The 49,836-nt window shown below is 56.2% G+C and carries 50 protein-coding genes and 1 pseudogene (1 of these 51 running past the window's edge); 27 read left to right on the forward strand and 24 right to left on the reverse strand.

The features are described 5' to 3' along the window. Positions 1-170, forward strand: the 3' portion of a protein-coding gene (locus tag LLY24_RS17690) for a RidA family protein (protein ID WP_259037638.1). Its footprint begins 187 nt before the window's first position; the window shows 170 of its 357 coding nt (coding positions 188-357); the start codon falls outside the window, past its left edge; it ends in the stop codon at positions 168-170. 89 nt (positions 171-259) lie between these two features. On the opposite strand, the gene LLY24_RS17695 is transcribed toward LLY24_RS17690, so the two are convergent. Continuing rightward, positions 260-1,369 (reverse strand): pyridoxal phosphate-dependent aminotransferase, encoded by a 1,110-nt coding sequence (locus tag LLY24_RS17695; protein ID WP_259037639.1) that lies wholly within the window; start codon positions 1,367-1,369, stop codon positions 260-262. 74 nt (positions 1,370-1,443) lie between these two features. Here LLY24_RS17695 and LLY24_RS17700 point away from each other — a divergent pair, with 74 nt between their 5' ends. The 11 genes from LLY24_RS17700 to LLY24_RS17750 all read left to right on the forward strand — a co-directional run bounded on the left by LLY24_RS17700 (position 1,444) and on the right by LLY24_RS17750 (position 13,336). Beyond that, positions 1,444-5,139: an ATP-binding protein gene (locus LLY24_RS17700; RefSeq protein WP_259037640.1), complete on the forward strand. Its 3,696-nt coding sequence runs from the start codon at positions 1,444-1,446 to the stop codon at positions 5,137-5,139. 29 nt (positions 5,140-5,168) lie between these two features. After that, on the forward strand, positions 5,169-5,792 hold the full coding sequence (locus LLY24_RS17705; RefSeq protein ID WP_345799666.1) for a hypothetical protein: 624 nt from the start codon (positions 5,169-5,171) through the stop codon (positions 5,790-5,792). After that, entirely contained in the window at positions 5,789-7,033 is a 1,245-nt protein-coding gene (locus LLY24_RS17710) for an SET domain-containing protein (protein ID WP_259037642.1), read from the forward strand. Before LLY24_RS17705 ends, LLY24_RS17710 begins: the two co-directional genes overlap by 4 nt. Beyond that, positions 7,030-7,896, forward strand: a complete 867-nt coding sequence (locus LLY24_RS17715) for a DUF7281 domain-containing protein (RefSeq protein ID WP_259037643.1) — start codon at positions 7,030-7,032, stop codon at positions 7,894-7,896. The genes LLY24_RS17710 and LLY24_RS17715 overlap by 4 nt, the downstream gene beginning before the upstream one ends. Before the next feature lie 264 nt (positions 7,897-8,160). Further along, positions 8,161-9,183 (forward strand): DUF2971 domain-containing protein, encoded by a 1,023-nt coding sequence (locus LLY24_RS17720; RefSeq protein ID WP_259037644.1) that lies wholly within the window; start codon positions 8,161-8,163, stop codon positions 9,181-9,183. Positions 9,184-9,265: 82 nt separating this feature from the next. After that, positions 9,266-10,213, forward strand: a complete 948-nt coding sequence (locus LLY24_RS17725) for an RDD family protein (protein ID WP_259037645.1) — start codon at positions 9,266-9,268, stop codon at positions 10,211-10,213. Positions 10,214-10,334: 121 nt separating this feature from the next. Continuing rightward, positions 10,335-10,964, forward strand: a complete 630-nt coding sequence (locus LLY24_RS17730; RefSeq protein ID WP_259037646.1) for a hypothetical protein — start codon at positions 10,335-10,337, stop codon at positions 10,962-10,964. Between the two features lie 114 nt (positions 10,965-11,078). Next, positions 11,079-11,450, forward strand: a complete 372-nt coding sequence (locus LLY24_RS17735; RefSeq protein ID WP_259037647.1) for a hypothetical protein — start codon at positions 11,079-11,081, stop codon at positions 11,448-11,450. A gap of 116 nt (positions 11,451-11,566) precedes the next feature. Further along, entirely contained in the window at positions 11,567-11,998 is a 432-nt protein-coding gene (locus LLY24_RS17740; RefSeq protein ID WP_259037648.1) for a hypothetical protein, read from the forward strand. 120 nt (positions 11,999-12,118) lie between these two features. Next, positions 12,119-12,589 (forward strand): lysozyme inhibitor LprI family protein, encoded by a 471-nt coding sequence (locus tag LLY24_RS17745; protein WP_259037649.1) that lies wholly within the window; start codon positions 12,119-12,121, stop codon positions 12,587-12,589. A gap of 93 nt (positions 12,590-12,682) precedes the next feature. After that, positions 12,683-13,336, forward strand: coding sequence for a DsbA family oxidoreductase (locus LLY24_RS17750; protein WP_259037650.1), 654 nt, complete (start codon positions 12,683-12,685; stop codon positions 13,334-13,336). Positions 13,337-13,385: 49 nt separating this feature from the next. Here LLY24_RS17750 and LLY24_RS17755 read toward each other — a convergent pair whose 3' ends face one another. The 15 genes from LLY24_RS17755 to LLY24_RS17825 form a co-directional block, all read right to left on the reverse strand. Further along, positions 13,386-14,963 carry an aldehyde dehydrogenase (NADP(+)) gene (locus LLY24_RS17755; RefSeq protein WP_259037651.1) on the reverse strand — a complete coding sequence of 526 codons (1,578 nt, stop codon included), beginning with the start codon at positions 14,961-14,963 and terminating at the stop codon, positions 13,386-13,388. A gap of 41 nt (positions 14,964-15,004) precedes the next feature. Next, the gene (locus LLY24_RS17760) at positions 15,005-15,934 is read right to left on the reverse strand and encodes an amidohydrolase family protein (RefSeq protein ID WP_259037652.1); all 930 of its coding nucleotides are present in this window, start codon (positions 15,932-15,934) and stop codon (positions 15,005-15,007) included. 34 nt (positions 15,935-15,968) lie between these two features. Beyond that, positions 15,969-16,901 carry a YncE family protein gene (locus LLY24_RS17765; protein ID WP_259037653.1) on the reverse strand — a complete coding sequence of 311 codons (933 nt, stop codon included), beginning with the start codon at positions 16,899-16,901 and terminating at the stop codon, positions 15,969-15,971. Positions 16,902-16,981: 80 nt separating this feature from the next. After that, positions 16,982-17,959, reverse strand: a complete 978-nt coding sequence (locus LLY24_RS17770; protein WP_259037654.1) for a DctP family TRAP transporter solute-binding subunit — start codon at positions 17,957-17,959, stop codon at positions 16,982-16,984. A 105-nt stretch (positions 17,960-18,064) separates the two neighbouring features. Further along, positions 18,065-19,345 (reverse strand): TRAP transporter large permease subunit, encoded by a 1,281-nt coding sequence (locus LLY24_RS17775; protein WP_259037655.1) that lies wholly within the window; start codon positions 19,343-19,345, stop codon positions 18,065-18,067. Further along, on the reverse strand, positions 19,345-19,914 hold the full coding sequence (locus LLY24_RS17780) for a TRAP transporter small permease (RefSeq protein WP_259037656.1): 570 nt from the start codon (positions 19,912-19,914) through the stop codon (positions 19,345-19,347). The genes LLY24_RS17775 and LLY24_RS17780 overlap by 1 nt, the downstream gene beginning before the upstream one ends. A gap of 82 nt (positions 19,915-19,996) precedes the next feature. Continuing rightward, positions 19,997-21,004 (reverse strand): TRAP transporter substrate-binding protein, encoded by a 1,008-nt coding sequence (locus tag LLY24_RS17785; RefSeq protein WP_259037657.1) that lies wholly within the window; start codon positions 21,002-21,004, stop codon positions 19,997-19,999. A gap of 47 nt (positions 21,005-21,051) precedes the next feature. Then, the gene (locus LLY24_RS17790) at positions 21,052-22,032 is read right to left on the reverse strand and encodes an amidohydrolase family protein (protein WP_259037658.1); all 981 of its coding nucleotides are present in this window, start codon (positions 22,030-22,032) and stop codon (positions 21,052-21,054) included. A 37-nt stretch (positions 22,033-22,069) separates the two neighbouring features. After that, a complete protein-coding gene (locus LLY24_RS17795) occupies positions 22,070-23,074 on the reverse strand; it encodes a TRAP transporter substrate-binding protein (protein ID WP_259037659.1) in 1,005 nt (334 codons plus the stop codon). A gap of 30 nt (positions 23,075-23,104) precedes the next feature. Further along, on the reverse strand, positions 23,105-24,103 hold the full coding sequence (araD1, locus tag LLY24_RS17800) for an AraD1 family protein (RefSeq protein ID WP_259037660.1): 999 nt from the start codon (positions 24,101-24,103) through the stop codon (positions 23,105-23,107). Positions 24,104-24,125: 22 nt separating this feature from the next. Next, entirely contained in the window at positions 24,126-25,298 is a 1,173-nt protein-coding gene (locus tag LLY24_RS17805; RefSeq protein WP_259037661.1) for an L-rhamnonate dehydratase, read from the reverse strand. A gap of 27 nt (positions 25,299-25,325) precedes the next feature. After that, the gene (locus LLY24_RS17810; protein WP_259037662.1) at positions 25,326-26,351 is read right to left on the reverse strand and encodes a 4-hydroxythreonine-4-phosphate dehydrogenase PdxA; all 1,026 of its coding nucleotides are present in this window, start codon (positions 26,349-26,351) and stop codon (positions 25,326-25,328) included. Positions 26,352-26,384: 33 nt separating this feature from the next. Continuing rightward, on the reverse strand, positions 26,385-27,665 hold the full coding sequence (locus tag LLY24_RS17815; protein WP_259037663.1) for a TRAP transporter large permease: 1,281 nt from the start codon (positions 27,663-27,665) through the stop codon (positions 26,385-26,387). Next, positions 27,662-28,216 carry a TRAP transporter small permease gene (locus LLY24_RS17820; protein ID WP_259037664.1) on the reverse strand — a complete coding sequence of 185 codons (555 nt, stop codon included), beginning with the start codon at positions 28,214-28,216 and terminating at the stop codon, positions 27,662-27,664. The genes LLY24_RS17815 and LLY24_RS17820 overlap by 4 nt, the downstream gene beginning before the upstream one ends. Before the next feature lie 70 nt (positions 28,217-28,286). Next, positions 28,287-29,267 (reverse strand): TRAP transporter substrate-binding protein, encoded by a 981-nt coding sequence (locus LLY24_RS17825; RefSeq protein WP_259037665.1) that lies wholly within the window; start codon positions 29,265-29,267, stop codon positions 28,287-28,289. A 205-nt stretch (positions 29,268-29,472) separates the two neighbouring features. Here LLY24_RS17825 and LLY24_RS17830 point away from each other — a divergent pair, with 205 nt between their 5' ends. Genes LLY24_RS17830 through LLY24_RS17840 form a run of 3 tightly spaced genes read left to right on the forward strand, consistent with a single transcriptional unit; the run spans position 29,473 to position 30,767 of the window. Continuing rightward, on the forward strand, positions 29,473-30,207 hold the full coding sequence (locus LLY24_RS17830) for a FadR/GntR family transcriptional regulator (RefSeq protein WP_259037666.1): 735 nt from the start codon (positions 29,473-29,475) through the stop codon (positions 30,205-30,207). Beyond that, positions 30,208-30,474, forward strand: coding sequence for a type II toxin-antitoxin system RelE/ParE family toxin (locus tag LLY24_RS17835; protein ID WP_259037667.1), 267 nt, complete (start codon positions 30,208-30,210; stop codon positions 30,472-30,474). Further along, complete coding sequence (locus tag LLY24_RS17840; protein ID WP_259037668.1) at positions 30,474-30,767, forward strand: HigA family addiction module antitoxin; 294 nt, start codon at positions 30,474-30,476, stop codon at positions 30,765-30,767. Before LLY24_RS17835 ends, LLY24_RS17840 begins: the two co-directional genes overlap by 1 nt. Positions 30,768-30,881: 114 nt before the next feature. On the opposite strand, the gene LLY24_RS17845 is transcribed toward LLY24_RS17840, so the two are convergent. Further along, positions 30,882-32,009, reverse strand: coding sequence for a glycerol dehydrogenase (locus LLY24_RS17845; RefSeq protein WP_259037669.1), 1,128 nt, complete (start codon positions 32,007-32,009; stop codon positions 30,882-30,884). 237 nt (positions 32,010-32,246) lie between these two features. Between LLY24_RS17845 and LLY24_RS17850 the strand changes: the two genes are divergently transcribed. From LLY24_RS17850 to LLY24_RS17860, 3 genes and pseudogenes are all read left to right on the forward strand, one after another. Beyond that, positions 32,247-32,489, forward strand: a complete 243-nt coding sequence (locus LLY24_RS17850) for a type II toxin-antitoxin system Phd/YefM family antitoxin (protein WP_259037670.1) — start codon at positions 32,247-32,249, stop codon at positions 32,487-32,489. Continuing rightward, positions 32,486-32,751, forward strand: a pseudogene (locus LLY24_RS17855) (Txe/YoeB family addiction module toxin). Before LLY24_RS17850 ends, LLY24_RS17855 begins: the two are co-directional and overlap by 4 nt. A gap of 67 nt (positions 32,752-32,818) precedes the next feature. Next, positions 32,819-33,781 (forward strand): ribonuclease Z, encoded by a 963-nt coding sequence (locus LLY24_RS17860; protein ID WP_259037671.1) that lies wholly within the window; start codon positions 32,819-32,821, stop codon positions 33,779-33,781. Between the two features lie 29 nt (positions 33,782-33,810). On the opposite strand, the gene LLY24_RS17865 is transcribed toward LLY24_RS17860, so the two are convergent. The 5 genes from LLY24_RS17865 to LLY24_RS17885 are packed head-to-tail and all read right to left on the reverse strand — an operon-like array spanning position 33,811 to position 38,737. Further along, complete coding sequence (locus LLY24_RS17865) at positions 33,811-34,218, reverse strand: hypothetical protein (protein WP_259037672.1); 408 nt, start codon at positions 34,216-34,218, stop codon at positions 33,811-33,813. A 49-nt stretch (positions 34,219-34,267) separates the two neighbouring features. Continuing rightward, positions 34,268-35,137 carry a PCC domain-containing protein gene (locus LLY24_RS17870; RefSeq protein ID WP_259037673.1) on the reverse strand — a complete coding sequence of 290 codons (870 nt, stop codon included), beginning with the start codon at positions 35,135-35,137 and terminating at the stop codon, positions 34,268-34,270. After that, positions 35,134-36,732: an acyl-CoA synthetase gene (locus LLY24_RS17875; protein ID WP_259037674.1), complete on the reverse strand. Its 1,599-nt coding sequence runs from the start codon at positions 36,730-36,732 to the stop codon at positions 35,134-35,136. Before LLY24_RS17875 ends, LLY24_RS17870 begins: the two co-directional genes overlap by 4 nt. Further along, a complete protein-coding gene (locus LLY24_RS17880) occupies positions 36,729-37,898 on the reverse strand; it encodes an acetyl-CoA acetyltransferase (RefSeq protein ID WP_259037675.1) in 1,170 nt (389 codons plus the stop codon). The genes LLY24_RS17875 and LLY24_RS17880 overlap by 4 nt, the downstream gene beginning before the upstream one ends. Beyond that, on the reverse strand, positions 37,895-38,737 hold the full coding sequence (locus LLY24_RS17885; protein ID WP_259037676.1) for an IclR family transcriptional regulator: 843 nt from the start codon (positions 38,735-38,737) through the stop codon (positions 37,895-37,897). Before LLY24_RS17885 ends, LLY24_RS17880 begins: the two co-directional genes overlap by 4 nt. Before the next feature lie 199 nt (positions 38,738-38,936). On the opposite strand from LLY24_RS17885, the gene LLY24_RS17890 reads away from it, so the two are divergent. The 4 genes from LLY24_RS17890 (at position 38,937) to LLY24_RS17905 (ending at position 42,634) form a co-directional block, all read left to right on the forward strand. Then, a complete protein-coding gene (locus tag LLY24_RS17890; protein ID WP_259037677.1) occupies positions 38,937-39,947 on the forward strand; it encodes a DctP family TRAP transporter solute-binding subunit in 1,011 nt (336 codons plus the stop codon). 77 nt (positions 39,948-40,024) lie between these two features. Further along, positions 40,025-40,516: a TRAP transporter small permease gene (locus LLY24_RS17895; RefSeq protein ID WP_259037678.1), complete on the forward strand. Its 492-nt coding sequence runs from the start codon at positions 40,025-40,027 to the stop codon at positions 40,514-40,516. Then, entirely contained in the window at positions 40,509-41,846 is a 1,338-nt protein-coding gene (locus LLY24_RS17900) for a TRAP transporter large permease (RefSeq protein WP_259037679.1), read from the forward strand. The genes LLY24_RS17895 and LLY24_RS17900 overlap by 8 nt, the downstream gene beginning before the upstream one ends. A 20-nt stretch (positions 41,847-41,866) precedes the next feature. Next, positions 41,867-42,634: an SDR family NAD(P)-dependent oxidoreductase gene (locus tag LLY24_RS17905; RefSeq protein ID WP_259037680.1), complete on the forward strand. Its 768-nt coding sequence runs from the start codon at positions 41,867-41,869 to the stop codon at positions 42,632-42,634. Between the two features lie 74 nt (positions 42,635-42,708). Here LLY24_RS17905 and LLY24_RS17910 read toward each other — a convergent pair whose 3' ends face one another. After that, complete coding sequence (locus LLY24_RS17910; protein ID WP_259037681.1) at positions 42,709-43,881, reverse strand: UbiH/UbiF/VisC/COQ6 family ubiquinone biosynthesis hydroxylase; 1,173 nt, start codon at positions 43,879-43,881, stop codon at positions 42,709-42,711. Positions 43,882-43,976: 95 nt separating this feature from the next. On the opposite strand from LLY24_RS17910, the gene LLY24_RS17915 reads away from it, so the two are divergent. Continuing rightward, the gene (locus LLY24_RS17915; protein ID WP_259037682.1) at positions 43,977-44,834 is read left to right on the forward strand and encodes an NAD-dependent protein deacetylase; all 858 of its coding nucleotides are present in this window, start codon (positions 43,977-43,979) and stop codon (positions 44,832-44,834) included. Here LLY24_RS17915 and LLY24_RS17920 read toward each other — a convergent pair. Beyond that, the gene (locus LLY24_RS17920; protein WP_259037683.1) at positions 44,831-45,466 is read right to left on the reverse strand and encodes a DNA-3-methyladenine glycosylase; all 636 of its coding nucleotides are present in this window, start codon (positions 45,464-45,466) and stop codon (positions 44,831-44,833) included. The genes LLY24_RS17915 and LLY24_RS17920 overlap by 4 nt on opposite strands. 71 nt (positions 45,467-45,537) lie before the next feature. Between LLY24_RS17920 and LLY24_RS17925 the strand changes: the two genes are divergently transcribed. The 4 genes from LLY24_RS17925 to LLY24_RS17940 all read left to right on the forward strand — a co-directional run bounded on the left by LLY24_RS17925 (position 45,538) and on the right by LLY24_RS17940 (position 49,463). Next, the gene (locus LLY24_RS17925; protein WP_259037684.1) at positions 45,538-47,010 is read left to right on the forward strand and encodes a protein adenylyltransferase SelO; all 1,473 of its coding nucleotides are present in this window, start codon (positions 45,538-45,540) and stop codon (positions 47,008-47,010) included. A 96-nt stretch (positions 47,011-47,106) separates the two neighbouring features. Then, on the forward strand, positions 47,107-48,153 hold the full coding sequence (gene dinB / locus LLY24_RS17930) for a DNA polymerase IV (RefSeq protein ID WP_259037685.1): 1,047 nt from the start codon (positions 47,107-47,109) through the stop codon (positions 48,151-48,153). A gap of 178 nt (positions 48,154-48,331) precedes the next feature. Beyond that, the gene (locus tag LLY24_RS17935; RefSeq protein WP_259037686.1) at positions 48,332-49,159 is read left to right on the forward strand and encodes an alpha/beta fold hydrolase; all 828 of its coding nucleotides are present in this window, start codon (positions 48,332-48,334) and stop codon (positions 49,157-49,159) included. 46 nt (positions 49,160-49,205) lie between these two features. Continuing rightward, entirely contained in the window at positions 49,206-49,463 is a 258-nt protein-coding gene (locus LLY24_RS17940) for a thiamine-binding protein (protein WP_259037687.1), read from the forward strand. Positions 49,464-49,836: the final 373 nt, after the last annotated feature.

Genomic DNA, 49,836 nt, shown 5'->3' on the forward strand with positions numbered 1-49,836 from the left:
CGGCTCAGGTCTGGGTGACCGATATGGGCCAATTCGATCAGATGAATGCCGTATGGGATGCTTGGGTCGTGCCCGGTCGTCCGCCGGTACGCGCAGCGGTAGAAGCCAAGCTCGCTCGTCCCGAGTTCAAGGTCGAAATCATGGTAACGGCCGCGCTACCGCAGGTCTGACCTTCATTGCGCTCGAGAACGTAACGATACACCGAATCCCAGCGTAGGCTGGGGTTCGGTGTTTTAGGGCCCGGTATTAAGCGTATTCGTCAGCGGGCGTTCTGAATAGCCTGTTCTAGTGCGTCCAAACGCCCAGGCGTCAGCGCCTCCTCTACAGCGGTGATGCGGATCACGTTGGCAAGCGCTGGATGCGCAAGCCGCGCGACCAGTACGCCTTCAGCCAAGAGCGCTTGATGTATCTCGGCGGCAAGCTCCGCGCTTGCCAAGCGAATGCCGACGAAATTGGTGGCACTTGGGAGCACGTCAGCGCCCAGGGCACGAAAGTGCGCGGTGAGACGCTCCCTGCGCGCTTTTACGTCGTGGATGTGCTGATTCACTTCCTCCATGTGGTCGAGCACCACTTCGGCGGCGGCCTGAGTAAAGGAAGATACCGCGTAGTGAATACGCACTTTCATCATCATGGCGAGCACGGCGGCCTCGGCAATGGCGTAGCCTATGCGCAGCCCTGCCATGCCATGGGCTTTGGAGAGCGTGCGCAGGCGAATCACTCCCGGTAGCGCCCGAGCGGAAAACTCGCTTCCCGCATCGTCGCGAAAATCGCCGTAGGCCTCGTCGAGAAGCAACCAGCAGGTGTCAGGCAGCGTCTCACGCAGCGTCAGAATGGCGTCGTCATCGTGCAGGTGGCCGCTGGGGTTGTCCGGGTTGGCGAGATAGACGAGGCGGGCGCCCTCTCGATGCGCAGCCGCTGCCAGCGCTTCCAGATCCGGCGCGAGCACCCCCGGCGCTTCGCGGTAGGCAGGTTCGACAAGGCGGCAGCCCTGGCCTTGAGCGAAGTAACCGAAGGTTGGATAAGTGCCCGCGGTACACACAACGCTATCGCCGACACCGCAGGTCGTACGCAGAGCCAGAGCAATCAGGCTATCGGCACCGGCATCCACCAGCATTTCGTCGAGGGCGATGCCCTGCTGCTGGCTTAACCGCTGGCGCACACCCAGCGCCTCGACATCCCCATAGCAGTAGGCATGCTCGGCCGCTGCATCGCCAAAGTGCGCGCGCAGGGCGCGATGCGGCATATCGAGCCCTTCGTTGGAGCCCAACCGATGCGGAATCTCGCGCCCCAGGCGCCGCTCCAGCGCCTTGATGCCGGGAAAAGGGTTGGCGGGGCCTTCATTGAGTAAATGAGCGGGATAGCGGGGCATGACGTCTCCTCGAACAATGCCTTAGACTGGCAGCATCATACTGTCAGTAAACATGCTTGACCAAGGGACACCCCATGGCACACCTGCTACGCATCGTGATGATTCACGGCCACCTGGAGGGGGTGGTCGAGCTGAGTGTGGATGGCCACACCAACATCTGCGGTACCAACGCCTCGGGCAAGACCACGCTGCAGCGGCTGGTGCCGGTGTTTTACGGCGAACTGCCCAACAAGGTGGTGCCGAAGACGCGGATGAAGTTCGATGCGTTCTATCTACCGCATCGCAACAGCTACCTTATCTACGAATACCGCCGCGAATCCGGCGCGCTGTGCCAGGCGGTGTTGACCCGCAAGGCAGAAGGCGGGGTGGAGTATCGCTTCGTCGCCGCGCCTTACGCCCCGGAGGACTACCTCATCGAAGGCGACAAAGGCGCGGTAGCGCTGGAGTACGCTCAGTGGGCCAACGGTTTGCGGCGGCGCAACGTTTCTATCTCCTCGAAGCTTTCGGCCACCTCCGAGTACCGCGCGGTCATCCAGAACGACTTCACCCCGACGCCAGGGTTGGCCATGCACGGCAACCGCAAGGAGGCGTTAAAGCTTCGCCAGCTCGCCGCCCAATATAGCCTGGTGGCGCCGGAGCACCGCATTCGGCATATCGAAAAGCTGGTCTCGGCGGTGCACGCCAAAGAGGGCAAGATGGACACCCTCAAGACCATGCTGGCGGCGATCTTCGAAGAGGATGGCGTGGAGCTGCCGGTGACCCGCATCCGCAGCGCCAAGGCGCGCGAGTGGATCAACCAGATGCGTCAGTCGATGCGCCTGGAGCCGCTGCAGCGCGCGCTATCCCGGCTCAACGAGATCGACGGCGAGCTTGCCCACCTCGATACCACGCTCTGGCAGCTAAGGCCTCAGCTCGACGCCGATGCCAGCCGCACCGAGCGCGCCCTGGCCGATATCGACGCCGAGCGCGCCGAGCGCCAGCGCACCTTCGACGACGAAAAAAACACCTACGAGCAGGCCCGCGACGCCCGTAACGAAGAGCTCAGCGCTCTGGAGAGCGAGCTCAAGCAGGCCCAGCGCGACTTGAGCGACTTGCAGCAGCAGTTCGAAGCCTATGAGGCTGCCGACATGCCCGCGCTCTCGCGCGATCTCGATGCCTTGCCGCAAAAGCGCGAGCAGTTAGAGCAGTTGCAAGGCCATCTACGCACGCTGCAGGAGGCCGTGCAGGCAAGCCAGGCGCGCAAGGAGGAGCACCTGCGTGAGCTGGGCGACACCCTGGCTCGCCAGCGCGAAGAGGCCCAAGCGCTGATGGAGGCGTTGATGGAGGAGAAGGCCGCGCGCAAAGAGGCTCAGTGGGAGGCCCAGCGTGCCCTCGATGCTCGCCACCAGGCCGAGCGCGACGCCACCGAGGCAGGCTTTCAAGCCCAGTTGGCCGAAGGCGGCGAAGCGCTTGCCGAGCTCAAGGCAGCGCTAAGCCACGGTGGGCCAACGGCGGAGGAGAGCGAAGAAGCGGCGCTGGCCCAGGCGCGCCTCGATCAGGCCCAGAACGAGAGCCGCGCCGCCGCATTTCAGCTGGAGAGCCTGCGCCGCGAGCGCGACGCCTTGAAACACGAGCGCGACACCGCCGATACCGCCCACCGCGAGGCCAGACACGCCCTGCACGAGGCCCAGCGCCATAGCCAAGCGCTGCACCAGCAGCGCGACCCGGCCCAGGGCACGCTGCGCCACTTTCTGCGCTACCACGTACCGGGCTGGGAGCAGCGCCTGGGTAAGGTGATTGCCCCGGACTTGCTGGCGCGGCGCGACCTGGCTCCTGTCTTTGAGGAGCGAAAAGAAGAAGAGGGCGGCGCCAGCATCTACGGCGTCGCGCTCGATCTTAACGCCATCGCCCCGCCGGACTACGCCCAGGAAGAAGCCAGCCTGCTGGCCGCGATAGAAGCCGCCGCCGACGCAGTAGTCCGCGCCGAAGCGCTCGAGGCCAGCGCCGAGAAGCAGCTCAAGCGCCAGAGCGAGCGCCTGGCCGGGGCCGAGGAGGCCCTGAGCCAGGCGCAGCGTGGGCTCAAGCGAGCCGAAGAGGAGATTGACTACGCTCAGCAGGCCCGCCACCAGTGCCAGGAGCGCCATCGTGCCGCTCTTGATGCCCGCAAGCGCGAGCGCCAGGCGGCACTGGATGAACGCCAGGCGCTGCAGCAAGCGCTGCAAGACGAGCGCCAAGCCGCCCTGGATGCGCTCAGCGCCGCCTACCGCGCCGAAGCGCTCGAAGCCAAGGCCGATGCCGAAGGCCAGCTCGAAAGCCTGGATCGCCAGATCGATCAGTACCGCCAGCAGCAGGTAGCGCTCAAGGCGGAGTATCAGCGTCAGTGCGAAGAGCTCGAGCAGGCATTCGATCGCGAGCTCGCCGATCAGGGCGTCGACCCCGTCACCCTGCGCGACACCCGCGCGCGGCTGAGTGAGCTCGAGCGCCACATTCGCCAAACGGCAGCGCGTCAGGAGGAGCTCGATGACTACCGCCGCTTCATGCGCGTGAGCTGGGGGCAGCGCAAGCCCGAGCTGATCGAGCAGGAGAGCCGGGTGACCCGCCAGCGCGACGACGCCAAGCGCCAGCGCGATCAAGCGCAGCAGCGCTTCCAGGCCACCAAGGCGGAGCATCAGCGCCAGACGAACGCCCTCGACGCCCAGCGCCGGGAGCACGCCGAGCTCTTGAACGAGCTGACCCCGCTGTTGAAACAGCTGGAGGAGCTTGCGCTATCTGCCGATGCCACGCCGCAAAGCGCACCCACCGGCGACCCCGCCGAGCGCCTGGCCCGCACGCGCCAGGCCTTGGCCCAGCGCGCCCAGGAGCGCGACGCCCTGCGCAAGGGCTGCCAAGAGGTGGAAAGCCAACTGATCAAGGGCGCCAGCGCCAGCTTCGTCGAGGCGCTGGAGAGCGAGCGCGCACGCCTCGATGATCCAGACGAGCCCCGCGCGCTGCTGCCGATTCTCGCGGGTATGCTTACTCTCCTCGAAGACCAGCAGCAACAGCTGGTGCAGCAGGGCCGTAACCTGAGCGACGACCTGGACAAGTTCTTCACCGTATTCAGCGACCTCAACCGGCGCATCAGCGCCCAGAGCAAGCGCCTATCCGATGAAGTGGCCGACGATCTCACCCTCGATGGCATCACCAAGGCCGAGGTGCGCATCCAATCCACCATCGACGAGCTGGGTTTCTGGGAGCCGCTCAAGCTCTTCGCTCAGCGCTACCGTCAGTGGCGCGATTCCGGCCAGGCGCTGCCCAGCGACGACTACCTCAACGCCCTCAATGACGTGGTCGATCTACTGCGTCAGGATCAGTCCTACAGCTTCGAAAGCCTGCTGCGCCTGGAGCTTCACCTGAACGAAGGTGGCACCGATCTGGTCATCCGCAACGACCGCCAACTGCTCGAATCCTCCAGCCACGGCATGGCCTACCTGATTCTGTGCAAGTTCCTGCTCGCCTTCACACGGCTCTTGCGCGGGCGCGCCGCCATTGCCATCCACTGGCCCATCGACGAGATCGGCACGCTCGCCTATCACAACGTCGAGAAGCTGTTCGAGGCCTGCGACAGCAACCGCATCCACATCGTCGGCGCCTTCCCCAACCCCGAGTCGGACGTGCTCATGCTGTTCCACAACCGCTATCTGATCGACCGCGACATCGAAGCACCCGGCACGCGACGACTGAAACGCATCGAACCACGCCTGAGCCGTCTGGCCGCGCGGCTCAAGGCGCAACGCGAGGAGGTGAACGCATGAACGATACCGAAAGCCCCCTTGACCAGAACATGCTGCTGCACGGCCCGCTGCTCGAACGCCTGCTGGCCGGCGAGTTCGTCTGCGCCGTGAGCGACGAAAGCGCTTTCCAGCGCTTGCAGGACGAGGCCCTGCGCGATGCCCTGGATACCTACCTGCGCCCGCTCAACCGGCGGCTGGCGAGCAACGCCGAGCAGAGCGTCTATTTTCTCGCCTGGCGCCAGTTGGACGACAGCGCCCGCGAGCAGCTCTCCCGCCAGCTCGGCGATGCCCTGAATAGCCTCTTACCGCTTTTGGAGTGGCTGCAACTGGTGCAGGAAGCCCTGGGGCGCGACAGCGTGCTGACCCCAGGCGATGTGCTCAAACCCGGCGAACTTCAGGCCAAGAGCGAGGACAACCCGAGCCTTCGCGAGCGCATCGAGCGCCTGGCCACGGATAGCTTCTTCGGCTCCCAGAGCGATCAGCTCGACGCTCAGATCAAGCAGGTGTTCAAACGCCTCAAAGAACACGGCTATCTGCTTCAGCCCCACGGTGAGCGCCAGGTGTATCTGGCCACCGGTAAGGTCGACTATCTGCTCGATCTCGTCCGCTTCATCCGTGACGAAGAGCGCCTGCCGGTCACCGAAGAGAGCGACGCCCAGGAGACGCTGCTGTGAGCCAGGCCACCCCGCTCGAAAGCCGCCTGGTCACGACCGGCGTTGAACGGCTAGCGCTGCTGGGCCGCCACGCCGAGGCGTTGATGCAGGGCTACACCCAAGAAGAAGTGCCGCTTGCCGGGCTCAGCGCCACTGCGCTACGGCGGCTTTTGGCGGCGCGCATCGTCTGGCGGCCCGACGAGCAGGGCGGGGTCAAGCTCACGCCCAAGGTGCGCGAGCTGATCGCCGAGATGACCGCCGACGAAGCCCGCCGCCACGTCAACGCCGACGTGGCCGAAGCCTTGGAGCGCCTGCGCAGCTTGGTCGCCAGCTACCGCGAATCCAGCGCGCGCGGCGACTACTGGCAGCAGGAACAACAGCTTCTGCGCCTGCGCCAATCGGTAGACGACATGAACGGGCGCTTTTTCGATGCCATCGATAGCCTTTGGCAGCGCCTGAATAGCGATTTCGGCTTCGTCAGCAAGCTAAGCGACAAGGTGCGCGAGAACGGCCGCGCTCAGAAGCAGGTGGTGCGCCTGCTCGACGGCCTGGAACTGATCGATTTCGACGAGCTGATTCAGCTCGTCGGCCGCGATGGCACCCTGCGCAAGCTGCTGGTCAGCCAGCTTCAACAGCAGGTCAGCCAGCACTACACCAGCCTGCGCGAAGTGCAGCAGCGCTTGATCGAACTCATGGCGCGCTTTCGCAAGATGCAGGCGCGAAGCCGCCTGGTGGCGGGCATGGAGGCCTTTCTGCGCGAGCACCCGGGGTTTACTCCTGGCAACTACGCCCAGCGCAGCGATGTGCCCATTCTGTGCAATCGTGCCGCTCCTCTCGTGGCGGCCGGTTCCGTAGCGTTAGACCGCAGTCAGGACCTGCCGACGCTGAGCGCGCTGGTGAGCCAACTGCCCACGCCCAGCCGCCCGGCGCAGGTAGCCAGCGCCGCCGCGCCCGCCCAGCAGAGCGAAGACGCCGCCGTGGCCGCCCGCCAACAGGCGCTCAAGGAGGATGTCGAAGGCTTCTACCTCGCAGTGGTCGACCGCGATGAACCCGCGCCCCACAGCGCGCTGGATTACCTGGCCGAGCGTGCCCTCGGCTGGCCCGATGAGATCTGGCTGTTCCAGGTCATCGCCGAATACCAGGGCCTGCCGCGCAGCGAACAGCAGGCGTTTCGCTTGCTGCCCGAGGAAGAGAAGGCCGCCGACTACAACGACGTGCGCCTGATTCGCGATGTGGCGCTACAACTGGCGGTCGCGCCATGAACCTGCCCGGCCGCGCCCGCGCCGGGCTCAACGAGGTACAGCGCCTTTTGCGTCAGCAAGCCAGCGTCGAACGCCCCCGGCGCGAGTGGGTGGGCGATCTCATTGCATGGTGCCGCCAGTACGACATCGAACTTGGCACCCGCCTTAGCGCCAAAGCACTGCGCTTCGACGCCGAACTGCTTCAGCAAATCGATACCGTACTCGCCAGCGCCCGGCTGGCACCGCTTGGCCGCGCACTCGGCGGCCTGCCCAGCAGCGCCCAGGCAAAAGCGGGCATGGAGGAAAATAAAGCCACCCGCGAAGGCCCCCGCGCCTGGCGCGTGCTGCTCAACCTGCCGCCCCAACCTGCCCAAGGCCTTGGCTCTGACGCGCGCAGCATTCGCGACGTAGATGTCAGAAGCCTCACGCTGGGCGCCTTTGGCGCTCTCGTTCAGGTCGAAAACCTAGACAGTTTCTACACCTTCGACCCCACCATCTCCGCCCTGCGCGGCTACGCCCATCCGCTGGTCATCTACCGCGGCGACAGCCACTACGGCCAAGGCTTCCACCACCTAACCGACACCTGGCGCAAAACCCGCCGCCCCCACCTCTATCTAGGCGACTTCGACGCCAAAGGCGTCACCCTCGCACTCGACAGCGGCGCCACGCATCTAATACTCCCCAACATCGATTGGCTCACCGAGCACGCCACACCGCTACACCAACCCGCCGAACAGCTCCCTTTCCAACGCCGCCTACGGCAGTTGCATGTAACGCTGGAACCTCAGCACCCGCTTGCATCTTATTTGGCGTTGCTAGAAAAACAGCGTGGGTTGCGGCAGCAGTGGTTTGAAGGGGAGATGGTGTGTGTCGGGCTGGGCTAAAACGCTACGTCTATAGAAAAGCTGGCGCAGTTGGTGGAAAGCACTGATGGCATAGTTAGCTGGCAGTCGGCTAATCAAAGCGCCAGGTAAAGCAAGCGGGCACGCGAATTTTGGATATGTAGCCGAAATTTTCTTTGCTCGCAGGTAAATCAATGGGGTAGATTCGGTGCAGGTGGCAGCATAACCTCAATGAATGTGCTGGCGCGTTTATTGGGGTTATGTAGACTTCCATATAATCACTGTTATTTTTCTAAGGATGGATAATTGATACTTTACAAATACTACGGATTTTCTGCTGGGCTATCAGCATTGAAGAGTTCTCAACTTGGTTTTCGAGAACCAGTATCTTTTAATGATCCTTTTGAGCTTTCATTCTTAGACAATGCGCAGGGTCCGGGCGTTAAGCTCACCGATTTGGAAAATAAATTAAACGAATTAAAAAAATCGGTAGCAATTCTATCGTTAACAAGAAGCCCATGTAATCCTTTAATGTGGGCTCATTATGGAGAAAATCATACTGGGTTTGTAATTGGCTATGATGTAGATACTCCTTTCCTAACAAGTGATGATTACAATCTGATACCTGTGGAACGTGGAGATGTCGTATATACAAACACCAAGACTATTCACAATCTCACCCCTCGATCAAGGGATCTACTTCATAAAGTTTATCTTGCATCCCAGGGGCTAGGTCAGGATGATTTAAATAAGTCTGAATTTGAAAATTTAGCTAGGAAAATATTTCTAACCAAACATGCGAGTTGGGTCTATGAAGAAGAAGTGAGGGTGGTTAAATCCTTCCTTTTTATGTTTGAAACAACAGATGATTATTATTCAGATCCTATGAGGTGCTGGAGTACCATCAGTAAGAGAGTTGCCCCATCGATGGGATTAGAGCAAGTACCTGGTTTGAAAATCTACAACCATAAAGTTGATATTAAAGAGGTGTATTTAGGAGTTAGAAATCCTCTGGTACAACGTCAAAGTGAAGTATCCACCGATATTGGCGCTACAATTTCGAATAAGGCGAAAACAGAAAAATGGAAGATATGTTCTTTAAAAATGGCAAGTGGATCTTGGAACTTAGAAAGTGATAATCAAATAGCCTGTATTTTTGACCTGAAGAAAAAGACGACTGGACTACTGAATAATTTCTCTATGTCAGGCAAAGAAGCTTTGTTCTTGAAAGATAAATTGGCAAGGGTTGAAGTTAATTTTCAGGATAATATTGAAATAACAAACTGGGACAACGAACTTTTTTTTCAAAAGAATAGCGAGTTTGAATAAACATAACAAAAAAAGGCAGCCGGATGCTTCGCACCGCTGCTTTTGGCGTTAGATTACTTTAAGCATCCAGCAAGGAATAATAATGACTGAAGAAGTAGAACTAAAATGGATTTCCGGATTCTGGAGAAGAATTGGTGCGCTATTCATAGACACTTTAATACTTGGCGTGGCCGGCTTAGCACTAGGGTTATTTCTTGAAAGCCTCTTTGTTCAAATGGGGGGCTGGGGGCGTCTGGTTGGATTCTCAATAGCTCTCATTTACTTTGGCGTCATGAATAGCTCCATCTCTGGAGGTCAAACGATAGGCAAGAAGACCTTAAAGATTAGAGTGGTTGATTCCAATAACTCTCCAATAAACCTTGGTAAATCTATACTCCGTTACTTCATTCTGGCGATTCCTTTCTCTCTAAATGGGGCTCAGTTTTCCAATGAGGCTATGCTTTCTTTGCTTATGTATCCGCTTTCATTAATTATATTTGGCGGTCTTTTCTCAATTTTATACTTATACATATTCAATAGAATTACTCGTCAGTCACTGCACGATCTAGCGGTTGGTAGCTATGTCGTTAATACCAATGTAGAAAAGCAAGCGACCGGGAAGGTCTGGAATGTCCATCTCATAATCGTTGCATTGCTATTTCTGGCAGCTGCCGTAGTTCCGGCTTTCACTAGCCAGCTTGCTCAGAGTGAGCAATTCAAGGGTATGCTGTCCGTCCAATCTGCACTATCAAATGATCAAAGTGTTGCTTACGCAACGATATCCACTGGCTCGTCAACTTTCAGTTCAACCAATGAAGGCGCCAAAACAACGACATATGTAAGCAGTCAGGTATTTCTAAAAACCAACAATGTTAGTGATGCGGAGCTGGCCCGTCGGCTAGCAATTATAGTTGTCGCTAATTACCCTGAAGCTCTGCAAAAAGATACAGTTCATATTAACCTAACATATGGTTATGACATAGGTATCGCTTCCAGTTGGTCTAACCATGCGCATAATTTCAATCCTTTGGAGCTTCAAAGTGCGGAATAGGCGTAATCTAACAAGTTGCGCAAGCGGGACAAAGTGCTGCGCACTTCGCCCCTTCGCAAGGCGTTAAGTGCTAGAGCCGATGTTGAACTCATGAGCAGCAAAGCAATGATGGAGATTTGTTTTGAAAATTGGTGAAGTTAAAATCGAAGAACTGTTCGCCACTACGGACTGGTGTTTAAGAAATAGCTTTCCTGATGATTATGATGCTAGATGCTTATATAGCGCATGTGCTATTCAAACAATACTCAAAAGTAAGAGAGTAAAGGCCATTATTGTAGGTGGTAATGTAGGTGCGTTTACTCTATCAACCGATGGGCGAGAAGCCTTATTAGAGGGTTTCGGAGGTGGTGATATCACTCAGCCGAGTCATTATTGGGTCGAAGCTAATGGAGTTATTCTAGATCCCGGGGTGTCTTATTTGCCAAAAAGGTCTCGCATGTCCGCGGTATCAATGCCGATGATAGCCTGGACAAAAAATAATGCGTTACCAAAGTATATTCAATATATTGAAAAAGTTCGGTATGCCGAAGAGGCGGAATATATTTTCCCTAGCGATATTGCTAATCGTGTTGCAGAATTTATTGCGCGTTGCGAGAAACGGTATACGTCGAGAACGGCTAAGAAAAAGCTATCAACTTGGTTACTAACAAACCAGAAAGATTTAGATAAAGCGGCGAGGTCTGGTGATCGGTGGGCAACAGGTGCAATTCGATTTCAATCCATGGGTTCAGTACCTACCATTCCGGTTTAAAGAACAGGTTTTCATGCACCGAAAGTATTTAACAAATCAAAGCAGCAAGGGCCTTCGGCCGGGACGCGCTAACGCGCGCCTCTGTTTGAGGCGTTATACCTCAGGAGTATCTAAATGATTCGTAGTCTTAGAAAAGGTCAATCTTCAGCTGAAATTTGGTATGAATTTGGAACTGATGAAATTGGGATTAAGGAAATGGAAGTTGAATTAATGGATGATCATGCTGTATTTAGGTTAAACATTACTCCTGCTGATAGCAACCAATCCGATGATGCTAAAAATATATTTGAAAATCATCCTAAATCTATTAGTAGAATAATTATTAGAGATGGCCAGATTAGAAGTAAGACATCAAGGTTTTTAAAAGCATACCAAGACAAAATTTTATTTATAAAGCTGGTGATAATTCATAAAACTGATTTTACTTTTTCTGTTAGTTTAAAACCACTTGATAGTGATAGTTTAGAATTCGAAGTAAAGGTATAACAAGGCAATCAAAACGGACGCATTACGGCCGTCGCGGTTTTTGCTAAAAACAAAAAAACTCGCATAAACAGCGCTAACCTTCGCGCCATTTATTGCGGCGTTATAGAAAATAAAACATGAAGCTACTCATGCTAACGATAGCCCTATTGCTATCAGACTGTGTTGTTTATCCAATAAACAAGACTCTTCAGCCGGAGGCCGAAATCCTCGTCACCGATGTGGAAGAAAAGCCCATTCAGGATGCTTGGGTGACTTTAATATCAAGCTCCTACCCTTATGACCTTAAACAAATGAGAAGGGGAGGTAAAACCAGTGATAGGGGTGAGGCAAGCTTTCCAAACATTAAGGAGTGGCGCACTGAATCGCTGATGATCCACGGTTCAAACGTGTTTTTTTGGAATTGGTGCGTAGTAAAAGCAGGTTTTGAAACACATTCGACAATGTGGAGTAGTGGTGATGATTTTCAGCCCCAATACGACGTCATTCTTACTCCAGGGGAAAGCACGCCATGCCCAGAAGAGCCAACTAAAATTGGCCGCAGGCTATAACAAGTACATATTGTCGGGCTGATTTTAGCTGAGCTCTGGGCTGGCCACCTATGCGGGCCATAAATGCGCGAGCAGGGCATTCAACAGTGAAATGATTGCCCCAACGTCGAGTGTGAGAACATGGCGGTTGTGCCAGCTTGGCCAGCCAGCACCTTAAGTGCTTTCAAGGAAACAATGAAAAAGTATTTACTAATAGCGCTCGCTTCGCTGTCGTTGTCAGCCGTGGCTGACGACGCGGCGCTTGATTGCAATAACATCAGGAACACGCTCGAGACCAATCGGTGCGCGGCTATCGAGTTAGAGGCCGCCGAGGACGTACTCACCCACTATCTGGAAACGAGCGTTGAGCATAACGCGGCTGACCCTGTGTTAGTTGATGCTATCCAGGTGGCTCAAAAGCAGTGGCAGGCGTATGCCGCTGCCCATTGCGGCGCTGTCTATACGCAGTGGCGTGACGGGACCATTCGCGGCGTCATGGGCATTACGTGCCGTACCCGGCTAACGAAACAGCGAACGCATGACATCTGGCACGATTTCCTGACGTATATGGACAGTACGCCGCCGGTGTTACCGGAACCCAACGTCGAGTAACGTCTTGATCCTTTACATGATGGTACTGCCGTTACGTCCTATAGACACGTAACATGCTTGTCTTGAGTTTGATCGAATGAGGGAGGTTACCCAATGCAGACGTTGAGAATTGACCTGGTGTCCGATGTGGCCTGCCCGTGGTGCGCGATCGGTTACCGGCGCCTGGAACAAGCGCTGGAAACCTTGAAGGGCGAGATCAATGTCGAGCTTCACTGGCAGCCCTTCGAGCTCAACCGGGATATGCCGCCAGAAGGCGAGCCGATTCTAGAGCACCTGTGCCGCAAGTACGGCAAGGATGCGGCCAGCATGGAGCAGTCCCAGCGCGAGATCATGGCGGTGGCCGAGGAGCTTGGCTTGAACTTTCGCGGCGCCCAGGAGCGCCGGGCGAACAACACCTTCGCGGCTCACCGTGTGCTGGCTTGGGCCGCCACGCAAAACCGTGAAACGGCGCTGCAGCTAGCCCTGTTCGAGGCCTACTTCGGTGAGGCAAAGAACCCGGCAGACCCGCTGGTGCTACGCGAGAAGGCCATCGAAGTAGGGCTGGATGGCGACACTGCCGAGGCCATCGCCCGCTCGGATCAGTACACCGAAGAAGTGCGAGCGGCGCAGCAGCGGTTCATGGACGCAGGCGTGAATGCGGTGCCGGGGTTCATTCTCGACGGGCGCTACCTGATCCCCGGCGCCCAGCCCCCCGAGGTGCTGGTCGATGCGTTGCGCCAAGTAGCTGAGGAAAGCGCCAACCGATAATGCAGTTCTGAAATGAGGAGAGTTGAGCAAAATTACCGCACTGCTCTAGTCAGCCTTCCCGCTCACCATCGACCAAGCGTGATACCCCATAGGGGTTACCGTCACGAAGGGCCTCGGGCAGTAACCCCTCAGGCAGCGCCTGGTAGCACACCGGGCGCAGGAAGCGGAAAATCGCCGCGCTGCCCACCGAGGTCGTGCGGGAATCCGACGTCGCTGGATAAGGGCCGCCGTGCACCATGGCGTGGCACACTTCCACGCCCGTCGGCCAGCCGTTGGCCAGAATCCGCCCCGCCTTGCGCTCCAGGGTGGGCAGCAGTTGCTTGGCTGCCGCTAAGTCACCGTCATCCATTTGCAGGGTAATGGTGAGCTGGCCTTCGAGCTGGGCAGCGACCTTCGCCACTTCCTGGGCGTCAGCACAGGCGATGACCAGCGAGGTGGAACCAAACACTTCTTCCTGAAGGGCGGGCTCGTTGAGGAAGGCCTCGGCCTGGGTAACGAATAGCCCTGCTTGGCACGGGTTGGCTGTTTCACCTGCCTGACCGCGCGCCACTTCGGTGACGTTGGCGTGGTGGGCGAGTCGGTCAACACCCTGCTGGTAAGCGTCGTGAATGCCTGGCGTCAGCATGGTCTGGGCCGCACTGCCCTTAACCGCTTCCCCGGCCGCTTCAACAAAGGCGTCCAGCTCTGGGCCCTGAACCGCAATCACCAGCCCGGGGTTAGTGCAGAACTGCCCGGCACCCATGTTGAGTGAGCCAACAAAGCCTTCGGCGATGGCTTTGCCACGAGATTTGAGCGCTTCCGGCAGCAGGAATACCGGGTTGATGGAACTCATCTCGGCATAAACCGGGATTGGCTGCGACCGCGCCTGGGCGGTGGCCATGAGTGCCGTACCGCCACTGCGCGAACCGGTGAAGCCCACCGCCTGAATACGCGGGTCAGCCACCAGCGCTTGACCGATCTCTTTACCGGAGCCAAACAGCAGCGAGAAAACGCCTTCGTGCAGTTGGCACTTGGCCACGGCGCGCTGAATCGCACGGCCCACCAGCTCAGAAGTGCCGGGGTGGGCAGAGTGGCCCTTGACGACCACCGGGCAGCCTGCGGCCAGTGCCGATGCGGTATCACCCCCGGCCACGCTAAAGGCAAGCGGGAAGTTGCTGGCGCCAAACACCGCCACCGGGCCCAGGGCAATATGCCGCTGGCGCAGGTCTGCGCGGGGTAGGGGGGCTCGATCAGGCAGCGCGGGATCGATACGCACATCGAGCCACTCGCCGGCCCGTACCACGTTGGCGAACAAGCGTAGCTGACCACAGGTGCGGCCACGTTCGCCCTCTAAGCGCGGGCGCGGTAGGCCGGTTTCGGCCGTGGCGCGCTCGATCAACTCATCACCGATCCCTTCGATCTCGGCGGCGATGGTGTCGAGGAATACCGCGCGCTCTTCAAGCGACGTTTCGCGGTAAGCGGCGTACGCCGCTTCGGCCAGTTCACAGGCTTGCTCGACGTCGCCCTTGCTGCCGCCAGGGTAGGCGGGTGCCAGTGTTTCGCCGGTAGCGGGGTTCACCGCATGAATGTCGGTCTGTTGGCCGCTGACGGCCTGCTGGCCGATGAGTAGTTTGCCTTCCAGAGTCATACAATCTCCTGTACTAAATGCTTTCTATTTAGGGGTGCTGATTAGTGGTGCTGAGTAGACAGTCGATACCAGTGCAATGCATTGTCGTGAAGGATGTTCTGTCGATGATCGGCTGCGGAAAAAGAAATCGCGTCCTCGATTAACGCCAGCCATTCGGAATAACCCACCGCGAGTTTTGAAACGGGAAAATTGCTGGCGAAAAGACAGCGCGTTGGTCCAAATATGTCGATGGTTTCGCAAAGTAACTCAAGGTTCGCGGAGGAGTTCCATGAATGCCATGGCGTACCGAGTTCGGAGAGTTTGACGGCGATATTGGGATTGGCGGCTAGTGAACGCATTCCCGTGCGCCAAGTGTTTAGCCCTTGAGAGGTGCGATCCCAAGGTAAACCGGTATGGTTGAGGATTACGCGCAGGTGGGGGAAGGACTGCAGCGTATCGGCCGCTTGTGCCAAATGCCAAGCGGGTACGCGGAGATCCCAGGAAAGGTCACGCTCCTCTAACAGTGCCAGCCCTTTCTGCCAATGGCGGTCTTGCAAACTGCCTTTATCCCCCCGAACGTGATCCGCCGCATCCGGCGTAGCGGCGGTCACGGGTTTTACCCTGACTCCCCGAAAGAGCGGGGAGCGCATGTGAGCGTCCAATGCTCTATCACACTTAGGGCTTTCAAAGTCTATCCAGCCAACGTGAGCGGTAGGAAGCTCGTACTGGTCATGGAGGGATGTCACCCATTGCGTTTCTCGCAAGGCGTGGGAGCGGTGGGCCTCGGCTTCACAGTGAACGCTGCCTGCCAAGCGATAGCCCGCGGGGACGAGACGCTTCAAGTCATTCGTCAGGAACGGCTGCCGGATCGCCTCATAGTCACCCAGAAAGAAATTGCTGACGGGATACTCTTCCAACCATGGGTAGTTAACGCTGCCATCGAGTGCCCAAAGATGGTGATGGGTATCGATGAGTCGCTGGTCAACGTTCATTGCAGCCTCTCCTTTCGCTGATGGGGGCGATGCGTCAATGACGCACGAGCAACTGGGAGACGTCAGGCTCGGCTCGGCAGGCAAAGCTATCGACCACGCGTCCTGATTCGAGGTGTAGCACGGCAATGGTGTCGCCTTTCATCGACACGAATGCATGCTGTCCATCGGGATGAAAGTTCATGGCAATGGGGATGTTGTCCAACTCGATCAGCCCAAGCGAATTGAGCTCCTGATCGAACAGGGATAGCGAACTCTCCCCATAGTTGGTCGTGATGAGGCGATCAAGTGGATCCGCATAAATTCGATTCGGATCGCGGCCGGTGGCAGCGCTTTTTACGACGGTCATCGACTCGATATCGATGGCGACGATGGTGTCATCGTCGCGGTTACTGATAAACAGTATGCGCTCGTCCGCCGATAGTGCGTTGCCTTCGGGACGGCGTCCCGGGATCATCGCTACCGGTGTAAAGGTGGCATCGTGAGGTTTGAACTTGGTGATGGTATTGCTGAGCAGGTTCACACCATAAGCCCAATCTCCTTGGCGAGTAAGAGCAAAGAGGTGGGTTTTGTAGCCTCCTGAAGACACGGCAAGATTGGGCGCGGTGGCCGTGAGCGGATCATTGAACAGCAGCAGCGTGTTGTGCCCTTCGCTCATGGCATAGAGCCGATCCTGGTCATCGATACCCAGGCCATGAATCCGGTAATAGGGCCATGTGCTGAGCGTGTTCACCAGCTCAAAGGTATCTAGGTCGATCACGAAGACGGAGCACCCGCCTGGGTCACCGATACAGTCAGCACCTAAAATCCCGTAGTGACCTACAAAGGCATACTTTTGTTGAGAATCGACAACGAACTCGTGAGGGTAATAGGGCAGCCGAATGTGCTTGAGCTCTTCGCCGTTGCTAACGTCATAGAGACTCAAGGTGTGGGCGCATTTCTGATTGAGAAGCAAGTATTCACTGGCCATTCGTTCGCTACTCCAAGCGTTGAATGGGTACCCGCGCTAAGCGGATACCGTGGGTGATGGGTCACTGGCAATGATGACGCTTACTGCAGTGCTTCTTGGATAGCATCCGTCCATTCGCTGCCATTTTCCTCGATATAGCTGTTCCAGGTAGGGCGAGTGACCGCTTGGAAGGCAGCAGTATCGACTTCCTCCTCGATCTGCATACCATTGGCACGCATGCGATCCAGGATCTCCTGTTCTTTTTCGAGGTTCAGTGCGCGCTGATAATCGCCTGCTTCACGGGCAGAACTGAGTAAGACTTGTTGGTACTCTGGAGAAAGGCTGTCGAATTTTTCCTGATTCATTACCATGATCAACGACGTGTAGGCTTGATTGGTCAATGAAAGATAGTCTTGCACTTCGTGGAAGCCCGCAGACCAAACAATACCGACGGGGTGATCCTGAGCATCGACAGTGCCCGTCTCGAGCGCCGTGTAAAGCTCCCCGATCGGCATGGGAACCGGGTTGGCACCAAGTAAAGAGAACGCCTCGATCAGCGACTCATTGGAATTGGTACGCATGACAAGCCCACGCACATCCTCGGGGGTTCTAATGGTGTGTGTGTTGTTGGTCATGGCACGAAAACCCACTTCCCAAAACGCCAGACCTTTCAGATTCTTGTCTGACAACAAATCAAGCGCCCGCTGGCCCACTTCCCCGTCCAGCACTTGATAGGCCTCTTCACGGTTAGCAAAGATGTAAGGTAGGTCGAAGGCGCCTAGTGTGGGCTCTAGGCCAGTAAAATTTGGGTTGCCGGAGAGCTCGATGTCGATCAAGCCATTGCGTACGGCAGCAATCATTTGCTGGTCGCCGCCTAATAAGCCATTACCAAAAATGTCGATGGTGATGTCGCCGTTGGTACGTTCTTCGACAAGCTCGGCAAAATGCTCAGCCGCGGCTTGCTGGGTATCGCTGTCGGGGGCCGCATGGGCCAGCTTCAGCACCGTATTAGCCTGTGCCTGGGTCAATGTGCCAACGATGATCAAAACAGAGGCTGAGGTTGTGATGATTCGTTTCATGATATTCTCGCTTTTTGTTGGTGTAATCTATTGATTTAGATAGTCATTCACACACGTGAATGAAGTGTGAGCCCGCACCATGCGGGCATGCTGACCAGCGGCCTATCATCCGGCTAGCCAGTAAAGGGGGACGGTAATGATTTGTGGGAAAGCAACGAAGAGTAGGAGGATCGCCATGTAGGCGAGAGCAAACGGCATGACGCCTGACACGGCCTTCTCGAATTTCAGTTTGCCGACGCTGGTAATGACGTTCAGCACGTTGCCTACCGGTGGCGTGATCAACCCAATGGCGCAGTTGAGAACAAACATGATGCCGAAGTACACAGGGTCAATGCCTGCGAGCTTGACGATGGGCATCAATATGGGCGTTAACACCAAGATGGTGGGAGTTAGATCCATCACCATGCCAATCATCAGCACGATGCCCATGATGGCGAGCATTAATAACCGTGGGTTGTCGGCCAATGGAGACAGCAGGTCGGCGACCATCATGGGTAACTGAGCGATGCTAATGAGCCATGAAGCCACCATGGCTGCGGCGACCAGGAACATGACGATAGACGTGCTGCGTGCGGCTTGGGCCAGCACGCTGTAAAGCTGAGTTAAGTTCAGCTCCCGATAGATAACGGTGGCGACGAAAATGGCGTACACGGCCGCCACGACGCCAGCCTCGGTAGGGGTAAAAATACCGGTTTTGATCCCCCCGATGATGATGACGGGGAGCAAAATGGCCCAAAAGCTCTTTTTCAATGCCTCGAGACGTTCGGCGCGGGAGGCCTTTTTCGCCACCACCAAATCTTCCTTCCGGGTCATGAAAAGCCACATCAGCACTAACGTGGCGCCCATGATGAGACCAGGCACAATGCCTGCCAGGAATAATTTGCTAATCGAGATCCCGCCAGCCACCCCGATAATAATGAGCGGAATGGAGGGAGGAATGATCGGGGCGATAATGCCACCGGCGGCCATGAGCCCGGCGGAGCGGCCCAGCGGATAGCCTGCCTGGCGCATCATGGGCAACAGCATACTGGCCAATGCAGCCGTATCTGCCACGGCAGAGCCCGACAAGCTAGCCATGATGATCGCCGCAAAAATCGCCACAAAGCCGAGGCCGCCTTTGCGGTGTCCGACAAGCGTCATCGCCAGGGCAACGATGCGTTGTGACAAACCGCCGCGAGACATGACCTCCCCGGCAACCAAAAAGAAGGGAATGGCGAGCAGCGTATAGCTGTCTGCCCCGTTGACTAAGTTCTGAGCCAATATCTGCGAGTTGAGCAAATCCAGATGCAGCATCAAAGCAACCGCACTGACCAGTAATGCAAAGGCAATAGGAATACTTAAACCGATAGCAGCCAGCAGCGAGCCCAGGAAAAGAACAATCGTCATCACACCTCTCCTACATTCGATTGGGCAGTGCTTTGCAAAGCCGTCGGCATGATCAGTCGATAGACCAGAATCACAGACATGAGCACGCCGGCCACCAGGCCCGCCAAGTAGAAAACACCGACAGGAATGCCGCTAATCGGCGAAATGTTGTTCCAGTTCAGGACTGTCTGCGCGTAGCTACCTTTCAGTAACATCAAACTGCAACCCAGCATGACGAGCGTAACGACTCTCCTTAGCACAGCCTGTATTGGCTTAGGCAGGCGTTCTGCAAGGGTCGTGACGCTTAAGTGCTCATGACGTAGTAACGCGGTGACGGCACCTAAAAAGGTGACCCAGACGAACAGGAAGCGAGATAGCTCAACGCTCATCGAAATGCCGCTGTTAAAGCCATAGCGAAGGATGACGTTGGTAAACACCAAGACGATCATACTGACCAAGGCCAATACCATCATTAAGTTAAGTAAGCGCTCCGCCCCGCTGGCCAAACTGGCTATCTGATGAGCGATACCCTGTGAGCTTCTTTGCATGTTCATATTTGGCGTGGTCGCTTTTTTATCGTGTTGATGCATGAGCTGCTGCTCCTAAGAGACGCAAGAAGCACGTATCTTGCTACGGTGGTCATCGTCGATGATTCACGTATGAGTGCGAGAGTTAGCGATGACGATGTCTGTCGAGGGCATTATCGAAGTCGGCGACAAATGCTGCATCAAGCTCACTGACATGCTGATCGATCATGTCGGATAGCTGCGCTTGCATACGCTGGCGCTCAGGCATAGGTACCTCATTAATCTGCATTTTCTCATTCAGTTCGGCGATTAAGGTTTGGTTTAGCTCGCGGCTTACACTACGCTGGTAAAGGGTCGCTTCACGGGCAGCACTTTGAACCGCTGCACGGTTCTGTTCATCCAGGCTGTCTAGAAAGCTCGAAGAGGCAATGAGTACGAGGGCGTCATAAGCGTGTGCTGTCTGGGACAGATAGTCTTGAACTTCATAAAAGCGCTTCGTATCAATGACGGTATACGGGTTTTCTTGACCATCGACGGTATGGGTTTCTAGAGCAGTGAATAGCTCATTGACCGGCATGGGTACGGCGTTTGCATTCAAGTCGTTGAACAGATCGATGTATAAGGCGTTCTGCATAGTGCGGATTTTCAGGCCGTCTAGATCTTCTAACGTCTCGATGGGGCGTCTTGAATTAGTGATATGTCGAAATCCATTTTCCCAAAAGCCAAGACCTGTGAGCCCTTTATCTTCAAGGCTTGCAAGCAGTGCTTCTCCTACGGAGCTGTCTAGCACGGCATCGGCATGTGCTTCATCATCGAATTGGAACGGCAGGCTGATGATGCTGAAATCGGGGTTTAGGCTTGAGAGGGTAGCCGTCGATGGGATGGTGAAATCCAGGGTTCCCGCCTGAACCATTGAGGTCATGTTGACGTCATTGCCGAGAATGCCATTGCTAAAGACCTGTACTTCAATGGCTCCGTTGGTCTTTTCTTCCACCAGCGTGGCAAAGCGCTGTGCGCCTAACGTTTGTGGATGAGAATCCGGCAGGCTGGTGCCAAGTCGAGCGCTGATATCGGCTGCCAGTGTTTGGCTGGCTGCGGCAGTCATTCCACACACGAACAAGGCTGCGTTGATGAAGTGAGTAGGGCGTGTCATTGGTGTTGTCCTTTCTGTACTTGATGAAAAAAGGTGCTTTTTTGTACTTATAAGTTCGTGCGGGGGCTGGTATTGAATTGGCCGAGCCCATAGCAACGTACGGCGTTATCACAAAAAACGGCCAGTCTTTCGCGAGTCGAGAGATACGAGCTGAGTTGTTTGAAATCGCTCCATAACGAGTCCAAATCGGTCACTAGCCCATCTACAGGAAAATTGCTGGCGAACATGCATCTATCAGGGCCGAAAAGATCGAGGGCCGTGCGAATCAACCAGCGGTTATCGTCAGAACGCCAGGGCTCGCCGTGGATGCCTAGGCCCGATAGCTTAAGCATCACTTGGTCATAGGCGGCTACATGCTCTAATGCGCTCTTCCAGCCTGTCAGCGTTTCATGCTGGCGATCTCCTGGTACGCCTGCATGGTTGATGACGACGGGTATGTCTGGATGGCGCTCAAGTAACGGAATCAACTCATGTAGATGCCACCAGAGGGCTTGGAGCTCGAAGATGAACCCGTGACGAGCAAGCAACGCGAAACCACGCTCGAAGTGGGGGCAGGTTAATGAGCCTGGCAAGCCATGATTGGCTTGGTATTCGGCGCGAGGCATAGCGGCTGGTTTATGACGCACCCCACGGACTAACGACCAGCCCGCCAGCGTTTCTAACTGAGCGTCAATGTCCTTGGCATCTAACCAAGCTTGGGCAATCATGGCATTGGGCCAGCCGGTTCGATCATGCAGCCCGTGAATCCAGCGGGCTTCGTCCACCGCGTCGCCAGGCTGCCATTCAGCCTCCATGTACACGCACCCTAAGACGCTGTGTTGGCCGCACTGTCGCTGATAATCCTGGGGAAAAAAGGGCACACGAATGCGGCTATAGTCTCCATAACGGAAAGGAATCATGGGTTCATCACACAACCAAGGATGATAGTTAGAGCGTGGATCCCAAAAATGCAGATGCGCATCTACGATCGGTAGATCCTCATCTTTCCCGCTTTGAAGAAAGTGCCGCCGCTGTTCGGTGATGTTCATACCTTATCCCCACTGATACGCCGCCATTAGGCGAGGGCTAATTCGCCGTTTTTGCGCGCTCAACTGCCTCGACGAGCTCGCTACCGTGCTGAGCAGTAAATTCGCTGCGAACCGCGTCTGCGACCCTATCGCGCATGGACGCGCGGTCTGGTTGCTCGACGACCTGCATGCCCTGCTGGCGGAGAAACTCCAAGTCGATGGAGATACGCTCTTGGTTAAGCTGTCGCTGGTATCGAGCTGCCTCTTGGGCCTCATCGCGCAGTAGCTGCTGCTGTTCGTCAGTGAGACTATCGAAGCGATTTTTATTCATGACCAAGGGCGCCGCCGTGTAGGCATGGGCGGTTAATGACAGGTGGTCTTGAACATCAGCCAGGCTGGCCGAGCGAATTAAACTGACGGGGTTTTCCTGACCGTCTACGGTGCCCGTTTCAAGGGCCGTAAATAGCTCGGCAAAAGGCATCGGTATTGGGTTGGCGCCCAAGGCCTCAAACGCCGCGATATGGGCAGGATTGGGCGTGGTTCTTAATTTCAGTCCTTTAATATCGTCTGCCGACTCGATGGCACGGCGCGAGTTGGTCAGATTGCGAAAGCCAATTTCCCAGAAGGCGAGCCCTTCTAAATCTTGTTCACGCATGCGTGATAACAAGCCCTGGCCAACGTCCCCATCGAGTACTCGATAGGCTTGTTCGTAATCATCGAATAAAAACGGAAGATCCAGCACATTGAGTTCGCTCACTAGGCCACTGAAGTACGGGTTGCCCGATAACTCGATATCGATGGTGCCACCACGAACACCGGCGATCATGGCCTGATCATTGCCAAGTTGTCCGTTCGGGAATACCCGAATAGTGATTTCGTCGCCGCTAAGCTCTTTGACGCGCTCGGCAAACCGCATCGCCGCCAAGTGCTGAGAGTCCTCTACTGGGTGGGCATGAGCCAGCGTTAAGGTAGTAGCCGCTTGCGCGTCACTGAGCGGAGAAAACATGACCACCGACAATGCTGTGGCCAAGATGCCGGTTACGAATATTTTTTTAGTTGTCATGACGATAGTCTTCGTTTCGAAGTATTGTTTTTATAAAGGACGCACGTGCTGTAGGTTTATAGCTTCGTCTTTCGTGAACTTGACCGGATTGCGCAGCGCACGGCCAAGCGCGGGTAACTCAATTTCAAAGCGGTCACCGTCTTGTACGCGAATGCCGTCCGCAAAGCTGAGTGTGGCAGTGCCGAAATAATGCACATGGACATCGCCTGGTTGACGGAACTGTGGGTATTTAAAGTGGTGATGTTCCAAATTGGATAGGCTGTGCGCCATGTTGGCTTCGCCGGTGAGAAACGGTTTTTCCCAAAGCGTTTGGCCGTCACGCACGATGCGGCTTGTGCCTTCTAAATGGTCGGGCAGCTCTCCTAGCAGTAATTCGGGGCCAAAGCTGCAGGCGCGTAGCTTGGAGTGAGCTAGCCACAGGTAGTTGGCGCGCTCGGTGACATGATCGGAAAACTCGTTGCCCACCGCATAGCCCAGCCGGAAAGGCGTTCCGTCATTCGCATTGATGTAAATGCCAACGAGCTCAGGCTCTTCGCCAGCGTCTTGGGCGAAAGACGGCACGGCAAAGGGGCTCTCTGGTGCGACGACAATGCTGCCATCGCCTTTATAGAACCATTCGGGCTGGGCACCCTCTTTGCCGGGAAGAGGTTTTCCGCCTTCCACCCCCATATTGAACATGCGCATAGAGTCGGTCAGCTCATCATCGCTCAGCTGAGCTTTGGCATGCATGGCTGAGCGTGTGTCGGCACTGCCCAGATGAGTCAAGCCGGTACCGGTGACGTAGCAGTGAGCAGGATCGGGGTGAGTGACCGGAGGCAGTAGTAAACCCATGTCCAGCGTTTGATGGTAATCCAGCAGTTCATGGCTACGATGGCACTCAATGAACTCGACCAGAGACGCTCCCGCTGCGAGAGCCGCCTGCGCCAACTCATAGGTGCCGCCGGGGTAATCAATCAGCCGAAGCTGGATGGGGCTTTCGACCACCGCGGCGCGCACGCCGCGGGAAGTTTTGACTTGTACAATTCGCATGATGAAGACTCTCGTTCGATGCTTATTCGGTAATGTTGAACTGATCGAAATAGCGCTCATTGAGCTTCAAACCGAGGCCGGGCGTATTGTCGTCAAGGTCGATAAAACCATTGACCGGCTCAGGGTCACCCTCAAACAGGTAGTAGAACAGCTCGTTACCAATCTCGACGTCATGCACAGGGAAGAACTCCGACATGGGGGATGCCAGTGTCGACATGGTCAAGTGATAGTTATGCATCTGGCCGGCATGGGGGATGACCGGCACGCTAAACGACTCGGCAATGGCATTGATCTTGTGCGCTGCGGTAATGCCGCCCACCCGATTGGTGTCATACTGAATGACGGAGACGGCACGCTTTTCCAGTAGCTGTCGAAAACCGTAAGAAGTGAACTCGTGCTCACCGCCAGAAATCGGGATGCTGGTGAGGCGGTTAAGCTCGGCGTAGCCATCGATATCATCGGCCAGCACCGGCTCTTCAAGCCAACGCGGCTGAAAACGCTCTAATCGCGGAAGCATGCGTTTGGCGTATTCGAGGTTCCAGCCCATGTAGCACTCGAGCATCAAGTCGATATCGTCACCAATGACCTCTCGTACTGCCGCGACACTATTGAGGTTTTCACGCATACCCGCAGGCCCGTCTTTTGGGCCATAGCCAAAGCGCATTTTCATCGCCTGAAAGCCTTGGTCGAGGTAAGACTGAGCTTCTTCCTGCATGCTGTTGAGATCGGTACGGTAAAGCTTGGAGGCGTAGCAAGGAATCTTCTCTTTGGTGCGGCCGCCGAGTAGTTTAAAGACAGGCTTGTTAACGGCTTTCCCCATGATGTCCCAGAGGGCGATATCGACACCGGAAATCGCCGCCATACCGATGCCTTTGCGGCCCCAGGCATGCGTCGAGCGATACATGCGTTGCCAGAGGTATTCGTAGTCGAAAGGGTCTTGGCCGATCACTAACGGAGCGAGGTACTGGTCGATGATGGCTTTGGCAATGCGCGGTGCTAGCGCCACATTTCCCAGCCCTACGATGCCGTTATCGGTTCCAATCTCGACCACCGTCCAGCCGTGAAAGCGGAACGTGCCCATGGAATCGCTTTTGTCCCAGAGTTCGTCCATGGCATTGGAGCAGAAATGAGGCTGGGCAGGTACGGTGTGCCCTTTCCATTCGAAGACACGGGTGCGGACATTGGTGATTTTCATTATGTTTATCCTGAGTTAGATAATCGATTAGGCGCTAGCGTTAAGGCGCTGTTGGCGAAGGTTTTTGCCCATTTCACAAGCGATGAGAAAGGCATTGCGGGTGGGGTTGACGTTGGCTTTACCCTGCCCCGCAATGTCGAAGGCCGTGCCATGAGCCGGTGTGGTGATGGGAATCGGTAAGCCACCCTGAACCGTCACCCCATCCATGAAGCCCATGAGCTTGATCGCGATTTGGCCCTGGTCGTGGTACATGGTAACGATGGCGTCGTATTCGCCGTCTCTGGCTTTAAGGAAGATGGTATCGGCAGGGAATGGGCCACTGATGGGGTAGCCTTGAGCGCGGCAGGCTTCGACGGCTGGTGTAATGATCTCGATTTCTTCGCGTCCACAGGTACCGCCCTCGCCTGCATGAGGGTTAAATGCGGCTACGGCCACGCGTGGCTCACGGGTGCCGGCGAGTTGAAGTGCGTCGTACATTAAACGACTAGCTGCGATGATCCGCTCTTCGGTGATGTATTCGGCGGCATCTTTCAGCGGCACGTGTGAAGAAATGCGTGCCGTCCATAGGCTGCCCAGCGTATTAAATTCGCAGAAGTAATCTTGAACATTCAGGTGGTTGGCAAAGAAGTGCAGTTCATCTTCATAAGCCAATCCGCCTTTTTTCATCGACAGCTTGTTCAGCGGTGCAAAGCAAATGGCGTCCACTTCGTTGGCCAGTGCCGCATCCATGCAGCGGGTCAAGAGGGCCAATGTCGAGGCACCACCTGCGGCAGATTCTCGTGCATAGCTAACGTCACCTTCAGCAACGGTCTCCATGGGTAAGAATACCGGGCCAGCGTGTTGACGCGCTTGGTTGAACTCTTGAATTTCAGGTAGCTGGTGGCGGATACCCGCCACACGCTGGCCTTCTTGCCATAGCCAGCGATCCCCCAGTAGCACCGTGTGGACACCCTCGAACAGCGCGGCTTCATTGAATAGCTTGGCGATGAGTTCAGAGCCAATGCCCGCAGGGTCACCTAAAATCACGGCAATGACAGGTTGTGCGTCTTTCATGTAATGCTCCTAACGGATCGGTATCAACGAGAATCAATAAAACAAATCAACGAGGAAAAGCGGAATGACCGGCACGTAGGTCACCAGCAGCAGTACGATGAACAGCACGCCGATCATCGGTAAGTTGACGCGTGTGGTATTCCACATATCGGTTTTAGCGATCGAGCACGCGGTGGCGAGCACTGAGGCAACAGGGGGTGTTTGCTGGCCAATAGCAAGGTTGAGGGTCAGAATCAAGCCAAAATGAATGGGGTCGATGCCAACTTGCATCACCAACGGCATGACGATGGGGACGACCAGAATGATGGCCGCCGCACCGTGTAAAAACATACCGAGGAGCAGGAGCAATATATTGAGCAGGGCCAATACCGCGACGGGGTTTTCCGTTAGCGTGGTGATTTGCGCTGCCAACTGTTGCGGGAGTTGCATTTCGGTCAGAAAAAGCCCTAGCACGGCGGAGGTCGCGACCAGCAGCATCACCACCGATGTCTGGATGACACCATCCGTCACTGCGCGGTATAGCACCTTGAGGTTGAGTTCTCGATAAATCAGCCCACCAATCAACAGCGCGGCTAATACCGCTATGCCGGCCCCTTCCGTCGCTGTGACAAAGCCGCCGAAGATGCCACCGAGAATGATGACGGGCAGTAAGAGTGCCCAGGAGGCCTCTTTGAATGCTTTTCCCAAGCGGCTCAACGAGAAGGCCGCTTCCCGAGGGAGGTCGTATTTGACTGCGTAGTAATAGCAGAAGCAGGCCAGGCCAAAGCCGCCCAGAAGTCCAGGAATGATCCCCGCGACAAACAGTTGAACAATGGAAACTTCCGCGATAGCGCCGTACAGAATCATCGACAGCGATGGTGGAATAATGACCGCCAGTGAAGCCGATGAGGACGTGATCGCCGCTGAGAACTCGGGGTTATACTGTTTACGCTTCATCTCGGGAATCAGTATCGACCCTGTGGCCGCGACATCGGCTACGGCAGAGCCTGAGATTTCAGCAAAGAACATCGATACCCCGACATTGACCATGGCTAATCCGCCCCGCACGAAGCCCACCATCGCGGTCACCAGATTAATCAGCCGCGTCGAAATGCCGGATGTGTTCATTAGCGCGCCTGCAAAAATAAACAGCGGGATAGCAATAAGAGGAAAGTTGGTGGCGCCGTTAAACAGGGTCAGTGGTATGTTGAGAAGATGCTGTGGCCCCATATTGATATAGACACCGACGACCCCTACGGCCCCAATGGCAATTGCGATGGGTACATTGATCAGCACTAGCGCAAACAGAGCGGAGATAACGATCAATAGAATCATGTCCGACTCTCCTTAAGATCTTCCTCGGCTAGGCGGATGGCCTCTTCAATGGCTTCTTGCTCGCTATCAATGCCAGTGCGCATTTTCTGCCAGGCGCTGGGCAGTGATAAAAGCTCACATAAAATGAACAGGACCGCGCTGATAGGAATGACCGATTGGGTGATCGTAAGACTTACGCTGGGCAACGACACCAGATGATCCCAAGCCAGAATCTCGAGGACGTGGTACCCGTAATAGGCAATCACGACGAAGAAGCCAATGACGATGATTTCGCTCAGGACGAACAAGGCCGCGCGCAACGGGGCAGGGGCACTGCTGACAAGGCCTGGAAAGCCCATATGGGCCCGCTTGATCGCCGCTAGGTTGGCACCGTAGAAGCTTAGCCAGGCGAGCCCGATAGAAGCCACTTCGTCGTACCATGCCAGCGAACTCCCTAAGGTGCGAAATGCGACGGCAGCCAAAACGATGAAAGTTAGTGCAAGCAGTAAGAAGACGGTGAAAACTTCCAATAGCCGCTCTAGCCAAGCCCGCGTGTGATGAATCAGTACCATGAACTGCCCCATTACTGATGAATGAAAACGCGCATCCCAGTTGAATGCATGAGGGTTAGCCGCGAAGGTTTTATTGGTCTGCCAAGGAGGCCGCACGGTCTACTAACGCCTGACCACCTTCCACTTGTTCAGCAAATGCCTCATACACAGGATTACTGGCCTGTATGAAGGCGTCGCGGTCAACGCTATTGATGGCGATACCAGCATCACGCATCGTCTCGATAAGTTCGTCGTCGAGCTCTGCTCCCTTGGCAAATGCCCACGCTTGCGTCTCGGCTGCCGCTTCGCTGATCGCCTCGCGCACTTCATCGGAATACTGATCCCAGCTTTGCTGTCCGGCGGTTAGCCAAATAGGGGTATAAACGTGATTGGAAAGAGATAGATACTCTTGTACCTCGTGTAGGCGAGCGCCATAGATGTTGCTGAGCGGGTTTTCTTGACCATCGATGACGCCAGTTTGTAGCCCCACGAACACTTCCGAAAACGCCATGGGGGTTGGGTTTGCCCCCCAGGTAGAGAACATGCGCGTACGCCAATCGCTTTGTGGTGTACGAATTCTCAGACCATCAAGATCACTAGGCGTCGTGATGGCGCGACGGCTATTCGTGATCTGCCGGAAACCATTTTCCCAGGTGGAAATGATGTTGAGGTTTCGCTGCTCGGCGCTAGCGGCTAAGTCAGTCATGATGATTTCTTCGTCAATGCGCTTTAAGTGATCGCGATCTTTGACCAAATAAGGTAAGTCGAAAATCGCAAACTCAGGCGCTACAGACGACATGATGGAGGAGATGGCGGCGAGATCCACGGTACCCAAACGGAGTCGTTGAATGAGCTGCCTCTCGTCACCTAACTGGCCGCTGTCGTAATACTCCACTTCCAGGTTATCGCCTAGGCGTTGTTCCAACTGGTTGATGAATTCTTGAGCCGTCTGCCCCTGCAAGCTTTGGGGAGACCCTCCGATGGCAAACACGATTTTTTCTGGATTGGCTTGGGCTTGCCCGGCCAGTAGCGCGATGGCAAGAGTGGAAACGGCCATTGAGTATTTAAGCATGTAAGCGACCTCATTGTTGTTGAATAGCTTGAATGATCTGGTCTGCTGGTTGGTTTACCATACCAGTTGTGTGGAATTTAGATTTACTGCAACGTCATTTCAAGCACTATTGAAGGAATTTAGACGAACGTCTAGGCGGCAATTTGTATAGATGTCCTTTGTTTTCTGGTCTATTGTATGTACCAGTTGCTTGGAGTATCGTTTAATGAAAAATTCTGCATTTGCTTTTGAAAAAGCATTGAAAAATAAGACAAAAAAAGAAGTTTTGGTTGAAAAGCTGATCGACATGCTGATCACAGGGCTGCTGAGGGAAGGCGATTTGCTACCTAGCGAACGCGAATTGGCGCAACTGTTCGAGGTGAGTCGTGAAACCGTTCGTGGTGCGCTGACACAGTTGGCTGCCTACGATCTCATCAGTGTTTCCCACGGCAGCAAAACACGGATAAGGGCTAGTGAAGATGCGCTCGCACGCTTTACGGACACGTTTGAAGCAGCCAGAACAAGCGATATGGAACACTTTGATGTCGACAGCGTTTTCGAAAGCCGTATTGTGGTGGAAGCGGCGGTTGCTAGACGAACTGCCTCCAGGATAGATCGGGTGGGTATTCAGAAACTAGAGCGAATGCTTGAAGCGCAGAGCCATCTTTTTACTTCTCCTGTTTCCTTTCAGTTATCGGATCAGGGGTTTCACAAGCTTATTTCAGAGTACGCTGATAATTCATTGTTGCTGCGCTATGCAGAGGAGCTATACGGCTATGGGCTTAATATTCGCCGTCAGGTAATGGTCGAAGAGGGTAATATCGAGAAAAGTTATCAAGAGCACATACATATTGTAGATGCCTTAAAACGAGGTGATCCTGATGCCGCCGAGAGAGCAATGCTTGCTCACTTGGACAGTGTTTATCGTACGACGAAAGAGAAGGTCTTAGGTTGCTCGTGATTGAATCGTTACGTTGCATGGGTATTTTATAAGACCGGCCAGACATCTGGTATACAGCCTGATCACGCGAAAAAGCTGCGCATGCAATTAGCTGCTCTCGAAACGGCGGTCACGGTGGACGACATGGATATCCCTGGCTTTCGGCTTCATCCATTGAAGGGGAAAGAAAAGGGGCGTTGGTCGATTCGTGTCAACGGTAATTGGCGAATGACGTTCGAATTCAAGGACGGCAATGCCCATATTCTTGATTATGAGGATTATCACTAATGACGATGCATCATCCGCCGCATCCTGGTGAGTTCATTCTTGAGGTCTATCTGGAGCCTTTCGACATCAGTTCTCGTCAGTTGGCGGCAAGTTTGGGCGTTTCACCTTCCACGCTGTCTCGGCTGCTAAAGGGCAATAGCGGTATCAGCCCAGAAATGTCGCTGCGTTTGTCCAAGGTGCTTGGGCGTACGCCTGAAAGTTGGCTAGCAATGCAGGATATGTATGATCTGTGGGTCGCGCGTGGCACGGTCAACCTCGATAACGTTCATCCTCTGGATTTCGAGGCAGCTTGAGGTGTCGCGGTGCAAGCATCGATGCAGCGGCTTTAGCATTTGGCCATCCTGATGTAGAAAAAAGATCGAGTGGAACATCAACGGCGAAGCGCCAAAGCGCTTCGCCGTTTTCTATTACTCGCTCAGCCCCACCTTTTCCATGAACGCCCGTGCGTGCACATCCACCGCCTTGATGGCGTGGACAACCTGCTGCGGCGTTAGCTCGTAAGCTAGGTTGTGGCTCGATTCGCCTTCTTTAAGGGCGGCTTCGGCGACGCGGTAGAGGTCGTCGTCGCTTGCCTGGTCGAGCTTGAGTGCCTTGAGCGTGATGGGCAGGCCGAGCGCCAGGTAAAGCTCCAGATACTCTTCCAGCTCCGCTTGGGGCGTCTGGTCCAGAATCAGCTGAGCGACGGTGCCATAGGCGACTTTTTCGCCGTGGGTCAGGTTGTGGATCTCGCCGTGCAGAGCGGTGAAGCCGTTGTGAATGGCGTGTGCCCCGGCGAGGCCCCCGCTCTCGAAGCCGAGGCCGCTGAGCAGCGTGTTGGCTTCCACCACCGCCTCGAATGACGGCGTGACGATCTGCGCCTCGTTGGCCTGATAGGCGAGCAGGGCATGTTCGAAGAGGATCTCTTCGCACTTCTCGCCGATGGTCGCGCCCAGAAGTGTGGCCTTGCCGCCCGCCATGTTATTGGCGTTGGCGCGAATGGCGGCACGCGCCTCGACCCAGGTGGCCAGGGCATCGGCAATGCCGGAGGCGAGAAAGCGCGGCGGCGCCTTGCAGATGATGGCGGTATCCACCAACACCAGATTGGGGTTCTTGTCGTAGAAGCGGTAGGACTCGAACTCGCCGTCGTCGCTGTAGATCACCGACAGGGCGCTGGTGGGCGCGTCGGTAGAGGCGGTGGTGGGCAGTACGGCGCAGGCCGCGTTCAACTGCTCGGCCACGCCCTTGGCGGTGTCGATGGCCTTGCCGCCGCCAAAGCCGATCACCACGTCGGCGTCGTGCTCGCGGCCAAGATCGGCGAGCCGCTCGATCTCGCGGGTGGAGGCTTCGCCTTCGAACGCCACGCGCTCGAAGCGCACCTCACTCCCTTTCAAGCTCTCGCTTAGCTGCTCGCCCGCAATCTTCCACACCACATCATCGGCGATCAAAAGCGCCGACTTGCCCAGCGCGGAGACGTAATGCCCGGCACGGGCGGTCACCCCTTCGCCCTGCACGTAGCGGGCGGGGCTGATGAAGACTTTCTCGTTGATGGCTGGCATACGAATATTTCCTGTAAACAGTGTGAGTGTGCCTACCAGTGTAGTTACTTGCACTGTATACGCATGTGCGGCATTTCGACGTATGCGCCATTAGCCATCGTCACGCTGCGTAGAGAAAGCTCGCTCTTACGCGCCCTATGAGGCGGGTTATTTGGGGGGAGGGCACAAAACGTTCGTATTTACGTATGTATCTAATGGCGTACACTTCTTGGAAGTTGAATAAGCAGGAGGTGCATCATGCTCGGGATCACCGCCACTGAGGCGAGCAGTAATCTGTATCGTTTGATCGATGAAGCGGCTGAGTCTCACCAGCCGATCGTTATTATGGGTAAGCGAAACAAAGCCGTATTAATTTGTGAAGAGGATTGGTCGGCTATTCAAGAAACGATCTATCTGCTTTCTGTGCCGGGCATGCGGGAATCTATTCGTGAAGGAATGCTGACGCCTACCAGTGACTGCGACGGGGAGCTCGACTGGTGACGTGGAGGTTGGTATATACCAAACAGGCTCAAAAAGGGATGCCAAGAAGCTGGCTTTCAGTGGTTTGAAGCCAAAAGCCCAGGAGCTTTTGGCGCTGTTGGGGGAAGACCCATACCGCACCCCGCCCCCTTTTGAAAAGCTGATCGGTGATCTTTCGGGGGCGTATTCCCGCCGTATCAATATTCAACATCGTGTTGTGTATCAAGTGCTTGAGGAGGAGAGGGTAGTGAAGGTCCTTCGCCTCTGGAGCCACTACGAGTAATTAGCGTGCTGAGCCTAGGATGGAAACCCATGCGCATAGAGCACATCCCGTCGAAAAGCGACAATCTATGAACCTCCTCTTCCTTGGCACCTCTGCTGGCGTACCCACCAAAAGCCGAAACGTTTCCGGCATTGCCCTGCGCGAAAGCAAGGGGAAAGGCTGGTATCTGATCGACTGCGGTGAGGGCACGCAGCATCAGGTGTTGCGCACCACGCTTTCGCTCAATACCTTGAAGGCAATACTGATCACCCACGTGCACGGTGACCACTGCTATGGGCTGCCGGGGCTTTTGGCTAGTGCTGCGATGAGCGGTCGCACGGCGCCGCTGACCATCGTTGCATCTCAGGGTATTAAAGCGTGGCTCGAGACGACTTTTTCGGCTACCGAGCTTGCGTTGCCCTTTGCCCTCGAGTTCGTCGATGCAAGCACGCTGCCCCGCTTGGCCTTTGAGCAAGTGGAGGTCGAGACGTTTACGCTTTCGCACCGGGTGCCGTGCTACGCCTACACGTTTACTGAGATCAACATCGCCGCCGACCTGGATACTGCCAAGCTCGAGCGCGATGGCATTCCCCGTGGGGCGCTGTGGGGGCAGGTGAAGCAAGGCATCGATATCGAATTTGCTGGAAAGCGCTTGAGAAGCAGCGACTATTTGATTCAAAAGCACCCGCCTAGAAAGATCGTGATCGCAGGAGACAACGACCGCCCCGCGCTATTGGCGCAGGCGTGTATCGGTGCGCAGGTGCTGGTACATGAAGCGACGTATTCTCAAGCGCTGGCCGAGAAAGCGCGCGAAGTGGGGCACAGCTACGCCAGTCTCGTTGGAGAGTTTGCCGAGGCGGCTAGCGTGCCCCATTTGGTGCTGACGCACTTTAGCCCGCGTTACCAGTTTCATCCTCAGGCATCGCCTTCCATTGAGGATATTCGTCGCGAGGCCCAGAGCGTCTATTCGGGTTCGCTTTATCTGGCGCGAGATTTTCTTCAATTTAGCTTGGATAAAGCGGGCTGTTTGGTCGCGATGACGAGTGAATAGTCTTTTGCCGCTTTTAATTACGGCACCGATCAGTCGCGGCAATAGCCTTCACCGGATTGCACTACCAAGCACTCTTCTTTGTCCAGTAGCCACTTCATACCAGTGGCCTCGCCATCACCGGCGCGAAGCAGGTATGAGCCATCATGGCGGGTAAAGCTGATGCCTTCGTCCGTTGCTTGGCCTTCGAAGGTGCCGCTTTGATCGGCGTCTAGGCCGTACTGCATCTCCAGCAGATAATGGCCGGGGCCAGCCGCGTCGTTCTGGCTAATATCCAGATACAAACCCTCTACCCCGGTCCATCGGCCAATCCACTGATCGGTTGCAAGATCGGCATCAGCCGTAGGTGATGGGGCCGAGCCGTTGTCTTGACTGCAACCGCTCATGAAGATGAGAGCGCTTAGGGCAACGGCTCTTTTAAGCATGACAAGTTTGAACATGGCACGTATTACCGAAGGTCGAGGGAAAGCGTTAGCGCCTCTGCGCTCGCTATGGAAAGCGTAGCAGAAGCTCGCACGTTACGCAGATGGTGTTACATCCTGGTGCCAGCTCTCCTTGGTGCTGTTCGCCCCCAATACCTACCGAGAGCGCTTGAAGGGAGAGCTGCCCAGATTCCAACCGCCCATCGAGTATCAGTATTTCGTTGGCATGGCTTTCAAGTTGAATGCCATCGGTAAAGCAGGTGTTGATGAGGCTGCCAATTCCCAATACCTGCGCAGAAGGTATCTCATGGAGCTCGGCAATGGATGTTATCGCCTCATGGATGTCCTGATTAGGACGTAGCGTCAATAATATTGCGTTAGCTTTCGATGAAGTGCTGTCATTCGTGTTCGCATAAGGAGCGAAAAGAGAAAACCGAGTTTCTTCATCCTGCGTTACGACTAAGTGAGCGCCTTCGATCGCGATACAAGATGCCGTAACGTCTGTGGCTAATAGTGAATCAGGCGCCAAGAGATGGCCCGCCATGATAGGCTCTTTGCCGTGTTGCCATGTCCCGTGGCAGTGCAGGAAAGGTTCGCCGTCGCGTAGGCCTACGTGCGCGCCCGCGGTAAGTATTTTTGCAGGTGACGATAAACGATAGGTATCGCTATACCATGCAGCATGTGCGCCGCTAGGGTCATTGCCTGGCATTACGAAGTGCAGGCTTTCCATGGCGGCGTCGTTTATCGTCAAATAGGCGGCTGTAATGCCATGTTTCTCAAGCGCGTGAACGATAGCATCGTGCAGCGTTTGGCCACCTTCAAGGATGATGTCTCGCTCCTTTGTATAGCAATGCTGAGCTTGATAACGGTGCTGGGCTGGAGTGCCTGGGTGGTGAATGGCGCCAGCCTTCGTCGAGCGGTTGGATAGTGGGATCATGAGATCTCCTTTAGCTCGCCGCGCTCGATGAGCGTTTCTCGAATGAGTTTTTTCGTTATTTTTCCGTAAGCCGTCTTGGGCATTTCGCTCCAGATAACGTAGCTTTTAGGCACTTTATAGCGCGCCACGCGTTCGCTGAGCCATGCATTCAACGAAGATATTTCGACGTGCTGGCCTGGGTAAAAGACACACACGGCCATGCCAACTTCGCCCCACACGGGGTCCGGTACGCCCAGCACGGCAGTTTCGGAAACGGCGGGGTGGCTAAGTAGCTTTTCTTCTATTTCTCGAGGGTAAATGTTTGAGCCGCCCGAGATATACATATCGGACACCCGCCCTGTCAGATAAACGAATCCTTCGTCATCCATATGGCCTAGGTCGCCGGTTAAAAACCAGCCATTTCGAAAGCTCTTTTGGTTGGCCTCATCATTATTATAATACCCGGCAAATACCGCTGGGCCGATAACGGCAATCTCTCCTGTTTCGCCCGCAGGAACTTCGACGCCGTTACTATCTTGAATCTGTGCTTGAATGCCGGTACGCGCGAAGCCACAGGTACCTATTTTCATGTGACTGTCATCGATGTGATGAAAGGCCGGTGGAAGCACCGTGATGTTGCCCGTCACTTCTCCCAGGCCGAAATACTGAACGAGAACGGGGCCCAGCGTTTCCAGTGCCTTTACCTGATCCGACCGGTACATGGGCGCGCCTGCATAGATGACATAACGTAAAGAGGTGTGGTCGTACTGATTGACACTAGGATGCTCGATGAGCATTTTGACGATGGTGGGAACGGTAAAAAGGTTGGTCACTTTCCACTGCTCTACGAGCCGCCAGATGGTCGCAGGATCGAATTTTTCCTCGGCTGGGAGGATGGTCTTGACGCCGTGCGCCACTTGCGCAAGCTGATGAACGCCAGCGCCATGGGAGAGCGGGGCAACCACAATCGATGCATCCTCAGGACCGGTTCCCGGCATTAAATCGCAAAGGTGATTGGTGATCACGAAGGCCATTTGGCCATGGGTCAAAACGGCTGCTTTGGGGCGCCCTGTGGTACCCGATGTAAAGAAGAACCAAGCGGGGTCATCGCGCCCGACATCGACTGCTGCCAGGTTTTGACCTGAGTAGCGTGTGATCAGCGTTTCGTAATCGATGGCGAAGTCACTTTTTCCAATCGAAACGGTTATCTCGACAGAGTCGCAAGCGGCGGCATGCTGTGGAAAGCTGGCGCCGCATAGCAAGGCTCTGGCTCCAGAAGAGCTTGCAAGATAAGCCACTTCGTCCGGCGACTGGCGGTAGTTGGTCGGCACCCAGACGGCGCCGATTCGCCAGCACGCAAACATCGCTTCGAACATCTGGTTACAGTTGGAGGACTGAACCAGCAAACGATCCCCCTTCTTAAGGCCCAATTCGTGGCTTAGCGCGTACGCAAATGCCCGAGATCGCTCCTCCATCTCTTTCCATGTCCAGGTGCTATCACCCCATGCGAAGCCAATCTCATCGGCAAGACGACGCGAACTCTCTGTCAGCAAGTGAGAAAGGTTCATGACCCGAGTGGACACGGGGAGCGTGCTAGTGTGTACATGCTGGCTCATTTGACGCGCTCCAGAATGGATACGTAGTTGGCGACCGCCGCTCCACCCATGTTAAAGACACCTGCCAGGCTCGCGTTCGGAATCTGCATTTGATCGGCTTCTCCCATTAGCTGCATGGCGGCCATAACGTGCATGGACACACCGGTAGCGCCAATCGGATGGCCTTTTGACTTGAGCCCGCCTGAGGGGTTGATGGGCAAGGCGCCGTCTTTTTGCGTGAGCCCTTCTTGGACGACACGGTAACCTTCGCCTTTTGGCGCCAGCCCCATCGCTTCGTACTCCAGTAGCTCCGCGATGGTGAAGCAGTCGTGTGTCTCTACGAGGGATAGGTCCATGATGTCTAGCTCGGCGCTGGCGAGGGCTTTTTGCCACGCCATGGCGGCTCCCCGGAACGCCAACACGTCGCGTCTGGAAAGCGCCATGAGGTCGTTGGCCTGTGTGCGGGCGCGAAAAGCAATGGCACGCTTTAAGTGGGAAGCGGTTTCGGCATCGGCAACGATCAAAGCGGCTGCGCCATCAGAAATGAGAGAGCAGTCGGTACGGCGCAGGGGGCCAGCAACGATGGGGTTGCGATCTGAAACCGTGGCGCAGAAGTCGACGCCGATATCCTTACGCATTTGCGCATAGGGGTTGAACACACCATTGGCGTGGTTTTTCGCAGCAATCATGGCGAGCTCTTGCGAACGATCTCCATACGTCTGGAAATAGCGTTCGGCAATCTTGCCAAAAACACCCGCAAAGCCTCCGGCGATATTGGCTTCCTCACGGTGATAGCTGGCGCTTAGCAAGATGTTGCCAACCTCGGCGGTCGGCGTTGCCGACATTTTTTCAGCACCGACGACCAGGGCGATTTTCCCACGGCCCGACTCGATGAAATCGAGCGCTCCGTGCAGCGTTGCGCTTCCGGTGGCGCATGCATTCTCATAACGTGTGGCGGGCGTATGTGCAAAGCGCTCGTCACCCATGCCCACAAGCGCTGCTTGGAAATCCTGAGCAGAGAATCCGTTGTTGTAAACGCCTACGAAAATACCGTCTATGTCTTTGTGCTCAACGCCAGCATGGCAGAGCGCCTCTTGAACCACGCCTTGCATAAGCGCTTCGGTATCGGGTTCGGGTAATTTGCCAAAAGGGGAGTGAGCCCAGCCGACGATATGTGCCTTTGTCATTGTTTGCTCCTGGCGAGGGGGGCGGAGGGTTTTTGATGCCTTGAAAATTCTGCGGCTAAGAGACGTTCTATCGCTAAGGCCTCTTCTTGTAATTTGGGCACCAGGGTTTGCGACCTGCGAGGTTCCTGCATCCGGCTTTCAATTGCCGCTAACGAAAGCGAGCCTGCTAATACGCCGTCCGGCCAGTGCAAGGCGATGCCAATGCCCCAGGAGTCGGTAAATACCAGCCCGGGGTTAATGGCAAATCCTTGCTCTCTGGTTTGGTTAACCAGCGCAGATAAATGCGTTGGTATTAGCTGAGGATAATGCTCTTCGAGGTGCGTGCGCTGGGCCTCGAGAATGTGGGCAATTTCATCGTCGGGTAGGGCGGCCAGCATGGCGAGAGAGCCAGCTCCTACGCCTAGAGGATGATAGGCGCCTTGCTGAAGCGCATGGGTACGAATGGGGTAAGCGCCATCTTCGCGATAAAGGCACAGCGAAAAGTGGCCACGACGAATAGAGAGGCAGGCAGCGTCTTCGGTCAACTGCGCTAACCGCGCGACGTTGCACGTCGCTAGGCGCATTAAGTTGTGCTGTTCGGATGCTCGATGACCCAACAAATAGGCTTCTGGGCCTAAATGATAATAATGATTGGCAGGAGACTGCTCTACCATGCCTGCATTGATCAGTGCCAGCAGTAGCCGTCTTGCAGTGGGCTTGTTCAAGCCACAGTGCTCTGTCAAATCGGCAAGCGAACTACCTCCGGTCTGGCGTGCAATTCGGCTCAACAGGCCAAGTGCACGATCCACGCTTTGCGCGCCGGCGGTGCTACTTTCCGCTACCAGGATTTTTTGTTCCATATTATGGACCGTTTTTGCTCAGTAATTTTTATATTGAGCTTGTTTTGATAGGTGCTTTGGATAGCTTATAGATAGGTACTTTGACTTTTAAGGCTTGCTTTGGCAAATTTTTATTGCAAGACACCTAAAAAAAGGTCCATATTGTGGATCATAACAACGAAGTGCTTCAGCACGGACACGCTAAAAGGAATACAACATAATGAAACAACACGCCTTTCTAAAAACCATCTGGGTTACCTCAGCTACCGTAGGCTTGGTGTTTTCTGCTTCGGTATCGGCCGAAACGTTAAGGCTTTCGCATAACACCGGCGACAGCACAACGTGGCATGAAGCGGCGGAGCTGTTTAATGAGCTGTTGAATGAGGCGTCGGGGGGTGAGCTATCGGTGCGTACCTTCCCTAACTCGCAGCTTGCAGGTGGCGATCAGATGCGCCAATTCGAAATGGTGGGCAGAGGGGCTATCGATTTGGTCATGACGTCGGCCATTAACGTAACTCCTTTAATTCCTGAGATGGCTGTTTTTTCATTACCTTATCTTTACGACGGCTATGACCAGGTAGATGCCACCATGAACGGTGAGCCTGTTACGTTGCTTGAAGACATCATGGACGAAAGGGGCGTTAAGGTACTGGCGTGGGGAGAAAGCGGCTTTCGAGAATTAACCAATAGTAAACGACCGATTCGCAGCCCTGAGGATATGCGCGGCCTCAATATGCGTGTGGCAGGTCCTATGTATGTTGATGTCATGAATGCACTGGGCGCCAACCCCCAGCAAATGCAATGGGTCGAAACCATTTCGGCGCTCCAGCAAGGCGTCGTTGATGGGCAAGAGAACGGCATCGGAGCGGTCATCATCCCCCAGCGTATCTATGAGGTGCAGGACTATATAACGCTTTGGCACTACTCCTATGACCCCATCTTTTTAGGTATCTCCAAACAGCGCTGGGAGCGTTTCGACGCTGAGACCCAAGAGATGATTCAGCAGGCAGCGGACGAAGCCATGGCGCACCAATTGGCGATTACACGAGAAAATACCGCCGATGGCATCGATTTTCTGCGCGAGCAAGGTATGGAAATTACCGAGCTGAGCCAGGACGAAATCGATGTCTTTAGGCAAGCAACGGCACCTGCCTTCGATATGTGGGCAGAAAAAGTGGGCCCAGAGATTGTCTCTACGTTTGTCGAAACGATAGAAAGTTCCAAACAGTAATCACTGATACCGTTCCTATGAAAAACTCTGGCTGGCGTTAGCCAGGGTTTTTTTATATCAGTACAGGGCCAATAAAAATGAGATTCTTAATTGATGAGTTTGAAAAAATAATATGCACTGTGCTCTTTCTGAGCATGGCGCTGCTTGGCTTTGCTAACGTTGTTGTACGCTATGGCACTAACTTCTCACTTGCAGCGACCGAAGAGCTTCTCACCAATGGTTTTTTGATACTGACCATATTTGGGGCAGCGATTGCTGCAAGAAGGGGCGAGCATTTAGCTGTAACGGTTATTTATAATGCTTTGCCAGGTCAAGCCAGAGCGATTGTGTTCATACTGTCTGTTATTTTGTCGCTCTTGTTACTAGGTATGTCGGCCTACTTTTCTTGGGAAGTGTTGACCAATCAGTTTGCTAGCGGTACCCGCTCTTATGGGCTTGGGGTTCCTGCTTGGTACTACCATGCTGCCGTTCCTTTCGGCTTTTTTTTAATTGCCATTAGACTTCTACAGCGTTCGTGGAAAGAGATGCAAGGCAAAGTAGAACCCACCAGTGGAGGCATCGATGTTTGATATTTTCGATTCGCTCTCGTCCGGTTCCCAGATGATTCTGGTTTTCTTTCTGCTACTGTTCTTAAGAGTGCCCGTTGCGTTTTCTCTTGGGCTATCGGCTATTTACGCTATGTGGCATATGGGATTTGGCCTGGACCTCGCCGGCGACCTCATTGCAACGGGTATTACTAAGTTCTCACTGCTGGCGATTCCCTTTTTTATTCTAGCGGGCACGCTGATGGGCAGGCTTGGTATTGCTGATCGTATGATCCGCTTTTTTAGAGTACTGGTAGGCGGACTGCCGGGCGGTATGGGGGTAGTCGGAACCGTCGTATGTCTCTTTTGGGGGGCGGTTAGTGGGTCGGGGCCTGCATCGGTGGCCGCCATTGGCCCTATGATCATTAAGGGAATGGAAGAAGATGGTTACCGTAAGTCTTATGCAGCAGGCCTTGTCTGTACGGGGGCTGCTCTATCGATCGTTATTCCTCCCTCCATTGGCTTGGTGATTTACGGCGTTATTGCTGAAACCTCTATATCGAAACTCTTTTTGGCCGCCATCATCCCCGGCTTGATGATGGGTGGGTTAATGATGCTTACGCTGCCCTGGGGCCGTGTCAAAAAATCACCGCTGGGTGATATGGGTAAGCCGTCTGTACTTTCGAGGGGCGACAATCCTTATGCTCAGTCGGCTTATGCGACGAGGCTATGGGCCTCTTTCAAGGATTCCTTTTGGGGATTACTTACGCCGGTGGTTATTTTGGGGGGTATATATGCTGGCGTTTTTACTCCCACAGAAGCCGCCTTGGTCGCCACCGTTTATGCGTTAATGGTAGGGGCCATCATTTACAAGACATTGAACATCAAAAAACTGTACGAGGCGGTTAGCGATGCGGCGGCATCGTCTGCTGTCGTCATGCTGGTCGTTGCCTATGCCAGCTTGTTTGGCTGGGTCGTCACGGTGGATGATCTAGTGGGTACTTACTCCTCTCTGTTGTTAGGCATGAGCGACAATGAGTGGGTTATTTTGCTCGTCATCATGCTGATTCTGTTGATTATTGGCATGTTCATGGATGCGGTAACGGTCATGTTCATTTCATTACCGGTTTTTCTGCCAATGGTCCATCAACTGGGCTGGGATCCTGTTTGGTTTGGCGTCTTGGTAATGATCAATTTGTCCATTGGACTGATCACACCTCCCGTCGGCATCAACCTCTACGTTGCTGCAAATGTAACCGGGCTTTCGATTGAAAAAATAGCGCGAGGAACCTTGATCTGTGTTGGCGCTTGCTTGGTAGGCCTCGCCTTGGTGGCATTTTTTCCGCAAATATCCATGGTGTTGATCGGCGAATAATAATGTAAGGAGCGTATTAGATGACCGCTAATAAAGTTGCCGTTGTAACCGGTGGCGCGAGAGGAATTGGGCTGGCCGCTGTCGATATTTTTCTGTCGAAAGGGTATGACGTTGTCGTGGTTGATATGAGCTACGCGGTTGCTAACGACTTGGCCCAGGCACGCGGCGGCGTTCTGCCCATTGAGTGTGATGTTTCCGATCCTGATGCTGTCAGCGCGATGGCGGAGACCATCGCGCGCCAATACGGCCGGGTCGATGCGCTCGTCAATAATGCCGGCATCGCGTCGCTTCACCCGATACAGGAGACGGATTTCCACACTTGGAAAAAAATAATGTCGGTGAATCTGGATGGCGCGTTTCTCGTCACTCAGGCCCTTACGCCGCTGATGAAAGAGGTGGCCGGGGCAATCGTGAATGTCGCGTCCATCGCTGGCCTGCGTGCCAGCACACTACGAACCGCATACGGCACATCCAAGGCTGCCGTCATTCATTTGACCAAACAGCAAGCAATGGAGCTAGGCGCGTATGGCATAAGGGCCAACTGCGTAGCGCCAGGCCCCGTTGAGACGGAGCTCTTAGCGAAGCTAGTCGAAGCCGCGCCCGAAATGAAAGCAAGCTACCTTGAAACCATTCCCCTCAATCGATTTGGCCAGGAAAAGGAAATCGCCGAGGTGATCGCGTTTTTATGCTCTTCGGAAGCAGGATACGTTACGGGGCAGACGATTGCGGTCGATGGTGGTTTTCAAGCCGCCGGGGTTGGGCTCACCGCATTAAGAAGTGCCCAATAAGCCTGCAATCATGAGCGCAAGCGTTTGGAATACCCCGCTTGCGCTACTCATCTTCATAGCCTGTTAGAAAAAAGCTAGCGCCTCTTAAACGGACTAAACCCATTAGCCTGCTGCATCATCAACCGCTTGGCAAACGGCAGGCGCTCGGCGATGTGTAGGCTCAAGTCGCCCAGCTGGCGCAGCGGTTTGGCGCCGGTGAACAGGTGGTGGAAGCTGTCGGTAGCGGCGATCATCGCTTGGTTGGCGAGGCGGCGTTGGCACTCGAAGCGGTGCAGCGCGAGCGAGGCGCCGGGGTCGCGCTGCTCTAGAATCAGCTCGGCCAGGGTGTCGGCGTCGTGAAGGCCGATGTTGAGTCCTTGTCCGGCTAGTGGGTGAACGACGTGGGCGGCATCGCCGATCAGCGCTAAGCGGTTGCCGATGTAGCGCTTTGCGTGCTGGCGTTTGATCGGGAAGCTGGCGCGGGCGACGATGCGTGTGATGGCCCCTAAACGCTCGGGGTAGGCGGCCTCGATGGCGGCTTTTAGGGCCTCGTCGTCGAGCGCTTCGCGGGCTTGGGTGGTGTCGGCGTGATCGTACCACACCAGTGATGCGCGCTGGCCGGGCAGCGGCAGCATGGCTAAAGGCCCCGTTGGGGTAAAGCACTGCCAACTGACATCCTGCTGGGGCAGGGCGGTTTCCACGTTGATGATCATGGCGCGCTGGTGGTAGTCGTGGGTGGTCACGTCGATGCCTGCTAGAGCGCGCAGCTGTGAGCGCGCGCCGTCGGCGCCGACTACCAGCGCCGCGCTCAGCGTTTGGCCATCGTCCAGCTCGACCCAGCGCGCGCGCCCTGACACCAACGTGGAAAGCGGTGCCGTTCCGGTGTAGCAGGTAACGGTAGGTAGCGCTTCTAAGCGCTGCCACAGCGCATGCTGCAGGGCGCGGTTTTCGATGAAGATGCCGAACTGGTCGAGGTCGCTGTCGCTGGCAGAAAAAAGGCTGTGTCCCTTGCCTTCCTGATTCCACACCTCGATATGCCGAAATGGGCAGCAGCGCTCGGCGGGAAGCGTGGCACCGCTGGCCTCGATGAAGTCTAGGGAGCGCGCATTGAGCGACGAGATGCGCAGGTCGAAATCGCCTTCAGGCGCGCTCGGCGGCTGGCCGCGCTCCACCAGGCCAACGCGCTTGCCCGCCTGACCCAGCCGTGCGGCGAGTGCTGCGCCCACCATGCCGCCGCCGACAATGACGATATCGTGATCCCGTTGCATGAGAGGCTCCTTGAAAGCTCGTTGGGGTAACGGATTGGCGTCGCCCGTGTCCTACAGTATCGTTGAAATAGTATACGACTACCCAGGGGAAGAAGTTGACCCAGGTAAATAATGCAGGCAACGACATCATCCGGGCCGGTGAGGAGCTTGCCGCGTTCATTACGCGCTATCCGCGCCTTTGGGTGATTACCGGCGCGGGCGTAAGCACCGACAGCGGCATTCCCGACTACCGCGATGCCAATGGGCAGTGGAAGCGTTCACCGCCCGTTCAGCACGGCGATTTCATGGCCTCAAAAGCGGTACGCCAACGCTACTGGGCGCGGGCATTGATCGGCTTCAAAGCGATGGGGCAGGCGCCGGTGGGCGGGGCGCACCGTGTGCTCGCCGCGCTCGAAGCGCAAGGGCTCGTCGAAGCCGTGGTGACCCAAAACGTCGACCGCCTACACCAACGGGCGGGATCCAAACGCGTGATCGACCTGCACGGCCGCGCAGATACGGTGAGCTGCATGCGTTGCGGCTACCGCATGATGCGCTACGCCATGCACGCCGAAATGGCGCAGATGAACCCCCGTTTTGCCGCGCTGGATGCCGCTCATGCCCCCGATGGCGATGCCGATCTAGAAACTGACTTTAGCACCTTCGAAATCTACCCCTGCCCGCGCTGCAGCGGCATTTTGAAACCCGATGTGGTCTATTACGGCGACGTGGTACCGCCCGAGCGGCGCTTGGCTGCGCAAGCGGCGCTGGCGCGTTCGAAGGCCGTGCTCGCCGTGGGTACTTCGCTGATGGTTTACTCCGGCTACCGCTTCTGCCGCGAGGCCCATGCCATGGGGCTGCCCATCGCCTCGCTCTCGCTCGGCGTTACCCGTGCCGATGCGCTGCTCAGCCATCAATGGCGCGCGCCGCTTACGCCAGTGTTGGAGCATGCGCTGGCGTGTTTGCGCCCCGGCTAGCGCGCCTTGGATACCCACGGGTTTCCTTCGATCCACAAACGCCAAGGGGCATCGCGGTCATGCGGCTGGGCGTAGTCGATACCCACGCGGGGGCCGCGCGCCACGCGCTCGGGCGCTTCACCGGCGGTGATCCAGAGGGTATCGGGCGTGGTCATATCGTGACCGTAGAGGGAGCCGTCGATACTCAGGGCACGGGTGAGTTTGCCGGGGCCGTTGCACAGCGCTTTAGCCGCAACCGGGCGACGCTCCCGCATGAGTGCTTCGCCGCCCACTGGCTCCACCGCGCGAATCAGTACCGCACAAGGGCTGCCTTCGGGCTGGGTCACCACGTTCAGCAGCCAATGCATGCCGTAGACCAGATAAACGTAGGCGTGGCCTGGCGGGCCGAACATCGCACGGGTGCGAGGCGTTTCGCGACGGTGCGCGTGGCAGGCGGAGTCTTCCGAGCCGCGATAAGCCTCGGTCTCGACGATTCTCGCCACCATTGGCTCACCGCCGGTATCGCGTACCAAGCAGCAGCCAAGCAGTGCGTTGGCAACGGCTAGAGTATCGCGGTCGTAGAAAGCGCGTGGTAAGGGAGGATGCACTGAAGCAAGGGAAGAGTGTATCGAAGCGTCGCTAGCATGCCGCATGAAATCGCCTTTTGCGTGAACCAACTGCTAGGGTATTAGCCAGATCCCATTATGCAAAGCGGAGTAACACCGTGCTGACATTCGAGCATCAGTTCGCCGAACTACCCGAGCCGCTGTGGGCGGCTTGCTCGCCCACGGCGGTCGAGCGCCCTGAGTTGATCGCGTTCAACGACGCCTTGGCCGCAGAGCTGGGCGCAGAGGCACGCCCCGATGATGCCACCCTGGCGCAGTGGTTTAGCGGCAATGCGCTGCCGCCGGGCGCCGAGCCTCGGGCGCTGGGCTACGCGGGGCACCAGTTCGGTAATTTCGTGCCCCAACTGGGCGATGGCCGCGCGCTGCTGTTGGGTGAAGTGGTGGATATCCACGGCCAGCGCCGCGATGTTCAGCTCAAAGGGAGCGGGCGCACGCCGTTTTCCCGTGGCGGCGATGGCCGCTCGCCGCTTGGTCCGGTGCTGCGCGAATACCTGGTGAGCGAGTCGATGGCGGCGATTGGCGTGCCCACGACACGCTCGCTCGCGGCCGTGACGACCGGCGAGCGCGTTGCGCGCATGCGTCCCGAGCCGGGCGGCGTGCTAACGCGCGTGGCCAGCAGCCATGTGCGCGTGGGCACCTTCCAATACGCCGCCGTGCGGCGTGACGAGGCCATGCTAAAGGCGCTGGTCGATCACGTCATCGCGCGCCACTATCCTCACCTTCGCGACGGTGCCGAAGACCCTGCCCTTGGCCTTTTAGAGGCGGTCACCCAGCGCCAGGCGGCCCTCATCGCCAAGTGGATGAGCCTTGGGTTCATTCACGGGGTGATGAACACCGACAATACCAGCATCAGCGGCGAAACCATCGATTACGGCCCCTGCGCCTTCATGGAACAGTTCGACCCGCAGAAGGTCTTTAGCTCCATCGATGAAGGTGGACGCTACGCCTTCGCCAACCAGCCCGGCATCGCCCAGTGGAACCTAGCCCGCTTTGCCGAAACGCTGCTGCCGCTAATGAACGCCGAAGGCGATGCGGCGGTAGAGCAGGCCGTCGAGGTGATTCGCGGCTTCGAGATGCACTTTGCCCGCGAGCGCCAAGCGCTGCGTATTGCCAAGCTTGGCCTTATGGAAGGCGAGGGCGAGCGCGCCGATACGCTGACGGAAGAACTCGAAGCGCTCATGCACGCCGGGCGAATGGATCTCACCGCCACCTTCGATGCGCTCACCCGCCACGCCGCCACGCGGGACGCCGAAACCGACTTGCTGGCGCTGACCACCGCGCCCGAGGCATTCACCCCTTGGTTCGCGCGCTGGTGCGATGCCTTGGGGCTCGATGATGCGCCTCTCGATGCCGAGCGCCATAAGGCTATGCGCGCCGTTAACCCGGTCATCATTGCGCGCAATCACCGCGTTCAGGAAGTGATCGATGCTGCTTACGATGGGGATTTTGCGCCCTTTCATGCGCTCTTGGCCGTGGTCACCAACCCCTTCGACGATACGCCCGCGGCGCGTCGTTTGGCGGCCCCTGCCACCCAGAGCGAACAGGTGCTGCGTACGTTTTGCGGCACTTGAGAGTTGGACAGCCTACGGTTTAAGCGGCTATGGCTGTGGTAAACTGTTTTTATCTACAGTTTGTTATTCTACAGCTTGTGAGGTGAGCCCGGCCCCGTGCGCAAGATCATCCATTGCGACTGCGACTGCTTCTATGCGGCGGTCGAGATGCGCGACAATCCCGCGCTCACGGACATTCCTATCGCAATTGGCGGCAGCGTGGAACAGCGCGGGGTCGTGGCGACCTGTAACTATCCGGCGCGAAAGTACGGTATCCATTCGGCCATGCCTATGGCCCAGGCGCTCAAACGCTGCCCGCACCTCACCGTCATTCGTGGCGACATGCCGCGCTACCGCGAAGCGGCGCGCCAAGTATTTGCCATCTATCGCGACGTGACCGAGCTGATCGAGCCGCTTTCGCTGGACGAAGCCTTTCTCGATGTTTCAGAGGTTACGCTGTTCAAGGGCAGCGCCACGCGCATGGCCGAGGCGATTCGCGCGCGGGTGCGCCGCGAGGTGGGCATTACCGTCTCGGCAGGCGTGGCGCCGAACAAGTTTCTCGCCAAGATCGCCAGCGACTGGCGCAAGCCCGATGGGCTTTTCGTCATCACCCCCGATGAGATCGAGAGTTTCGTCAAACCGCTGCCGGTGAAGAAGATACATGGCGTAGGGCCTCGCACCGCCGAAAAGCTCGCCGCCATGGATATTCACACCTGCGAAGCCCTGCGCGCCTGGCCCTTGACCGAGCTGGTGGAGCATTTTGGCCGCTTTGGCAAGCGCCTACACGAGCTTAGCTATGGGCGCGACGAGCGAGCGGTGAAAACCCACCGCGAGCGCAAGTCGGTGAGCACCGAGCAGACCTACGCCAAGGACCTGCCCGACCTTGCCGCTTGCCAGCGCGAGCTACCCACGCTGCTAGCCGATCTCGAACGCCGCTTTGCCCGGCTGGATCCGCCGCCCGCCATTCGCGGCCTCATGGTCAAGGTCAAGTTCAACGACTTCACCCAAACGACCGTAGAGCACGCCGACCCTGCCCCCAACCAGGCGCAGTTCGAGGCACTTTTGAACGTCGGCTGGGCGCGTGGGCAGCGCCCGGTGCGCTTACTGGGCGTAGGGTATCGGTTGGCCGAAGTGCCGCCGCATACCCAACTGACGCTCTTTTGATGTCACTGCGATGAGCCAGCACCATTGACGCCCTTCGCAGCCGAGGCAAAAACGGCTACATTTAAACGACCGTGTGATAGATAGCCGCCTCATCGTCTAGACGGTCATTTATCTCAACGATTATCTCAACAACTATTATCTCAAAAACCATCTCAACAACAGCGAGCCGCCCGCTGCCATGTCTTCATCATCTCCGTCTTCACGTACGCCATTGCTCTTCGCCCACGCCAACGGCTTCCCCGGAGCGAGCTACAAGAGCCTGCTCGAACCGCTTGCCGCCGAGTTCGAGCTGCATCCGCTGGACCGCTTGGGCCACCACCCTGATTATCCGGTCAACCACAATTGGGCCAATCTGGTCGAAGAGTTACTGAGCCACCTGCCTGCCCAGGACGCGCCCGTGCTCGGCGTTGGCCATTCGCTGGGGGGGACGCTCATGGCCATGGCCGCCGCCAAGCGCCCCGAGCGCTTTTGCGGAGTGATTATGCTCGACCCGCCACTGATGCTAGGGCCTGATGCCTGGGCGATGAAGGCGGCCAAGCGCTTTGGCTTCGTCGACCGCGTCACGCCGGCTGGAAAGACGTTAGGGCGGCGCAGCGTTTGGCCGAGCCGCGAGGTGATGGCGGAGTCGCTGCGCCGCCGGGGGCTGTTTCGTCGCTTTACCCCCGAGGCGCTGAATGACTACATTGAATCGGGTACGCGGCTGTTGGACGACGGCAGAGCCGAACTCACCTTCGATACCGCCATCGAGGTCGCTATCTTCCGCCACCTGCCGGATCACCTCTCGCGCCTGCCTGGGCGTTTGAACGTGCCGGTCGAGGTAGTGGCAGGCGAAGGCTCGGATCTGCTGACCCCTTCGCGCATCAAGCGCCTAGAGCGCCGTGGCCTGAACGTCAGCCGCGTACCCGGCTCGCATATGTTCCCCATGGAACATCCCAATGAAACCCGCGCCGCCATTCTGGCCGCTTGGGAACGTCTAGCAGCGAAGCCACGCGTCGCCAAAGCGTAATCTCACTATAAAGAGCATAAGGAAAAGAGCATTAAGGAGCCTCGCCATGTATCTCTCCGTTCAACTGAGCTATTACCCGCTAGCCGATGACTACAAACCCGTCGTCAAGGCCGTGGTCGCCCGCCTAGAAGCCAGCGGTCTGGAGGTTCACCCCAACCGCATGAGCACTCAGGTGTTTGGCGAGTTCGACGCGGTCATGGCCGCCCTGGCCGACGTCATGAAGTGGTCCTTCGACACCCACGGCAAAGCCGTCTTCACCGCCAACTTCCTCGAAGGCGATAGGCGGCCGAAATCGGTGAGCTGATGGGGTAGGGCGTGATGGGGTAGGGCGATTTCACCACGCTAGCTTTCATTACAGGCGCTTGGTTATCTTTTTGAAACGTTAACAACACACAACGTTACCTTTGTAAGAGATTGGCTATCCATTTTGTAAGCCTTTTCTTACATGGCTGTAAGCCATTGTAGACACTTGCCCTCAAGGGGTTGCCTTGTGACGCCAAGCCGCTACCCTGAGTCGTTCTCATTGCCTATAACGACCAGGGAGCGGCACCATGATCGAGAGCACCGGCGTGCATTTCACCTTGACCCTGCCCGGCGCCGAGGAGACCGCCGTGGTGCGCTTTACCCACCGCGAAGCGCTCTCGACGCCGTTCGAGCTGAACGTCGAGTTTGCCAGC

This window comes from Halomonas dongshanensis (assembly GCF_024790395.1).
Taxonomy (GTDB): domain Bacteria; phylum Pseudomonadota; class Gammaproteobacteria; order Pseudomonadales; family Halomonadaceae; genus Vreelandella; species Vreelandella dongshanensis.

Coding starts and splice junctions, on each gene's coding strand:
- LLY24_RS17695 (WP_259037639.1), bottom strand. CDS start 1,369: ATGCCCCGCTATCCCGCTCATTTACTCAATGAAGGCCCCGCCAACCCT.
- LLY24_RS17700 (WP_259037640.1), top strand. CDS start 1,444: ATGGCACACCTGCTACGCATCGTGATGATTCACGGCCACCTGGAGGGG.
- LLY24_RS17705 (WP_345799666.1), top strand. CDS start 5,169: ATGCTGCTGCACGGCCCGCTGCTCGAACGCCTGCTGGCCGGCGAGTTC.
- LLY24_RS17715 (WP_259037643.1), top strand. CDS start 7,030: ATGAACCTGCCCGGCCGCGCCCGCGCCGGGCTCAACGAGGTACAGCGC.
- LLY24_RS17725 (WP_259037645.1), top strand. CDS start 9,266: ATGACTGAAGAAGTAGAACTAAAATGGATTTCCGGATTCTGGAGAAGA.
- LLY24_RS17735 (WP_259037647.1), top strand. CDS start 11,079: ATGATTCGTAGTCTTAGAAAAGGTCAATCTTCAGCTGAAATTTGGTAT.
- LLY24_RS17740 (WP_259037648.1), top strand. CDS start 11,567: ATGAAGCTACTCATGCTAACGATAGCCCTATTGCTATCAGACTGTGTT.
- LLY24_RS17745 (WP_259037649.1), top strand. CDS start 12,119: ATGGCGGTTGTGCCAGCTTGGCCAGCCAGCACCTTAAGTGCTTTCAAG.
- LLY24_RS17750 (WP_259037650.1), top strand. CDS start 12,683: ATGCAGACGTTGAGAATTGACCTGGTGTCCGATGTGGCCTGCCCGTGG.
- LLY24_RS17755 (WP_259037651.1), bottom strand. CDS start 14,963: ATGACTCTGGAAGGCAAACTACTCATCGGCCAGCAGGCCGTCAGCGGC.
- LLY24_RS17760 (WP_259037652.1), bottom strand. CDS start 15,934: ATGAACGTTGACCAGCGACTCATCGATACCCATCACCATCTTTGGGCA.
- LLY24_RS17765 (WP_259037653.1), bottom strand. CDS start 16,901: ATGGCCAGTGAATACTTGCTTCTCAATCAGAAATGCGCCCACACCTTG.
- LLY24_RS17770 (WP_259037654.1), bottom strand. CDS start 17,959: ATGAAACGAATCATCACAACCTCAGCCTCTGTTTTGATCATCGTTGGC.
- LLY24_RS17775 (WP_259037655.1), bottom strand. CDS start 19,345: ATGACGATTGTTCTTTTCCTGGGCTCGCTGCTGGCTGCTATCGGTTTA.
- LLY24_RS17780 (WP_259037656.1), bottom strand. CDS start 19,914: ATGCATCAACACGATAAAAAAGCGACCACGCCAAATATGAACATGCAA.
- LLY24_RS17785 (WP_259037657.1), bottom strand. CDS start 21,004: ATGACACGCCCTACTCACTTCATCAACGCAGCCTTGTTCGTGTGTGGA.
- LLY24_RS17790 (WP_259037658.1), bottom strand. CDS start 22,032: ATGAACATCACCGAACAGCGGCGGCACTTTCTTCAAAGCGGGAAAGAT.
- LLY24_RS17795 (WP_259037659.1), bottom strand. CDS start 23,074: ATGACAACTAAAAAAATATTCGTAACCGGCATCTTGGCCACAGCATTG.
- araD1 (WP_259037660.1), bottom strand. CDS start 24,103: ATGCGAATTGTACAAGTCAAAACTTCCCGCGGCGTGCGCGCCGCGGTG.
- LLY24_RS17805 (WP_259037661.1), bottom strand. CDS start 25,298: ATGAAAATCACCAATGTCCGCACCCGTGTCTTCGAATGGAAAGGGCAC.
- LLY24_RS17810 (WP_259037662.1), bottom strand. CDS start 26,351: ATGAAAGACGCACAACCTGTCATTGCCGTGATTTTAGGTGACCCTGCG.
- LLY24_RS17815 (WP_259037663.1), bottom strand. CDS start 27,665: ATGATTCTATTGATCGTTATCTCCGCTCTGTTTGCGCTAGTGCTGATC.
- LLY24_RS17820 (WP_259037664.1), bottom strand. CDS start 28,216: ATGGTACTGATTCATCACACGCGGGCTTGGCTAGAGCGGCTATTGGAA.
- LLY24_RS17825 (WP_259037665.1), bottom strand. CDS start 29,267: ATGCTTAAATACTCAATGGCCGTTTCCACTCTTGCCATCGCGCTACTG.
- LLY24_RS17830 (WP_259037666.1), top strand. CDS start 29,473: ATGAAAAATTCTGCATTTGCTTTTGAAAAAGCATTGAAAAATAAGACA.
- LLY24_RS17840 (WP_259037668.1), top strand. CDS start 30,474: ATGACGATGCATCATCCGCCGCATCCTGGTGAGTTCATTCTTGAGGTC.
- LLY24_RS17845 (WP_259037669.1), bottom strand. CDS start 32,009: ATGCCAGCCATCAACGAGAAAGTCTTCATCAGCCCCGCCCGCTACGTG.
- LLY24_RS17850 (WP_259037670.1), top strand. CDS start 32,247: ATGCTCGGGATCACCGCCACTGAGGCGAGCAGTAATCTGTATCGTTTG.
- LLY24_RS17860 (WP_259037671.1), top strand. CDS start 32,819: ATGAACCTCCTCTTCCTTGGCACCTCTGCTGGCGTACCCACCAAAAGC.
- LLY24_RS17865 (WP_259037672.1), bottom strand. CDS start 34,218: ATGTTCAAACTTGTCATGCTTAAAAGAGCCGTTGCCCTAAGCGCTCTC.
- LLY24_RS17870 (WP_259037673.1), bottom strand. CDS start 35,137: ATGATCCCACTATCCAACCGCTCGACGAAGGCTGGCGCCATTCACCAC.
- LLY24_RS17875 (WP_259037674.1), bottom strand. CDS start 36,732: ATGAGCCAGCATGTACACACTAGCACGCTCCCCGTGTCCACTCGGGTC.
- LLY24_RS17880 (WP_259037675.1), bottom strand. CDS start 37,898: ATGACAAAGGCACATATCGTCGGCTGGGCTCACTCCCCTTTTGGCAAA.
- LLY24_RS17885 (WP_259037676.1), bottom strand. CDS start 38,737: ATGGAACAAAAAATCCTGGTAGCGGAAAGTAGCACCGCCGGCGCGCAA.
- LLY24_RS17890 (WP_259037677.1), top strand. CDS start 38,937: ATGAAACAACACGCCTTTCTAAAAACCATCTGGGTTACCTCAGCTACC.
- LLY24_RS17895 (WP_259037678.1), top strand. CDS start 40,025: ATGAGATTCTTAATTGATGAGTTTGAAAAAATAATATGCACTGTGCTC.
- LLY24_RS17900 (WP_259037679.1), top strand. CDS start 40,509: ATGTTTGATATTTTCGATTCGCTCTCGTCCGGTTCCCAGATGATTCTG.
- LLY24_RS17905 (WP_259037680.1), top strand. CDS start 41,867: ATGACCGCTAATAAAGTTGCCGTTGTAACCGGTGGCGCGAGAGGAATT.
- LLY24_RS17910 (WP_259037681.1), bottom strand. CDS start 43,881: ATGCAACGGGATCACGATATCGTCATTGTCGGCGGCGGCATGGTGGGC.
- LLY24_RS17920 (WP_259037683.1), bottom strand. CDS start 45,466: ATGCGGCATGCTAGCGACGCTTCGATACACTCTTCCCTTGCTTCAGTG.
- LLY24_RS17935 (WP_259037686.1), top strand. CDS start 48,332: ATGTCTTCATCATCTCCGTCTTCACGTACGCCATTGCTCTTCGCCCAC.
- LLY24_RS17940 (WP_259037687.1), top strand. CDS start 49,206: ATGTATCTCTCCGTTCAACTGAGCTATTACCCGCTAGCCGATGACTAC.